The 57671-nt window shown below is 34.9% G+C and carries 46 protein-coding genes (1 of these 46 running past the window's edge); 34 read left to right on the top strand and 12 right to left on the bottom strand.

The window, feature by feature from the left end; all coding sequences use genetic code 11:
• The 4 genes from BM088_RS04460 to BM088_RS04445 all read right to left on the bottom strand — a co-directional run.
• Positions 1-1587: the 5' portion of a TonB-dependent receptor domain-containing protein gene (locus tag BM088_RS04460; protein ID WP_091980485.1), read on the bottom strand. Its footprint begins 471 nt before the window's first position; only the first 1587 of its 2058 coding nucleotides appear in the window; its start codon is at positions 1585-1587; its stop codon lies off the left edge, out of view.
• A gap of 137 nt (positions 1588-1724) precedes the next feature.
• A complete protein-coding gene (locus tag BM088_RS04455) occupies positions 1725-2144 on the bottom strand; it encodes a SufE family protein (protein ID WP_091980481.1) in 420 nt (139 codons plus the stop codon).
• 15 nt (positions 2145-2159) lie between these two features.
• The gene (locus tag BM088_RS04450; RefSeq protein WP_091980477.1) at positions 2160-3377 is read right to left on the bottom strand and encodes an aminotransferase class V-fold PLP-dependent enzyme; all 1218 of its coding nucleotides are present in this window, start codon (positions 3375-3377) and stop codon (positions 2160-2162) included.
• A gap of 127 nt (positions 3378-3504) precedes the next feature.
• Entirely contained in the window at positions 3505-4791 is a 1287-nt protein-coding gene (locus BM088_RS04445; protein ID WP_091980474.1) for a citrate synthase, read from the bottom strand.
• Positions 4792-5209: 418 nt separating this feature from the next.
• Between BM088_RS04445 and sdhC the strand changes: the two genes are divergently transcribed.
• The 8 genes from sdhC (at position 5210) to sucD (ending at position 15105) form a co-directional block, all read left to right on the top strand.
• Positions 5210-5587: a succinate dehydrogenase, cytochrome b556 subunit gene (gene sdhC, locus BM088_RS04440; RefSeq protein ID WP_091980585.1), complete on the top strand. Its 378-nt coding sequence runs from the start codon at positions 5210-5212 to the stop codon at positions 5585-5587.
• Positions 5578-5925, top strand: coding sequence for a succinate dehydrogenase, hydrophobic membrane anchor protein (sdhD, locus tag BM088_RS04435; RefSeq protein ID WP_091980469.1), 348 nt, complete (start codon positions 5578-5580; stop codon positions 5923-5925). Before sdhC ends, sdhD begins: the two co-directional genes overlap by 10 nt.
• The gene (gene sdhA / locus BM088_RS04430) at positions 5926-7695 is read left to right on the top strand and encodes a succinate dehydrogenase flavoprotein subunit (protein WP_091980464.1); all 1770 of its coding nucleotides are present in this window, start codon (positions 5926-5928) and stop codon (positions 7693-7695) included.
• A 10-nt stretch (positions 7696-7705) separates the two neighbouring features.
• The gene (locus BM088_RS04425) at positions 7706-8425 is read left to right on the top strand and encodes a succinate dehydrogenase iron-sulfur subunit (RefSeq protein ID WP_091980461.1); all 720 of its coding nucleotides are present in this window, start codon (positions 7706-7708) and stop codon (positions 8423-8425) included.
• 96 nt (positions 8426-8521) lie between these two features.
• Entirely contained in the window at positions 8522-11335 is a 2814-nt protein-coding gene (sucA, locus tag BM088_RS04420; protein ID WP_091980456.1) for a 2-oxoglutarate dehydrogenase E1 component, read from the top strand.
• 14 nt (positions 11336-11349) lie between these two features.
• Positions 11350-12825, top strand: a complete 1476-nt coding sequence (gene odhB / locus BM088_RS04415) for a 2-oxoglutarate dehydrogenase complex dihydrolipoyllysine-residue succinyltransferase (RefSeq protein ID WP_091980452.1) — start codon at positions 11350-11352, stop codon at positions 12823-12825.
• Between the two features lie 241 nt (positions 12826-13066).
• The gene (sucC, locus tag BM088_RS04410; RefSeq protein WP_091980447.1) at positions 13067-14233 is read left to right on the top strand and encodes an ADP-forming succinate--CoA ligase subunit beta; all 1167 of its coding nucleotides are present in this window, start codon (positions 13067-13069) and stop codon (positions 14231-14233) included.
• A complete protein-coding gene (sucD, locus tag BM088_RS04405) occupies positions 14233-15105 on the top strand; it encodes a succinate--CoA ligase subunit alpha (protein WP_091980443.1) in 873 nt (290 codons plus the stop codon). Before sucC ends, sucD begins: the two co-directional genes overlap by 1 nt.
• Positions 15106-15165: 60 nt before the next feature.
• On the opposite strand, the gene crp is transcribed toward sucD, so the two are convergent.
• Entirely contained in the window at positions 15166-15798 is a 633-nt protein-coding gene (crp, locus tag BM088_RS04400; protein ID WP_091980438.1) for a cAMP-activated global transcriptional regulator CRP, read from the bottom strand.
• Between the two features lie 422 nt (positions 15799-16220).
• Between crp and BM088_RS04395 the strand changes: the two genes are divergently transcribed.
• The 3 genes from BM088_RS04395 (at position 16221) to BM088_RS04385 (ending at position 20465) form a co-directional block, all read left to right on the top strand.
• Positions 16221-18026: a pre-peptidase C-terminal domain-containing protein gene (locus BM088_RS04395; RefSeq protein WP_091980433.1), complete on the top strand. Its 1806-nt coding sequence runs from the start codon at positions 16221-16223 to the stop codon at positions 18024-18026.
• A 235-nt stretch (positions 18027-18261) separates the two neighbouring features.
• Positions 18262-19668 (top strand): cysteine--tRNA ligase, encoded by a 1407-nt coding sequence (gene cysS, locus BM088_RS04390; protein WP_091980428.1) that lies wholly within the window; start codon positions 18262-18264, stop codon positions 19666-19668.
• A 20-nt stretch (positions 19669-19688) separates the two neighbouring features.
• Entirely contained in the window at positions 19689-20465 is a 777-nt protein-coding gene (locus tag BM088_RS04385) for an FYVE zinc finger domain-containing protein (RefSeq protein ID WP_091980424.1), read from the top strand.
• Positions 20466-20472: 7 nt separating this feature from the next.
• Here the strand turns inward: BM088_RS04385 and BM088_RS27885 are convergent, their stop codons facing one another.
• Positions 20473-20598, bottom strand: a complete 126-nt coding sequence (locus BM088_RS27885) for a hypothetical protein (protein WP_281247141.1) — start codon at positions 20596-20598, stop codon at positions 20473-20475.
• Between the two features lie 87 nt (positions 20599-20685).
• The gene (locus tag BM088_RS27660) at positions 20686-21153 is read right to left on the bottom strand and encodes a hypothetical protein (protein WP_245763752.1); all 468 of its coding nucleotides are present in this window, start codon (positions 21151-21153) and stop codon (positions 20686-20688) included.
• Between the two features lie 201 nt (positions 21154-21354).
• On the opposite strand from BM088_RS27660, the gene BM088_RS04375 reads away from it, so the two are divergent.
• On the top strand, positions 21355-21657 hold the full coding sequence (locus tag BM088_RS04375) for an antibiotic biosynthesis monooxygenase family protein (protein WP_091980421.1): 303 nt from the start codon (positions 21355-21357) through the stop codon (positions 21655-21657).
• A gap of 28 nt (positions 21658-21685) precedes the next feature.
• On the opposite strand, the gene BM088_RS04370 is transcribed toward BM088_RS04375, so the two are convergent.
• Positions 21686-22132 carry a GNAT family N-acetyltransferase gene (locus BM088_RS04370; RefSeq protein ID WP_091980417.1) on the bottom strand — a complete coding sequence of 149 codons (447 nt, stop codon included), beginning with the start codon at positions 22130-22132 and terminating at the stop codon, positions 21686-21688.
• Positions 22133-22289: 157 nt separating this feature from the next.
• Here BM088_RS04370 and BM088_RS04365 point away from each other — a divergent pair, with 157 nt between their 5' ends.
• The 15 genes from BM088_RS04365 to BM088_RS04295 all read left to right on the top strand — a co-directional run bounded on the left by BM088_RS04365 (position 22290) and on the right by BM088_RS04295 (position 45187).
• The gene (locus BM088_RS04365; protein WP_091980412.1) at positions 22290-22715 is read left to right on the top strand and encodes a hypothetical protein; all 426 of its coding nucleotides are present in this window, start codon (positions 22290-22292) and stop codon (positions 22713-22715) included.
• Positions 22716-22876: 161 nt separating this feature from the next.
• On the top strand, positions 22877-23335 hold the full coding sequence (locus BM088_RS04360; protein ID WP_091980409.1) for a GAF domain-containing protein: 459 nt from the start codon (positions 22877-22879) through the stop codon (positions 23333-23335).
• Positions 23335-23616 carry a hypothetical protein gene (locus tag BM088_RS04355; RefSeq protein ID WP_091980404.1) on the top strand — a complete coding sequence of 94 codons (282 nt, stop codon included), beginning with the start codon at positions 23335-23337 and terminating at the stop codon, positions 23614-23616. Before BM088_RS04360 ends, BM088_RS04355 begins: the two co-directional genes overlap by 1 nt.
• Before the next feature lie 11 nt (positions 23617-23627).
• The gene (gene proQ / locus BM088_RS04350; protein ID WP_091980399.1) at positions 23628-24356 is read left to right on the top strand and encodes an RNA chaperone ProQ; all 729 of its coding nucleotides are present in this window, start codon (positions 23628-23630) and stop codon (positions 24354-24356) included.
• Positions 24357-24367: 11 nt separating this feature from the next.
• On the top strand, positions 24368-26392 hold the full coding sequence (prc, locus tag BM088_RS04345; protein WP_091980394.1) for a carboxy terminal-processing peptidase: 2025 nt from the start codon (positions 24368-24370) through the stop codon (positions 26390-26392).
• Positions 26393-26701: 309 nt separating this feature from the next.
• Positions 26702-28165: a Na+/H+ antiporter NhaC gene (nhaC, locus tag BM088_RS04340; RefSeq protein ID WP_425439273.1), complete on the top strand. Its 1464-nt coding sequence runs from the start codon at positions 26702-26704 to the stop codon at positions 28163-28165.
• Positions 28166-28248: 83 nt separating this feature from the next.
• Positions 28249-30879 carry an aminopeptidase N gene (gene pepN / locus BM088_RS04335; protein ID WP_091980385.1) on the top strand — a complete coding sequence of 877 codons (2631 nt, stop codon included), beginning with the start codon at positions 28249-28251 and terminating at the stop codon, positions 30877-30879.
• Positions 30880-30993: 114 nt separating this feature from the next.
• Positions 30994-31215 carry a DUF2835 family protein gene (locus tag BM088_RS04330; protein WP_091980380.1) on the top strand — a complete coding sequence of 74 codons (222 nt, stop codon included), beginning with the start codon at positions 30994-30996 and terminating at the stop codon, positions 31213-31215.
• A gap of 256 nt (positions 31216-31471) precedes the next feature.
• Positions 31472-33553, top strand: coding sequence for a DUF1302 domain-containing protein (locus BM088_RS04325; RefSeq protein WP_091980376.1), 2082 nt, complete (start codon positions 31472-31474; stop codon positions 33551-33553).
• Between the two features lie 10 nt (positions 33554-33563).
• Positions 33564-34931 carry a DUF1329 domain-containing protein gene (locus BM088_RS04320; RefSeq protein ID WP_091980371.1) on the top strand — a complete coding sequence of 456 codons (1368 nt, stop codon included), beginning with the start codon at positions 33564-33566 and terminating at the stop codon, positions 34929-34931.
• Positions 34932-34996: 65 nt separating this feature from the next.
• The gene (locus BM088_RS04315) at positions 34997-36019 is read left to right on the top strand and encodes a YCF48-related protein (protein WP_091980368.1); all 1023 of its coding nucleotides are present in this window, start codon (positions 34997-34999) and stop codon (positions 36017-36019) included.
• Positions 36020-36023: 4 nt separating this feature from the next.
• Positions 36024-38354, top strand: coding sequence for an efflux RND transporter permease subunit (locus BM088_RS04310; protein ID WP_091980363.1), 2331 nt, complete (start codon positions 36024-36026; stop codon positions 38352-38354).
• A gap of 217 nt (positions 38355-38571) precedes the next feature.
• Positions 38572-43407, top strand: a complete 4836-nt coding sequence (locus BM088_RS04305) for an NAD-glutamate dehydrogenase (RefSeq protein ID WP_091980358.1) — start codon at positions 38572-38574, stop codon at positions 43405-43407.
• A gap of 107 nt (positions 43408-43514) precedes the next feature.
• On the top strand, positions 43515-44525 hold the full coding sequence (gene pyrD / locus BM088_RS04300; protein ID WP_091980353.1) for a quinone-dependent dihydroorotate dehydrogenase: 1011 nt from the start codon (positions 43515-43517) through the stop codon (positions 44523-44525).
• A gap of 131 nt (positions 44526-44656) precedes the next feature.
• Positions 44657-45187, top strand: coding sequence for a cell division protein ZapC domain-containing protein (locus BM088_RS04295; RefSeq protein ID WP_091980349.1), 531 nt, complete (start codon positions 44657-44659; stop codon positions 45185-45187).
• 43 nt (positions 45188-45230) lie between these two features.
• Here BM088_RS04295 and BM088_RS04290 read toward each other — a convergent pair whose 3' ends face one another.
• On the bottom strand, positions 45231-45578 hold the full coding sequence (locus BM088_RS04290; RefSeq protein WP_091980345.1) for a DUF3718 domain-containing protein: 348 nt from the start codon (positions 45576-45578) through the stop codon (positions 45231-45233).
• 335 nt (positions 45579-45913) lie between these two features.
• On the opposite strand from BM088_RS04290, the gene icd reads away from it, so the two are divergent.
• A complete protein-coding gene (gene icd, locus BM088_RS04285) occupies positions 45914-47167 on the top strand; it encodes an NADP-dependent isocitrate dehydrogenase (protein WP_091980340.1) in 1254 nt (417 codons plus the stop codon).
• Positions 47168-47245: 78 nt separating this feature from the next.
• Here the strand turns inward: icd and BM088_RS04280 are convergent, their stop codons facing one another.
• Together BM088_RS04280 and BM088_RS04275 are read right to left on the bottom strand one after the other, a co-directional pair.
• Positions 47246-47701, bottom strand: coding sequence for a hypothetical protein (locus BM088_RS04280; RefSeq protein ID WP_091980336.1), 456 nt, complete (start codon positions 47699-47701; stop codon positions 47246-47248).
• Between the two features lie 146 nt (positions 47702-47847).
• The gene (locus BM088_RS04275) at positions 47848-48795 is read right to left on the bottom strand and encodes a LysR family transcriptional regulator (protein WP_091980333.1); all 948 of its coding nucleotides are present in this window, start codon (positions 48793-48795) and stop codon (positions 47848-47850) included.
• 105 nt (positions 48796-48900) lie between these two features.
• On the opposite strand from BM088_RS04275, the gene aceK reads away from it, so the two are divergent.
• From aceK to glnS, 4 genes are all read left to right on the top strand, one after another.
• Positions 48901-50673: a bifunctional isocitrate dehydrogenase kinase/phosphatase gene (aceK, locus tag BM088_RS04270; RefSeq protein WP_091980330.1), complete on the top strand. Its 1773-nt coding sequence runs from the start codon at positions 48901-48903 to the stop codon at positions 50671-50673.
• Between the two features lie 120 nt (positions 50674-50793).
• Complete coding sequence (locus tag BM088_RS04265) at positions 50794-51549, top strand: GumC domain-containing protein (protein ID WP_091980327.1); 756 nt, start codon at positions 50794-50796, stop codon at positions 51547-51549.
• Between the two features lie 52 nt (positions 51550-51601).
• The gene (gene rmuC, locus BM088_RS04260; protein WP_245763751.1) at positions 51602-53038 is read left to right on the top strand and encodes a DNA recombination protein RmuC; all 1437 of its coding nucleotides are present in this window, start codon (positions 51602-51604) and stop codon (positions 53036-53038) included.
• A 112-nt stretch (positions 53039-53150) separates the two neighbouring features.
• A complete protein-coding gene (glnS, locus tag BM088_RS04255) occupies positions 53151-54803 on the top strand; it encodes a glutamine--tRNA ligase (RefSeq protein ID WP_091980324.1) in 1653 nt (550 codons plus the stop codon).
• A 54-nt stretch (positions 54804-54857) separates the two neighbouring features.
• Here the strand turns inward: glnS and fnr are convergent, their stop codons facing one another.
• Positions 54858-55631: a fumarate/nitrate reduction transcriptional regulator Fnr gene (fnr, locus tag BM088_RS04250; RefSeq protein ID WP_091980320.1), complete on the bottom strand. Its 774-nt coding sequence runs from the start codon at positions 55629-55631 to the stop codon at positions 54858-54860.
• Positions 55632-55875: 244 nt separating this feature from the next.
• On the opposite strand from fnr, the gene BM088_RS04245 reads away from it, so the two are divergent.
• Both BM088_RS04245 and BM088_RS27120 read left to right on the top strand, forming a co-directional pair.
• Positions 55876-56184, top strand: coding sequence for a hypothetical protein (locus tag BM088_RS04245; protein ID WP_091980317.1), 309 nt, complete (start codon positions 55876-55878; stop codon positions 56182-56184).
• An 88-nt stretch (positions 56185-56272) separates the two neighbouring features.
• A partial coding sequence (locus tag BM088_RS27120; RefSeq protein WP_483878431.1) for a collagen-like domain-containing protein occupies positions 56273-57671 on the top strand: 1399 nt, incomplete at its 3' end.

Below are 57671 nucleotides of genomic sequence, written 5' to 3'. Positions count from 1 at the left end.
AGTTGCATCACCAGCATTACCTAAACCATGGCTTTGAACGTTATTATCAGAAGGTAAAATAATATTTTCTAAAATATCTTTATGCCATCGATAGAAGGTTTTGACTTTTAAACTACCACGTTCACTAAATCGCCAATCAAGTGTTGTACTGAGCTCAGTTGTTTGATCTGGCACTAAGTTGGGATTACCTGCTGTGCTGCGATCATCTGCAGCTTGGTTACTGGCCGCAAAATCATTGAAGTTCAACTGTCCAACAGTATGTTCTGCTAAAAAATTTAATTGAGTGGAAGGGGTGATATTATAATTTGCAGATAATCTAGGCTTTAAAAATTTAAATGTTTGCTTATTCTTTGCATCTCCAGATACTTTTATTTGGGACATTTCAGCAGTTAAACCACCTTCAAAGGATAATTTATCTGTTTTTGTATATACAAAAGTAATAAAAGCTTCGCCTCTGAACTCTTCAACAATAACATTTGCTGTATCAAGTACAACTTCAACATTATTCTCGAAGTTTTCAAGTTGTGTATCTAACTTATTATTTGCAAATTCAAATCCATATTCAGGTTTAAATTTATCACTGCCTACATTTCCATATGTATTTCGAATGATGTATTCAGTTTTAAACCTGTCTTGTTTGAATTGCTCATCGTAAATATTGGCAGTTACAAAGTCTTGGCTATAAAAGTGAGTTTCATATGTTTCATCGTTAATGACAGCGAGTGAAAGGAAATGCCACTTCCAATTATCGGTAATGCTTAGCCAGTCAATGCCAAATTCAAATTCGTTTTCAATTTCATCTTCGTTAAGTTGCCAAAATTTGTCAGGTTGAGAAGTTGAAGCAGAAACTTGGTATATGTCTCGCGTTGTATCTCCTTGCCATTTATCTCCACCAATTCGTCCATTAATGGTTAGTTTTCCAGTTCGGTAGTTTTTTTCACCTAGCCCATTAATATAAAGCCAATTATTTTTCTCATCTAAAATCTCATTTGCACTTTGTGTAGGCATATTTTCACTGTTTTTATTGGTCACTTTTGCTGTTCTATAACCAACCCAACCACCGATATCAGTGTCAAATGCTGTATTCCAACCGTCGAGTTGTGTGGTGAAAGCAGCTTCAATATTCGGTCGTAAATCATTATCGGGTGCACGCCTGAGTTTTAAAGCCCAAGTACCAGTTGTAATATTTGATTTTCGTATGATATTTGCAATAATTGATTGGCCTGCGGTTTCACTTGAACCTTTGCCACCTCGTAAAATTTCAATCTTTTCAACTTGTTCGGCTGGAATACGGATAAGAGCACCTTTTAAACCACCCGATTTTGATGTTGGTCTGGTTCCATCAATCAATACATTACCTGCATTACCACCAAAACCACGCTCATCAGAACCACCATCAAAAGAAAACCCGGGTAATCTGTCTACCATGTCATACGCATTTTGTGGGTGATATTGTGAAAAAAAAGATGCTGGATAATGACTACTACTTTGGGGTTCTTGGCTTGGTGCACTTATTGAAGGTAAAGGGGATAAGGTCAGTAAACTAATAAAACTTGTTTTAACGAAAGGTGAACCTTTAAAAATCATAATTTAAGTAAGAATATTTTTCTAAGAAATATTTAACAATTGTAACTTATTTGTTTCTATTGCTTTAAGGTAAACTGTTTCAAAATGTGTCTAAATATTTAAAATAATTTCAATATAAGGCAAGGTATTGAATTAATTTATTTTTGAGCTGTCGCTTTGTTATGTATCACACTTAGAATCGCTTTTATTCCATTGCCTCGTGATGGGCTCAGGTGTTTTAAAAGGGACATATCTTCGAATTCTTTTTCTGGGTTTATAGATAAAATCTCACTTGGGGTGAGGTCTGAATATAAATTAATAATGATGCAAAGTAATCCTTTTACTATTCGGGTATCTGAGTTGGCATTGATAAATAGTGTATTTTCTTGTAAACCTATTTTGAATTCAAGGTGTAACCAAACTTTGCTTTCACAGCCATCAACTAAAGCAGAATCGATTTTGAGTTCATTTGATAGCTGCGGTAGTGTTTTCCCTAACAGCATTATTTCACGGTATTTTTCTTGCCAAGTGTTTGCATTGGAAATTTTATTTTTAATATTGATATATGTATCATTCATAATTGTGTTCTTTAGTTAATCTAATAATGATAAACACTGCTTTAAGTGTTTTATAAAGACTTCTATTTCAGTTTTAGTATTGTAAAAGGCTAAACTTACTCTGACAGTGCCTTCTATATTTAGCGAACTCATTAATGGTTGAGTACAATGGTTTCCCACTCTTACAGCGATACCATATTGATCCAATAAAGTAGCTATATCAAATGGGTGTTCATTTTTATAATTAAAACTAATAGTGCCTATATTCTGGTCTAAATCACCATAAAGTTTAATACCTGAAATATTTTCAAGTTGATTTCTTAAAGATAGAAAAAGGGCTTTTTCGTATATTAATTGCGCATTAAAATTTATTTTATCTAAATAATCAATCGCACTACCGAATGCTATCACACCAGCGATATTAGGTGTACCTGCTTCAAATTTACTTGGGGCCTCAGAAAATATAGTTTCTTCAAATGACACTGTTTTTATCATTTCTCCGCCAGTTTGATAAACTGGCAAGGTATTCAAAACTTCATATTTACCATATAAACACCCCAAACCTGTAGGGCCCAAGGCTTTATGAGCAGAAAAAACATAAAAATCACAGTCTAGATTTTTCATATCAGGTCTTAAATGCATAAAAGCTTGAGCACCATCTATGATGGTAATTGATTGATATTTTTTGCTATATTCTATTATTTCTTTAACTGGTTGTATGTTTCCTAATGCATTAGAAGCATGGGAGAGGCTTATAATTTTAGGTTTGTAGATATCAATTAATTTAAACGTTTCACTTAATGTTATTTTTTGCAGTGTTTCATCCAGTGGGATCACTTTTAAAATTGCACCGGTTTGAGCACAGACTTGCTGCCAAGGCACAATGTTTGCGTGATGTTCTAAGGCACTAATTAAAATAATATCCCTAGGTTTTAATGATTGTGATAAACCATACGCTAGGATATTAAGAGACTCGGTAGCACCTTTTGTCCAGACTATTTCTTTAGGAACTGCATTGATAAATTGAGCAACTTTTTCACGGGTATTTTCGTAAGACGTGGTGGCTTGGTCACCTAAAGTGTGGATCCCACGGTGTACATTTGAATTTGAGTTGGTATAAAAATGATTAAGAGAATCTATGACACATTGCGGCTTTTGGCTAGTGGCTCCTGAGTCTAAATAGATCAAGGGCTGATCATTTACGATTTTATTTAGAATTGGAAAGTCATGTCTTAGAATATCAATATTGCACATTTAAAAGATCAGGTTATCAAAAGAGGGCGGTATTTTAAGGGATTTAATAATGAAAAGCGAGATACAAATGAACATGAAAAAGCTTGCAAAGCAGACCGAAAGTCTCCTTTGCAATAATGACTAATAATTATCTTTTATTAGCATCAGCGTAATCACGTTTTGTATAACCTGTATACAATTGGCGAGGACGACCGATTTTTTGACCTGGTTGAGATAACATTTCATCCCAGTGTGAGACCCAGCCAACCGTACGTGCCATAGCAAAGATAACAGTGAACATGCTTGTTGGAATACCAATTGCTTTTAAGATAATACCCGAGTAAAAATCTACATTAGGGTATAATTTTTTCTCAATAAAATAAGGGTCTTCTAATGCTATTTTTTCTAATCCCATTGCAACTTCAAGTAATGGGTCTTGAATATTAAGCTCTTTTAGCACTTCGTGACATGTTTGACGCATAACTGTTGCACGTGGATCGAAATTTTTGTATACACGATGACCAAAACCCATCAAACGGAAAGGGTCACTTTTATCTTTTGCTTTTGCAACATATTCTTCGATACGATCTGCAGTTCCAATTTCTTCTAGCATAGTTAAACATGCTTCATTAGCGCCGCCATGTGCTGGACCCCATAAAGATGCGACACCTGCAGCGATACAAGCATATGGATTTGCACCAGAAGAACCCGCAATACGTACTGTAGAAGTTGATGCATTTTGCTCGTGATCTGCATGAAGCATGAAGATTCGGTCCATTGCTTTAGCAAGTACTGGACTTACTTTGTATTCTTCAGCCGGTACAGAAAACATCATATGTAAAAAGTTTTCTGCGTAGCTTAAATCATTCTTAGGATATACAAATGGTTGGCCAATTGTATATTTATAGGCCATTGCTGAGATAGTGGGTAATTTAGCTACAAGTTTAATCGCGCTGCGCTTACGTTGCTCAGGATCTGTGATATCTAAGTCATCATGATAAAAAGAAGATAATGCACCTACTACACCACATAACATTGCCATAGGATGTGCATCTACACGGAAACCTTGAAAGAATGCACCAATTTTTTCATGCATCATAGTATTCGTCGTGATTTCATTTTCAAAATTAGCCATTTGTTCTTTGTTAGGTAATTCACCTTCAAGAAGCAAGTAACATAACTCAAGGTAGTTAGACTGTTCTGCAAGTTGGTCAATTGGGTAGCCGCGGTGTAAAAGAACACCTTTAGCACCATCGATGAAAGTGATAGCTGATTCACAAGAACCAGTAGACATGAAGCCTGGGTCGTATGTGAAATGGTTATGAGCACCTAATGAACGTACATCGATTACATCTTGACCCGCTGTGCCTGAATAAATAGGTAAGTCAATTGCGTCTTGGCCATCGATATGTAGTACTGCTTTCTTGTCTGCCATCTAAATCATCTCCTGTTATAACAAATCAATTTGTTATGATTTTAAGTCTATTGTTAAGCAAATTAGCACCATTTTAACGTATAAATGGGGATAAAAGTCAATATTAATGAAAATTAATGCAAAAAAGCATGATATATATTCTGAAAAGATTAAATAGTATACTAAAGGCTAATTTGCAAGGCATTCTAATTAAACAAAAATTGTAAATTGCTCAGGGGGAATATATACTGTGCAAGGTTTATTCTTATGAATTAAACCTACTGCGTCTGAAGTAAACGTGTAGTACCTTTTTTGGCTCGTCACCATTCTAGGTTTGTTTATTTTGATGGTTCCATTTGAATTTATTTAAACGAATAAAATTAGATGGGTGTATAAAAACAATAGTTGGGTCCTAAATGGGCCAGATGGGCAAGTAACTGTGAAAAAGCAAAGACCTGTAAATCTCGATTTATCGACTATTTCTATGCCAGCAACTGCAAAGGCTTCTATTCTTCACCGTATTACCGGTGTTGCATTATTTTTTGCCTTAACATTTGTAATTTGGGCTTGGTCAGAGTCTCTTTCATCACCTGAAGGGTTTGAATTCGTCAAGGGCCTATTTAGTGGGTTCGTTGCCAAATTCATTGCATGGGGTACTGTCACTGTGTTGGCATATCACATTATTGGTGGTATCCGTCATATCATAATGGATATGGGATATTGGGAAGAACTTGAATCAGGCAATAGCAGCGCAACAATCTCACTTGGATTGTGGGCTGTAGCAGCAGTATTGGCAGGGGTATGGATATGGTTGTAAATCAAGCATCTCTAAAACGTAATGGCGTACAAGATTTTGTATCTTTACGTGCAACAGCATTAATATTAACGGCATATTCGTTATTCATTATTGGTTATTTCTTAACAACTCCACAAGTCACTTTTGAGGCTTGGCAAGGATTATTTTCAAACTTAGCGGTTAAAGTTTTTACATTTGCAGCTTTAGTTAGCATGATGATCCATACACAAATTGGTTTATGGCAAGTACTTACTGATTACGTTAAATGTGCAAAATTACGTTCAGTATTAGGCTTTTTATTAAATCTAATGTCATTTGTGTATGTTGCAGTTGGTTTATTTGTATTGTGGGGTGTGTAAGTGAAATATTCTGTTCGTGAATTTGACTCGGTTGTAATTGGTGCTGGTGGTGCGGGTATGCGCGCAGCGCTTGCAATTACAGAATCAGGTAAAACGTGTGCATTAATTTCTAAAGTTTTCCCTACACGTTCTCATACAGTATCTGCTCAAGGTGGTATCACTGTTGCTTTAGGCAACAGCCATGAAGACCATTGGGAACAGCACATGTACGATACAGTGAAAGGTTCCGATTTTATCGGTGATCAAGATGCTATCGAATATATGTGTAAAACGGGTCCTGAAGCAATTATTGAATTAGATAAGATGGGTCTTCCTTTTTCTCGTTTTGAAAATGGTACTATCTATCAGCGTCCATTCGGTGGCCAATCAAGAAACTTTGGTGGCGAACAAGCAGCGCGTACTGCAGCAGCAGCTGACCGTACAGGTCATGCTTTACTTCATTGTTTGTACCAGCAAAATGTAAAAAATAAAACAAACGTATTCTCTGAATGGTATGCACTTGATTTAGTTAAAAACCAAGAAGGTGCTGTAGTAGGTTGTACTGCAATTGATATCGAGTCTGGCGAAGTTGTATTCTTCAAATCTCGTGCAACTGTTTTAGCAACAGGTGGCGCGGGTCGTATTTTTGCTTCTACGACAAATGCACACATTAATACGGGTGACGGTGTTGGTATGTCACTTCGTGCTGGCATTCAAATGCAAGATATGGAAATGTGGCAGTTCCACCCGACTGGTATTGCTGGTGCGGGTGTACTTGTTACAGAAGGTTGTCGTGGTGAAGGTGGTTATCTATTAAATAAAGATGGCGAACGCTTCATGGAGCGTTATGCTCCAAACGCTAAAGATCTTGCTGGCCGTGATGTTGTTGCACGCTCAATGATGACTGAAATCCGTGAAGGTCGTGGTTGTGATGGTCCTTGGGGTCCACATATCAAACTTAAACTTGATCACTTAGGTCAAGAAACACTAGAAAAACGTTTACCAGGTGTATGTGACTTATCTCGTACATTTGCTCACGTTGATCCAGTTAAAGAACCAATTCCAGTAATTCCTACATGTCATTACCAAATGGGTGGTGTACCTTGTAATGTTAATGGTCAAGCATTATCAATTGATCATAACGGTAATGAAACTATTGTCGACGGCTTATTTGCTGTAGGTGAAATTGCATGTGTATCTGTACATGGTGCAAACCGCTTAGGTGGTAACTCATTATTAGATTTGGTTGTATTTGGTCGTGCTGCTGGTAATTTCTTAGGTGAATACCTTAATGATACTCAGTCTTCAGATCATGCTGACTCAGACGTTGAAGCTGCGTTATCACGCTTTAATCGCTGGGAAACATCTAAGTCTGGTCAAGGTGAAGATCCTGTTCAAATCAAGAAAGACTTACAGCAGTGTATGCAATTAAACTTCTCGGTATTCCGTGAAGGTGATGCTATGGCACAAGGTATGAAAGAGTTAACTGAAATTCGTGAACGTTTACAACATGCACGTCTTGATGATAAATCAACAGAATTTAATACGCAGCGTATTGAGTGTTTAGAATTAGATAACTTAATGGAAACTGCTTTCTGTTCAGCTAAAGCGGCTAACTTCCGTACTGAATCTCGTGGTGCACATGCGCGTCAAGATTTCACTGAACGTGATGATAAGAATTGGTTATGCCATTCAATCTATACACCTTCTACTGAAGAAATGACTAAACGTGATGTAAATATGAAACCAGTGCATCGCGAAGCTTTCCCACCTAAAGCACGTACATACTAGGAGTCAGATGATGGCAAAATTAGCATTTTCAATTTACCGTTATAATCCTGATGTGGACACAGCACCGCGTATGCAGGATTACTCTCTTGAACTTGAAGAGGGTAGCGATATCATGATACTGGATGCATTAATCCTGTTGAAAGAACAAGATCCAACTTTATCTTTTAGACGTTCATGTCGTGAAGGTGTATGTGGTTCTGATGGACTTAACATGAATGGTAAAAATGGTTTGGCGTGTATCACACCTTTATCGACTCTTAAAAGAGGCAATAAAGCAATCGTGATCCGTCCACTTCCAGGTTTACCAGTAGTACGTGATTTAGTCATTGATATGACTCAATTCTATACTCAGTACGAAAAAGTAAAACCTTATTTGATCAATAATGATACAAACCCTCCGGCTAGAGAGCATCTTCAAAGTATCGAAGAGCGTGATAAGCTAGATGGTTTGTACGAATGTATTTTATGTGCATGTTGTTCAACGTCTTGTCCATCATTTTGGTGGAATCCAGACAAGTTTATCGGACCTGCTGGTCTTCTTCATGCGTATCGTTTCCTTGTAGATTCACGCGATACTGCAACTGAAGAACGCTTAGCAGATCTTGATGACGCATTTAGTGTTTTCCGTTGTCACGGGATCATGAATTGTGTCAGTGTTTGTCCAAAAGGTCTTAATCCAACTAAGGCTATTGGTAATATCAAATCTATGTTACTTAACCGTTCTATCTAAGTAACCAGATTTATCAATATTTAGATGGCCATATCTTAATGTTATGGCTATCTTTGTGTTTAAACTATTTCTGCGCTAGAAGAAAAGGGCTTATAAATGCACGAAGGTGTAATGAAGGCATGGTTAGATTCGTCTCACATGAATGGCGGAAACGTCGCTTATGTAGAAGACCTATATGAAGCGTATTTAGATGATGCGTCTTCGGTGCCAAATGAATGGCGTGAAGTGTTCGACCGTTTACCTAAAGTAGATGGTGTTGATGTTGAGAGTAAGCACTCTGAGATCAGGACACAATTTGAAACGCTTGCAAAAAACAAACATAAAGAAGTTGTTGTAGCTACGGGTGGAGCAGGTGATGCAAAGCAAGTTAAAGTATTACAACTGATTAATGCATTCCGATTCCGAGGCCATCAAAGTGCCAATCTTGATCCACTGAATTTGTGGAAACGGGACAAAATTCGTGAGTTAGAGCTTTCTCACCACGACTTATCAGAATCAGATCTTGACCGCGAATTTAATGTAGGTTCTTTTGCCATCGGCAAAGAAACCATGCCTTTAGGTGAGCTGTATAAAGCACTAAAAACGACTTATTGTGGTTCTATTGGTGTTGAATACATGCACATTACCTCGACAGAAGAAAAGCGTTGGTTACAACAACGTTTTGAGTCGGTCCAGTCTACACCAAACTTCACCAAAGAAAATAAGCTACGTATTCTTAAAGGATTAACTGCAGCTGATGGTCTAGAAAAATATTTAGGTGCTAAGTTCCCTGGCGCTAAACGTTTTTCATTGGAAGGTGGTGATTCTTTAGTTCCAATGTTAAAAGAACTTGTTCACCGTGCTGGCGAAAGCGGCCAAAAAGAAGTTGTTATTGGTATGGCTCACCGTGGCCGTCTTAATGTGCTTCTAAATGTGCTAGGCAAAAACCCATCAGACTTATTTGATGAGTTTGCTGGTAAAACACAAGTTAACTTGGGTTCTGGTGATGTGAAATATCATATGGGTTATTCATGTGATTTTGCTACTAAAGGTGGCAATGTTCATATGGCACTGTCATTTAACCCATCTCACTTAGAAATCGTAAATCCTGTTGTTATGGGTTCAGTTCGTGCTCGTCTTGACCGTTTAGGTTGTACAGATGGTTCAAAAGCATTACCTATTACATTACATGGCGACTCTGCAATCGCAGGTCAAGGTGTTGTCCAAGAAACTTTCAATTTATCACAGACTCGCGCATTTAGTGTGGGCGGTACAATTCGTATTGTGGTAAATAACCAAGTTGGTTTCACGACATCTAAGCAAGAAGATGTACGCTCTACAGAATACTGTACTGATATTGCTAAAATGGTACAAGCACCAATATTTCATGTTAATTCTGATGATCCAGAAGCTGTTACCCTTGTAACTCAAATTGCTTTGGATTACAGAAACAAATTTAAGCGTGATATTGTAATTGATTTAGTTTGTTATCGCCGTCACGGCCATAATGAAGCTGATGAGCCTAATGCAACTCAGCCTATTATGTATCAGAAAATTAAAAAACATCCAGTTCCTCGTCAATTATATGCTGAGCAATTAGCAGCAGAAGGTATTGTATCTCTTGATGAATCGAAACAGATTGCCAATGAGTATCGTACTAGTTTAGATGCAGGAAAATGTGTTGTTGAAGAAAAGCGACCTGAAACGTCACATTCGTCAGATTGGAGCAAGTTTGTTGGTCATGATTGGGATGTAGAATACGATGGTAGTTTATCTGTTGAAAAACTCAAAGCCTTGGCTGCTAACATCTCAATATATCCAGATGAACATAAAGCACAATCACGTGTAGCAAAGATTTACGGCGATCGTAAATTAATGGCTACTGGTGAAAAGCCTTTAGATTGGGGCATGGCTGAAAACTTAGCTTATGCATCAATTGTAAATGATGGCACTGATATTCGTATGACAGGTCAAGACTCTGGTCGAGGTACATTCTTCCATCGTCATGCTGTTGTACATAATCAAAAAGATGGTTCTACTTTCACACCTTTAGAAAATATATCTGAGGGTCAAGGTAAATTTGAAGTTTATGATTCTGTTTTATCTGAAGTTGCGGTACTTGCATTTGAGTATGGTTATGCAACTGCAGAACCAACTACATTAGTGATGTGGGAAGCGCAGTTTGGTGATTTTGCAAATGGTGCTCAGGTTGTATTTGATCAATTTTTAAGTTCTGGTGAACAAAAGTGGGGTCGCTTATGTGGTTTAACATGTATGCTACCGCATGGTTATGAAGGTCAAGGTCCAGAGCATTCATCGGCCCGTTTAGAACGATTCTTACAGTTATGTGCTGATCACAATATGCAAGTGTGTGTACCATCAACACCTGCTCAAGTATATGCTATGCTACGTCGTCAGTCAGTAAGACCACTTCGTCGTCCTTTAATTGTAATGACACCCAAATCACTTTTACGTCACCCATTAGCTGTTTCTTCTTTAGAAGAGCTATCTGAAGGTGTTTTTCACAACGTAATTGATGAAATTGATGATATTAAGCCTGAAAATATAGAACGAGTTGTATTTTGTAGTGGTAAAGTTTACTACGAGTTATTACAAGAACGCCGTAAACAAGAGCTTGATAATATTGCAATTATACGTTTAGAACAGCTATATCCTTTTCCGCATAAAGAAATGGATGAAATTATGCAGCAGTATAGCCACGTTAAAGACTTTGTCTGGTGTCAGGAAGAACCTCAAAACCAAGGTGCTTGGTATTGTTCTCAACATCAATTTAGACAAGCAATTCCAGCAGGTACTTATCTAGAGTATGCTGGACGTCCAGCATCTGCGGCGCCAGCATGTGGATACAAAGCTTTGCATGATATTGAACAAGCAGCATTAGTTGCTGACGCTCTAACAATTAAAAAATAAAAGGATCTGATGAGATGACAACCGAAATTAAGGTTCCAGTTCTTCCTGAATCTGTAGCAGACGCAACAATTGCAACTTGGCATGTTAAAGTTGGCGATACAGTAAGCCGCGATCAGAACTTAGTAGATATCGAAACAGATAAAGTTGTACTTGAAGTTGTTTCACCGGAAGATGGTGTTGTAACTGAAATTAGTCAAGAAGAAGGTGCAACCGTTTTAGGTGAGCAACTTATCGCATTAGTTGGTGCAGCCGGTGCTGTAGCAACTCCAGCAAATACTCAAGCGCCTGCAACTGCAGCGCCAGCATCAGAAGGTAACCCAGTGGATATTAACGTTCCAGTACTTCCAGAATCAGTTGCAGATGCAACAATAGCAGCTTGGCATGTTCAACCAGGTGAGGCTGTTTCACGCGATCAAAACTTAGTTGATATTGAAACAGATAAAGTTGTTCTTGAAGTTGTTGCACCTGAAGATGGTGTTATGGGTGAGCATATTCACGCTGAAGGTGATACAGTTCTAGGTGAACAGTTAATCGGTAAGATTATTGCTGGTGCAGCTCCTGCTGCAGCGTCAGTAGCACCTGCTAGCCCAGCTGCTTCAGACGAAAGTTCTGATGTATTAACACCATCAGTACGCCGTTTAATCGCAGAGAAAGGCCTTGATGCTGCTAAAATTAACGGTACTGGAAAAAATGGTCGTGTAACTAAAGAAGATGTAGATAACTTCTTAAAAGCACCAGCTCCAGCGGCTAAGTCAGCACCAGTAGCTGCCACTCCTGCACCTGTTGGCGAGCGTACTCAAAAACGTGTACCTATGACACGTTTACGTAAAACAATCGCGACACGTTTACTTGAAGCTAAAAACTCAACTGCAATGTTAACGACATTTAATGAAGTTAATATGAAGCCAATCATGGACCTTCGTAAGCAGTACAAAGATGCGTTCGAAAAACGCCATGATATCCGTTTAGGTTTTATGTCTTTTTATGTTAAAGCTGTAACTGAAGCGCTTAAGCGTTTCCCTGCAGTAAATGCATCAATTGATGGCGATGATATCGTATACCATAATTTCTTCGATATGAGCATCGCAGTATCTACTCCACGTGGCTTGGTTACACCTGTTTTACGTGATTGCGATAAAATGTCTTGTGCAGAAATAGAAAAAAATATTCGTGAGCTTGCTCTTAAAGGTCGTGATGGTAAATTAACTATCGATGACATGACAGGTGGTAACTTTACTATCACTAATGGTGGTGTATTTGGTTCTTTACTTTCAACGCCTATCTTAAACTTGCCACAAGCTGCAATTCTTGGAATGCATAAAATCCAAGACAGACCTATGGCAGTTAACGGTAAAGTTGAGATTTTACCTATGATGTATTTAGCGCTTTCTTACGATCATAGATTAATTGATGGTAAAGAGTCTGTTGGTTTCTTAGTGACAATAAAAGAGTTGCTTGAAGATCCAACGCGTTTACTGTTAGATGTTTAATAGATTAATTTAATATTTAAGCTGCACCTTAAGGTTGCAGCTTTTTTTTGGTTGATTTTTAACTCGTATTTAGATTAAAAATTAACAACTGCGAATAAATATTAGTTCTATTGTAATTTTATTGGCAATTCTTGATACAGGGTATTTCTTTGTATCGTGCGTAGATCTATACTATCCGCGCAATTTGGGAAGTTGAATAAAAATTCAGCTTGATTAGTACAAAAAAATTGGATAAAGCATCATGAATTTGCATGAGTACCAGGCAAAACAACTTTTTGCCGAATATGGTTTACCAGTATCTGAGGGTTTCGCTTGTGATACTCCTCAAGAAGCTGCTGAAGCGGCGGATAAAATCGGCGGTGATATGTGGGTTGTTAAAACTCAAGTACACGCAGGTGGTCGTGGTAAAGCTGGCGGTGTTAAGCTAGTAAAGACTAAAGAAGAAATCAAAGATTTCGCACAAAACTGGTTAGGTAAGAACTTAGTTACTTACCAAACAGATGAAAACGGTCAACCGGTTTCAAAAATTTTAGTTGAAAGCTGTACAGATATCGCTAACGAGTTATACCTAGGTGCAGTTGTTGACCGTGGTACTCGTAAAGTTGTATTCATGGCATCTACTGAAGGTGGTGTTGAAATCGAAACTGTTGCTGAAGAGACTCCTGAGTTAATTCATAAAGCGGAAATCGATCCACTTGTAGGCCCTCAAGCTTATCAAGCACGTGAGCTTGGCTTTAAACTTGGTTTAAACCCAACTCAAATGAAGCAGTTTGTTAAGATCTTTATGGGTCTTGCAAAAATGTTCAATGATTTTGATTTTGCATTATTAGAAATTAACCCATTAGTAATCACTGATGAAGGTAATTTACATTGTCTTGACGGTAAAATAGGTATCGATGGTAATGCTTTATACCGTCAACCTAAAATCCGTGAAATGCATGATCCATCTCAAGAAGATGAGCGTGAAGCACAAGCTGCACAGTGGGAACTAAACTACGTTGCGCTTGATGGCAATGTTGGTTGTATGGTTAATGGTGCAGGCCTAGCAATGGGTACAATGGACATCGTAAACTTACACGGCGGCAAGCCAGCTAACTTCCTAGATGTTGGTGGCGGTGCTACTAAAGAGCGTGTAGCTGAAGCATTTAAAATCATTCTTTCTGACGAAAACGTTAAAGCTGTTTTAGTAAACATCTTTGGTGGTATCGTTCGTTGTGACATGATCGCTGAAGGTATCATTGGTGCAGTTAAAGAAGTTGGTGTAAATGTACCTGTAGTTGTACGTTTAGAAGGTACTAACGCTGAAGCTGGTCGTGAAGTATTAGCTAACTCTGATGTTGATATCATTGCAGCTGAATCTCTAACAGATGCTGCTGAGAAAGTAGTAGCTGCTGCGGAGGGCAAATAATGTCTGTATTAATTAATAAAGATACAAAAGTAATCTGTCAAGGTTTCACTGGCGGCCAAGGTACTTTCCACTCAGAGCAAGCGCTTGAGTACGGTACACAAATGGTAGGTGGTGTTTCTCCTGGTAAAGGTGGTCAAACTCACCTTGGTTTACCTGTATTCAACACAGTTCGTGATGCTGTAAAAGAAACAGGTGCAACTGCATCTGTAATCTATGTACCAGCTCCTTTCTGTAAAGATGCAATCTTAGAAGCTATCGATGCTGGCATCGAGCTAATTGTTTGTATCACTGAAGGTATTCCTACATTAGATATGGTTGACGTTAAAGTTAAACTAGATACTTCTGGTGTTCGTATGATCGGTCCTAACTGTCCAGGTGTTATCACTCCTGGCGAGACTAAGATTGGTATCATGCCTGGTCATATCCATAAGCCTGGTAAAGTAGGTATCGTATCACGTTCTGGTACTTTAACTTATGAAGCAGTAAAACAAACGACTGATGCTGGTTTTGGTCAATCTACTTGTGTTGGTATTGGTGGTGATCCAATCCCAGGTACTAACTTTATCGACGTTCTAGAAATGTTCGAAAAAGATGACCAAACTGAAGCAATCGTGATGATTGGTGAAATTGGTGGTACTGCAGAAGAAGAAGCTGCTGAATACATCAAGCATAATGTTACTAAACCTGTAGTATCTTACATTGCTGGTGTTACTGCACCAGAAGGTAAGCGTATGGGTCATGCTGGTGCAATTATCGCTGGCGGTAAAGGTACTGCAGAAGAGAAGTTTGCTGCTCTTGAAGCTGCTGGTGTTAAAACTGTACGCTCACTAGCTGAGATCGGTAAAGCACTTACAGAAAAAACTGGCTGGTAGTCTAGCAAGTTAGTTTATTCTAATAAAAGGCCACTTAGGTGGCTTTTTTTATGTCTAAATTTATATATCAAAAACGACAATCGTTTTTCCTTTTGCAGATATTAATCCTTGTTGCTCTAAGTTTTTTAATACTCTTCCTGCGACTTCTCGTGTACAGCCTACTAAGTGAGAGATTTCTTGTCTCGTAATTTTTATTTGCATACCTTTAGGGTGTGTTAAAGCGTCTGGTTCTTTACATAGTTGCAGTAACGTACTTGCAATGCGCCCACTGACATCCATAAATGCAAGTTCTCGAACTTTAACGGTTGTATTACTGAGTCTTTTTACTATTTGAGAAGTGATTGTAAACATTAATTTAGGGAATTTTTGTATAATAGATTCAAATTTTTTATAGCTGATCTCAGCAATGATACATTGTGTTTTTGCTCTTACCCAAGCTGTGCGGATTGGATGCTCATCAAATAAACCCATTTCACCAAAAAATTCGCCAGAATTTAAATAGGCAACAATAATTTCATGCCCGTCTTCATCTTCAATGATAACACTTGCAGACCCTTCGATAAGATAAAATAACGATTTACTTGCTTCACCTGTATTGACAATAGAGCTTTTTGCGGAATAAGTTTTTTTATGACAATACGTCAAAAAGTTACCTAAGTTTTCAAATTCTATTTTTGAATGTTCAGTAGTCAATTATTAGCCTAAATACTGCCTGTTGTTATGCATAATTATGGTATGACACTGAGACTTTAGCTAATTACAACTTTGTAAGATTAGAAAAAAATATAATTTATTTCTAATTGTGTGAGCTTGCTCACAGTTTTATTTTAAAATGGTAGCTATTGTATGAATATAGAGAATCAAAATAAAAAATAGATTAGGTAACCAATTTGTAGAAATAGATATAAAAGCATCCCGATCTGAAAATTAAAAGCCCTTTGGAGAAGAAGGGCTTTTATGTATCCATTTAAAACTAATTTAGTTCCTTAAAGTAAAACAATCTTTACAAAATTGTTACTTTGTAAAATGTAATTTCAATTAACAATTTGCTAACATTGTTTTTTTGTTTATTATTCTTAGAACCTATTTCAGGTAATAAATAATAAGAGATAATAATGAAAAAAACCTTAATAAGTTTAGCAATGTTTGCTACCGTAAATGTTAATGCACAGCAGGCTTTATTTGAAGTAAAGTCATTTAATTCACCGATTGCATTAAAAATTCATCAAAAAAGCCAAGTGGTTTTATCAAGTACACAATTCTCAGTTACTCAAAAGACGTTAACTTTATCTATCCCTATAGATGGTAAACAAGTTGAGTTTAGTAAACAAACAGCATCTATTAGTAATAGTGGTAATATAGTGTGGTTAGGGGAAACTCAAAAAGGGGGACGCGCAACGTTAATTCAAGCAGGGTCTGGTGTAACAGGTACGGTTAAATTAGAGAATCGTTTATTTAAAATTAGACCAATAGAAAATAATAACCACAGTATCACTGAGATTGATGAAATAAATGCACCAAAAGAACATCATGAAGGTTTTAATGGCTCCGTAAAGAATTCAATACAAGAGCTAAGTGCGAATAGCTTATTAAATCCAGTACAAAATACGATTGCCACAGTTGCTTCTGCAGATATTAAACTTTTAGTCGTGTACACAGCAGCCGCAAAATCAAAGGTTGCTGATATAAATAGCTTGATTGACTTAGCTGTTGTAGAAACAAATACAGGCTATGCTAATTCTGCAATAAATGCACAAGTATCTGTTGTTCATAAAGCGCAAGTGACTTATACAGAGGCAAGCAATTCAAGTACAGATTTGACTCGTTTAGCTGCTACTAATGACGGTTATATGGACGAAGTACATACATTAAGAGATCAATATGGCGCAGATGTTGTTGTTCTAGTAAATGATGTCAATGGTTATTGCGGTCAAGCTGATGCGATTGGTGCGAATGCATCATCTGCATTTGTAATTGTAGATTACGACTGTGCGACGGGTTACTATTCATTTGGTCATGAAATTGGACATTTACAAGGTGCACGCCATAATCCTGAAAATGATCCAACAACAACTCCTTATGATTATGGCCATGGTTATCAAGACCCACAATCACGCTGGCGAACAGTGATGGCATACAATTGTACTTCTGGTTGCACTCGTATTAATTATTGGTCTAACCCCGATAAATCATATGCTGGAGATGTTATGGGAACAAACTCTGATAGCAACAATGCAAGAGTTTTAAATTTAACTTCTAATGCTATGGCCAATTTTAGAAGTGGTCCTGTTACACCACCTGAAGTGATTGTACTTGAAAACAACCAAAATATAGTCGTTTCAGCTGATAAAGGAAGTGAAAAATTTTATAGCTTTAATGTGCCTTCCGGTGCATCAAATATCTCAGTTTCAACTTCTGGCGGAACTGGAGATGCAGATCTATATGTAAAGCTAGGAGAAAAAGCAAGTTCAAGTATTTATGATTGTCGTTCTAGAGAAAATGATAATACTGAGCACTGTGCATTAACGCAAAGTGGTGAATATTCAATAATGGTTTCGGCTTATGCTGCTTACTCTAATATGAATTTGATAGGTTCGTATACTTTAGGGGGGAGTACACTACCAATTACAGTAACAAAAACAGATCTTTCCGGTGAAAAAGATGTATGGCAGTTTTTTTCTGTTGATGTACCAGTTGATGCTAAAAATATTAGTGTAACGCTTTCTGGTGGTACAGGAGACGCTGATATGTATCTGAGAAAAGGTAGTAAACCTACAGCATCATTGTATGATTGCCGCCCATGGAAAAATGGTAACTCAGAAGCTTGTAATGAAACTATAACTAATGCGGATACTTGGCATGTAGGTCTTAAGGGCTATGCTGCTTATACTGGGGTAAAATTAGAAATAATAGTCAAATAACTATTTTTAAATGATTCCCTAAATTTAACTATTTTTTTTTTAGGGGATCATGTTAGTATCAAATTTATGAAATTAAATATTATAAAAATTAAACATAATAAACTTTGCTGCTGTTTTATATTACAGCGGTTATTTTTTATTTAAATTTCAATCTAATTTGAATAAGGCCGTTGACTCACATCAACGGCTTTTTTTATATCTGAATATCAACTATTTATTAAAGCTAAGAGATAAAATGAGCAATATTATTAATAAGTTAAGAGTTTTCGATACCTATAAACGTGAAGTCGTTGAGTTTAATGCTATCAATAATAACGAAGCAAGCTTATATGCATGTGGACCAACGGTGTATGATTATGCTCATATTGGTAATTTACGAACTTATATTTTTAGTGATTTATTGCGTAGAGCATTAGAGCTGAATAATTATGCTGTTAATCATGTAATGAATATAACAGATGTTGGTCACTTAGTTTCAGATGGAGATACTGGTGAAGATAAAATGGAAAAAGGTGCCAGAAAACAAAATAAGTCAGCGTGGGATATTGCACTTTATTTTGAAAAAGCTTTTTTATCTGATACGGATAAGCTAAACATCATTAGGCCAACAACTATCTGTCGGGCTACAGACCATATTCAAGAGCAAATTGATTATATTCTTGATGTTGAAAAAAATGGGTTCACTTATAAAACAACGGATGGAATATATTTTGATACACAAAAACTTGCCGATAATAATTTTGAATATGGACAATTAGCCAGATTAGATATTAAAGGTCTTCAAGCTGGTTCACGTGTAGAGATAGCAGATAAAAAAAATGTGACAGACTTTGCATTATGGAAGTTTAGTAATGTAACCGATAATACATTAGAGAAAAGGCAGATGCAGTGGGAAAGTCCTTGGGGGACAGGATTTCCAGGGTGGCATATAGAATGCTCAGCTATGAGTGAAAAATATTTAGGTAAAATCTTTGATATACATGTTGGGGGAGAAGACCATATTCCGGTGCATCATTCAAATGAGATTGCACAATGTCAGGCACGTAATGGTGATAAACCAGCAAATTATTGGATGCACGGCTATTTTTTGCAATTAAATAAAGAAAAAATATCAAAATCAGGAAAGTCTTTATTGCTCAAAAGCATTATTAATGAAGGTATCGATCCTTTGGCATATAGATATTTAACATTAACAAGTCATTATAGAAGTCAATTAAGTTTTAGCTGGGATGCACTTGAAAGTGCAAGTATTGCATTAAAACGGTTAAAAAAGACGATTAGTCAATTACCTGATGGCGGCCATATTGTTGAGCAATACCAAATAGAGTTCATTAATAAAGTAAATAATGATTTAAACTTACCGCAAGCATTAACCGTTTTATGGGCGCTCCTTCAAAGTGATATATCTGATAAAGATAAAAAAGCTACTGCAAAATATTTTGATCGTATTTTAGGCTTATCTCTAGATGTTTTACCTAAATTAGAAGAGGCTCCTCAAGAAGTAATCTCATTGGCAGAGCTTAGGGTTGAAGCAAGAAAGTCTAAAAATTGGCTAGAATCCGATAAGTTGCGAGAAAAAATCAGTAAGCTGGGTTATGAAATTAAAGATGAAAAGAATGGGTATTCTTTAATAAAACAATAAATAAATTAGGATTGAATACCATGAATAAAAACAATTTATATCAAAAGATGATTGCGGTACATAATAAAGACTTTAATACATGTTTTTATTGTGGTTGCATTGCAACTGAATTTGACTTTGCCCCACCACAAAAATATGCGGATTATTATTTACAAACACGAGATGAAGCCGATTTTTACCAAGTTCCTTCGTGTAAAGAGTGTTTTATTGCTTTAAAACAGGAAAAGTCACCTTTAATCGGTGAGCGAGCTGATATTGCGAAAAGAAAAATTGCAAAAAAATATAGTAAAGCGATTAATGTATATGAAATGTGGGATACAAAAGAAGCACTTGAACTTGATTACAATTTACAAAAATGTGTTCAAGCAGGTATAGAACTTGGGGAGGAATCCTCTAGGCGAAGCCAGTTCATTGGTTTCGAATTTGAAGTCAATGGTGAAAAACTTAAAGTTGCTCACATTCCTGTCGTTATGATAAGTGTATTTGAACATGAATTTTCAAATTTTAAAGCTGCGCTTGATTTTGCAAGCAAAACATACCGTGTGCCAAAGGCAAAATTGAAGGACTTATATTTGGAAAAAGGAAATAGTTTTAATATTGCAATTGAAGCATATCATTCAAAAATGGATAAAAGTTTGTTTGATAAAAAATTAAAACAATTAGGGAAAGCATTTTCAAAAGAGCATAAGCAAAATGTAGATTTTGTTATGAGAACCGTTATATATTATATGAAACAAGATGATTCCTTATCGATTGAACTTGCTCTAAATAAGTTATATCAAGAGCGAATTGCTTAAGAGATATCTACCTCCAGTCAAACCAGTATTGATATGAAATACGTTCAGAGTTATCCAACGTATTATGATACTGTTCACTTGGCTGGGATAAACATTGATTAGATAAAGCTTCGGGTTCTGACCATCCTGTCATACCGCCCATATATTCACGTTCAAACCCCCAAGTACCACAAGATAGAATACTATCAAACAGCTCTGAACGTTGACATACAATGCAAGTTTAAAATTTTACTTTAATATCTTTCCCTTCATGGCCATAACTGTCAGACACAAAAGGGGTATCGTAAATAGCAACAGTGGATGCGCGCATAACTTGCGCTTTCCAAGGCTTATCTTGGCTGTCAATCGGGGATTTATGTGTGCCATAACCAAATTCAAGTAAATGGTTATCATAAAAAGGTTCAGTTGACTGGTTTGGTACATCAATTTCAATTTCATTATGTTTTTTTGATAACTTAGCATTTGTTTTACGTATTTGTACCATTCTATATTTTTGGCATTTTGCAATATTTTTACCTTTAATTTGACCTTGGTTATTAGAAAAAAAATGAATTTCAATACCTATGCCAGTTGCATTATCTTTTGCTATGTAGGCTGCATCACTGCCGCTATTATGAAACCAAGGAAATGAAAAGACTAAAATGCCAACCGGACTCTGGTTGAAAGTAACAGGGCATGATTTTGCCACAAGTAAATCATGTGCTGAAGAATTGAAGTGTATTAATGCAAAATATAAGACGATAAAATGTATTCTTATCATAGATAAATTTAAGTCTATATGTGTACTTTTAATTATAGTGTGGATTATTGTATTTGAAGTTTTATCTTGTGATCCGGTATATTTTAGGTATTTTATGCTGTAAATATATTTTAATGGTAATGGTGTTTAATGATCCTTGAAGTGGCTGTACTTGATGTAAAAAAAGGGCATGAAGAAGAGTTTGAGTTAACTTTTGAATCAGCTCAAAAAATAATAATATCTATGCAAGGATATGTATCACATCAGTTACAAAAATGTATTGAGCAACCAAATAAGTATATTTTATTAGTTAACTGGGTAACACTTGAGGATCATACGGTAGGTTTTAGAGAGTCTATGGAGTATCAACAATGGCGTAAACTATTGCATCACTTTTATGACCCTTTTCCAGTTGTTGAACATTTTGAGTCAGTTTATGAAAATGAGACCTAGCAGGTCTCATTTTATCTGATTTTTAAGCTTAAACTGACCAACGACATACACCTTTGATATTCACTTGTGCTCCTAGGCGTTGATAAAATTTAATGGCTTTATGGTTATCTTTCTCAACTTCCCATTTTATTCTACTATATCCTTGATTTTGACACTCATCTTTACATTTTAGCATTAAAGCTTGACCTACTTTTTGACTTCTAAACCTCTCCCAAACAAACACATCATCAATATTCATATATGATGAACCTAACCAAATAGAATAATTCCATGTATAGGATGCATATCCTGCAACTTCTCCATTTATTTTAGCAAGTAATACACCAAATTTTGCTCCGTCAGTAAAACCTGAATTTAATAATTCAGACTTGTTTGTAAGAACATGATGTGCTTCATTATGGTGTTTGGCAATTGCAATTATTAAATCATATACAATATCAATATCACCTGTTGTTGCTTTTCTTATTGTTAGCATTTTTGTTCCAAAACTTATAAATTTCACTTTAATATTTTAATAAAAGTGAAATGGTGGAGGAAAATAGTGAATCAATTTTTTATAGACTTTTGTCGTATTTTATAATTAATACATATTGATCAACACTAAATATAGTAAAACTATTTAGGACTTAATTATGGCTAGTATTGTATTAAATAAAAAAAATAAATGTAAAGTATTTGTAGATAAAAAAGCAGTATCGAACAGTATTTTATTTTCTTTACTTTCACCTTTGTTAATAGGTGTTTTAATTGGTTTGTATTATACCTTAGTATCAGAAAATGCCAATTCTAAGCTATTTGTTTCTATCATTATGACTGCAATTTCGAATGCACATATAGTTGGGTTATCTATGGGATTGGGTGTTCTGCCTGGGTATTTATTGTTGCATAAATTTAACAAAATAAATTATGGCACTATTTTGACAATTTCGTTACTCGCAGGTGCATTATTTTCTTACACTTTTAGTGCTATGGGGGGGATGATTTTTTTAGTGAATACCTTAATGTCTTTAACTGCAGGAGGGATTTTTTTATTTTCTCTTCGTAAGCAAATAAATTGACCATAATTGAAGCTAAGTTAGCTGGGCTTGTTTATTATATAAGCAAGTGTTTTGTTTTTTGTGCCTTAAGTCGCATTTTTGAATGATAAAGGTTTCATTTAAGGCGCACAAAGAGTACCTTTGCTTATTATTGTATTTTAAAAAGTAGCTAATTTATAAATATGAACAAGCAAGCGTTTTATCAGTCATTAGTTGAGCAAGGAAAATGTTTAATTGAGGACGAGTCAAACATCATTGCAAATATGGCAAATTTAAGTGCACTACTATTTATGTCGTTAGATGATATTAATTGGGCTGGATTTTATTTAGTAGATGGACCAGACGAACTTGTACTTGGACCATTTCAAGGTAACCCCGCTTGTATACGGATCCCTATAGGAAAGGGTGTTTGTGGTACTGCAGCGTTATTAAAGCAGACACAATTGGTTGATGATGTTCATGCATTTACCGGACATATAGCATGTGATGCTGCATCAAATTCAGAAATAGTTGTTCCTATAATTAAAAATGGTAAAATATTTGCTGTGTTAGATATTGATAGTCCAAAACTTGCGCGTTTTGATGAACAAGATAAGGCAGGATTGGAAGCACTGATAAATCAGTTTGAGATCCAATTGTAATGAAAGATTTAATGAATGTTCAAGATTTTCTAGTTTCTGATTGTGATGTAGGTGATTGGGAAGGAAATGAAGAACAAGTCGCAGAAAATTTAAATGAATTGATCCACATTGCTTGGGATCAATTACCTGATGATTTATCATGTGACAAAATAGAAAATATAATTAATAGTATTTGGCAACATCTTCGTGGCGATACCGCTATCATAGAGACTGACTTCGAAGAGTTGATCGACTGGGTTAATCAACATGTCCTGACATCATTAGATGAGCAGATGGAATAAAAGGTTTAGAAATGAGTACCACTGGCAATCAAGAAATCGCAGATATCAAACAAGAAGTATCTGATATTGAACAAACAACAGCACAAGTAGTGCAAGAAAACCCTGATAAGTTAAAAGATATCAATGCAGTTCTTGCTTTTTTATATAAAGAATTTTCAATATGCTTCAAAGAAAAAGAGGGAATTAAACCTCTTAAGGTCGGTATTTTTAAAGATATCGCACAAAGAATTGAAGACAACGAAAATGTGAGTAAAACTCAAATACGTCAAGCATTACGTAAATATACATCTCATTGGCGCTATCTTGAAGCTGTCAGTAAAGTTGAGTTTCGTATTGATCTTGATGGTAATGACTGTGAAAAAGTTGAGCAAGAACATATCGACCATGCGGTTAAGGCACTCGAAGAGAGCCGTGCTAAATTTGCTAAACGAAAAAAACAACAACGTCCTCGTACCGATGGTGCTAAAAAACCATTTAAGCAAGCATCAAGAAATAAATCTGGGGATAAAGGAACTAAACCTACACCAGCTAAGCCTAAGAACGAAAATGCGCCTCGTCGTTCTGGAAAAATAGTTGCTTTAACTGCGGAACAAATTAAATTAGATGCTAAAGTTAAAGTAAAACTAGGTCAGACATTAGTAAATGGAACAATTACAGAAATCAATAAAGATGATATTCATGTTGTAATTGTTACCGGTATGCTGGTTAAGACTAAGGCTGAAAGTCTGTTCACTATCTAAGGAGATGGTCTATGAGTAAATGTTTTAATCTCATTCCTCTTGCAGCTGCGTTTATCGCAGCAAATGCGTTTGCTAAAATAGAAACAATCACACTAGAAGATTTACCTGTTTTAAAACAAGAAAGTCAACATAGTACTGCTAGCAAAAGGGTGACTAATTTTTTTACTCGCGCCCATTATAAGCTCATTGATTTAAATGATGAGCTTTCTACAAAAATATTCGACCGTTATATTGAATCATTAGATTTTGGTAAACGTATTTTTTTAAAATCTGATATCGAAGAGTTCGAAAAATATCGATATACCGTTGATAATGCTTTAAGTACTGGCAAGTTAGATTTTGCTTTTAATATTTTTAATATCAGTATGAAACGCCGGTTTGATAGCTATCAATATTCTATTTCTTTATTAGAAAAAGAAATGCAGTTTGAAAAAGAAGATGCTTATAACTTTGATCGTGAAGAAGCTGAATGGGCTACTAACCAATCTGAACTAAATGAAATTTGGCGTCAACGTGTAAAATATGATGCATTACGACTTAAAATGACGGGCAAAAAATGGCCTGATATTAAAGACGTTCTGACAAAGCGTTATAGTTATACTTTAAAAAGACTTGTTCAAACAAATAGTGAAGATGCTTTTCAAATTGCAATGAATGCCTTTGCGCGAAGTATTGAAGCACATACTTCATATTTATCTCCAAGGCGTGCAGAACAGTTTAAAATGGACATGGATCTTGAACTTGAAGGTATAGGTGCTGTACTAGGTTATGACGAAGATTATACTGTTATACGCAGCTTAGTGCCTGGCGGACCAGCCGATAAGTCAGAAAAAATAAAATCTAATGACCGTATTATTGGTGTGGCGCAAGGTAGCGAAGATTTTGTTGATGTGATTGGATGGCGTTTAGATGATGTTGTTGAATTAATTAAAGGCCCAAAAGGCACTTTAGTCCGCCTGCAATATCTAAAAGGTGCTGATACGCACGGCAAACCTTTAATAGTAGATATTACGAGAGATAAAATACGTCTTGAGGATAGAGCTGCAAAGTCAGAAGTTTTTAAGCCTATTTATTCCGATATTGATACTAAAATTGGTGTAATTGATATCCCTGGCTTTTATAACAATTTATCCGGTGATGTTAAAAAAGAATTAGCCAAATTAAAAGAACAGAATGTTGATGGCATCATAATTGATTTAAGACAAAATGGTGGTGGTTCATTATACGAAGCAACCCAACTATCAGGCTTGTTCTTTAATGAAGGTCCAGTTGTTCAAATACATAATCTTAATGGGCGCGTAGAACAACAAAAAGACGTTGATGGTATTACATATTATGACGGCCCACTCACTATTTTAGTTGATAGGTATAGTGCATCCGCTTCAGAGATTTTTGCCGCAGCAATGCAAGATTATGGCAGAGCTGTAGTTATTGGCGAACAAACATTTGGTAAAGGTACAGTTCAGCAGCATAGAGGACTTGGTCGTAACTACGATTTATATGAAAATAGCTTAGGTAGTATCCAATACACTATTGCAAAATTCTATCGTATTAATGGCGGTAGTACCCAACATAAAGGTGTTATTCCAGATATCTCATTTCCGTCAGCAATTGACCCTGCCGAATGGGGAGAGTCACAAGAAGATAATGCGCTTCCTTGGGATAGCATAAGAAATGCAAAATATACTTCTATGGCTGATTTAGCTGAGTCTATTAAATTTTTGCAAAAGAAACATGATGAAAGAATTAAAATTGAACCTGAATTTAATTATGTTTTCAAAGATATTGCACGCTACAAAAAAGAAAATGATCGTAAATCAATTTCATTAATCGAAGCAAGTCGTATTGCTGAAAGAGATAAAAACGAAAATCGTTCTTTGGCCAGAGTGAATAAGCGTTTATTACGTTTAGGTAAAAAAGCGGTAACTTCACTTGAAGATCTTCCAGATATATTAAGTGAAATGGATCCGTTTTTAGAAGAAACGGCATTAATTACGTCTGACTATATAAAGTTTGGGCGCTACGTTAAAAAATAATATTTGTTGTTTTAAAAAAAAGCGCTTAGGCGCTTTTTTTTATGCATATTAAAGATGTTTCTATTCATTTATATAGATTTAGATATTTAAACTTAGTCATTAATTTATTGAAAATAAAAGAAATAAATTTAGACTTTTAAAACCAAGCCATTTTATATTTATGCTCAATAATATGGATTGAGGTTTGTTATACTCAAAACAGCGTTATTCAAATATTGAATAAATGCTATAAAAATAAAGTGCAATGTAAATATAAATATCACTTTTATTTAAATTATGTTGCCAATAACTTTTGTTAGAGGAATACACGTGAAGCAAATTAAGCAAGCACAGTTTTATGATGCATTATTACCAATTACGATGTTAATTATTTTACTCAGTGCATCGGTATATTTTTTTGGTGATAATTCATCATATGGTCCAAATCAAATCGCATTGTTATTTTCTGCCGGAATTGCGGTTCTGATTGGTTTAAAAAATGGGCATAAATGGGCTGATTTAGAAAGTGCGATGATCAAGGGGATTACCTTGTCACTTGGTGCGATATTGATTTTATTTATGGTAGGTGCATTAATTGGCACTTGGCTGTTATCTGGTACCGTACCTACACTTATTTACTACGGTTTGCAGCTTATCAACCCAAGTTGGTTTTATGCTGCAAGTTGCATTTTATGTGGCATCGTTGCTATGAGTATAGGTAGTTCTTGGACTACAGCTGCGACTATTGGTGTTGCGTTATTAGGTGTTGCAGCAGGTCTAGGTTTAGATGAAGCTGTAACGGCTGGTGCTGTAATATCTGGTGCATATTTTGGTGATAAACTTAGCCCATTATCTGAAACGACTAATCTAGCACCCGCAGTCGCAGGTTCAAACTTATTTGCACATATTCATCATATGATGTGGACAACTGTACCAAGCTTTGCAATTGCCTTGGTTATCTTTACTTTTATGGGCTTTAATGCAGGAAATGTCACTGATAGTACAAGAATTACAGAAATAAACGAGATTCTTTTAACTAATTTCAATATTGGTTTAGAAATGTTAGTGCCATTGATTGTTTTATTAACCTTAGCTTTAAAAAGAATGCCGGCTTTTCCTGCTGTTGCGATTGGTGCTTTATTAGGTGCTATTTGGGCTTTAATTTTTCAACAAGATTTAATTGCTTCACAGGTAAGTAATAACCAAAATGTACTAATAGAAACCATTAAACTTGTATGGAGCGCATTTTTTGATGGTTTTAGTGTTATAACGGGTGATGAAAAAATGGATAAATTGCTCAGTGGCGGTGGTATGTCAAGCATGCTAAATACAACATGGCTAATTATGATGGCATTAATGTTTGGTGCTGTTATGGAAAAAGTAGGACTGTTAGAGGTTTTTGTTCGTGGTATTTTGAAAATAGCCAAAAGTACTGGTTCTTTGATCACGTCAACAATTGCAACATGTATTGGCACAAATATGATTGCTGCAGATCAGTATATGGCAATTGTTATGCCTGGACGTATGTTTAAAGAAGAATATGAAAGAAGAGGTTTAAAAAGTGTCAATCTGTCTCGAACGCTTGAAGATGGAGGCACAATTACAAGTCCATTGATCCCTTGGAACACATGTGGTGCGTATATGCACTCAGTATTATTAGTCAATCCTTTAGATTATGCGATATATGCGTTCTTTAATTTAATTAACCCAATTTTAGCTATTATTTACGCATATTTAGGCATTAAGATCCTTAAAATAGAGCCTAAGCATTTACAACAGGAACAAACTTCTTAAAATCAACTTATCTTAATTTATTAAAATTTTAAACAACTCCTTATTAAGGAGTTGTTTTTATTTAAATTCACTTTGGACTTTTTATGAATCTAACAAATACAAATCCTCCCAGTGCAAAATATTTAAAAGACTATACTAAACCCGCTTTTTCAATCTATGATATTTATCTTGAGTTCGACCTTAAAGCGACACAAACACAAGTGCACGCGACTTCAAAAGTGAAACGTAATTTCAGTGATAATAAACCTATCCTTGGTGCACTTGTATTAGATGGCATAGACCTTGATTTATTGTCTATAAATATTGACGGTCAAGCATTTGATGACTTCCAGTTGTTAAATGAGCAATTGATAATCAATATTGATCGAGATGAGTTTGAGCTATGTATAGTGACAGAAATATCACCAGCTACTAACTCTTCTTTAGAAGGGTTATATTTATCTGGAGGGGCGTATTGTACGCAATGTGAAGCTGAAGGTTTTAGAAAAATAACATACTATCAAGACAGACCGGATGTATTAGCAACATTTACTGTCAAAATTACTGCTGATAAAAAATACCCCTATCTGCTTTCAAATGGCAATAAAATAGAGCAAGGTGAATTAGAAGATGGCCGTCATTATACCGTTTGGCAAGACCCATTCAAAAAGCCCGCATATTTATTTGCCTTAGTTGCAGGTGATTTTGATGTTTTAAAAGATAGTTATAAAACGATGTCAGGACGGGAAGTTGAGTTAGCACTTTTTGTTGATAAAGGAAATTTAAATAAAGCGTCTCATGCATTAACATCTTTGAAAAAATCAATGAAATGGGACGAAGATACGTTTGGGTTAGAATATGACCTTGATATTTATATGATAGTTGCCGTTGACTTTTTTAATATGGGGGCAATGGAGAATAAAGGCCTAAATGTTTTTAATAGTAAATGTGTTTTAGCAAATCAAGCAACGGCTACAGATAGTGATTATCACATGATTGAATCAATCATAGGTCATGAATACTTTCATAATTGGACTGGTAATCGCGTAACTTGTAGAGACTGGTTTCAATTATCACTTAAAGAGGGTTTGACAGTTTTTAGAGATCAGGAATTTAGTTCTGATTTGGGCTCTCGCGCAATTAATAGAATCGCCGCTGTAAAAGCGATGCGTACTCATCAGTTTGCTGAAGATGCAGGCCCTATGGCACATCCGATCAGGCCTGAACAAGTAATAGAAATGAATAACTTTTATACTGTTACTGTTTATAATAAAGGTGCTGAAGTGATCCGCATGATGCATACTTTATTAGGCAAAGAAAACTTTAGAAAAGGAATGGATCTTTATTTTGAACGCCATGATGGTCAGGCCGTGACCTGTGATGATTTTGTAAATGCAATGATGCAGGCATCTTCAATTGATTTAACGCAATTTAAACACTGGTATAGCCAATCTGGAACGCCAAAACTTGTAGTAAAAGAAAAGTTTGATAAAACTTCTGGTGTATATCAACTTGAAATTAACCAAGTCCATACTGCAACTGCAGATCAAGATAAAAAACACAATTTACATATTCCATTTTCAATTGAACTTCTAGACCAAGATGGCAAGGTATTACAATTAACTTATGAGGGTAATGTTATTTGTAAAGTTTTAAATGTTACTCAAGGTAAGCAAGTGTTTAGCTTTGATAATATAAAGACTAAACCAACTCCAATATTACTAGAAGATTTTTCAGCGCCTTGTCAATTAGATTTCAATTACTCTGATGAACAATTGTGCCATATTGTACGCCATGCAAGTTCTGACTTTTCTCGTTGGGATGCGCAGCAAATGTTGCTGATAAAGAATATAAAAGCAGCGGTGAAAAATGACAATATTGATTTACCTAAAAATATCACTGAGTTAATAAGTGATATTTTATTAGATAATACAATTGATTTAGAGCTGGCTGCTCAATTAATAAAACTGCCTAGTTATGATGTTATTGCAGCGGAATATGAAGAAGTTCCGATAAATAGCATAATTGAGGCAATAGATAGCTTTGAGCAACAAATTGCGCAGACTTTAAACACAGTGCTTTTTGATGTTTATAATAAACTAAATGAAAATAGTGTGAATGAATGCGAAAACCTTAGCACAGAAGTGGTGGGTAAACGTGCACTGAAAAATGCATGTTTGCATTATTTAGCAAAACAAAATGAAATTTGCATGGTTGAAGCATTAAATGCACAGCTTGAAATGATTAATATGACAGACTCATTAGCTGCATTAAGTTCAGCAGTACATGCTAATCATGAGCTATCACAGAGCATGCTAATTGCGTTTGAATCTAAATGGGAAAAAGATGCTCTAGTGATGGACAAATGGTTTGGACTGCAGGCTATGCAAGATAAACCTGATATTGTTGCGCATTTACAATCTTTATATTCACATTCACATTTTGATTATGCAAATCCAAATCGTGTTCGTGCATTAATTGGCAGTTTTACCCATTTTAATATTAAACAGTTTCATAATGAAAATGGCTCAGGTTATAAATTATTAACTGACTTACTCATAAAACTGAATGACATTAATCCACAAAATGCATCGCGCATGATCACGCCTTTAATGTCATGGCAAAAATATAATGTAAAAAGGCAAAAACTTATAAAACAACAGCTAGAGAGATTAGCTGACATTGAAGATTTGAGCTCAGATCTTTATGAAAAAGTATCAAAGGCATTAAACTAAGTATTATTGTTATAATTTTAATAATGTGTCATTTACGCATGGTAATAAATGGCACATTATTTATAATGCTGACAAATTGATTTATGATTAAAAAAATTTTTTAATATACAGATAATGAAACAGTTTCTTTTTTATTTAGATTTAAATTATGAGCAATGTGAGCAAATATACACAGGGAAAGTAAAATCAGTTCAAGTTACTTCTCAATTAGGGAAAAAAATTCGTATTCCAGCTCATAGGTTTCGCTCATTTATCACGCCATCGGGCATTAAAGAACAATTTAAACTATGTTTAACCGAAAATAATCGCTTTATTTCATTAGAAAAATTGTTTTGAAATATCTCTCAATCCCTAGTTTTAAAGGGGTTGAGCTCGTTCCGTTGAATTTTTGTTAATTTTTTAGCGTATTTGCTTTAAAAGAGTGTAATTTTACTGGTAAGATGTCTTACCAATGAGGACGAGTATTAACTTTTATTAATTTACATTAGTTTCTTGCATCAAATGTAAATTGCTGTAATGCTTTGATTCAGTAGCAGTATACTAATAACAATAACTCGATCACAAAGTGACCCGCCACAAGAGGGAAGACAACATGATAAAAAGGCCTCTTTTTGTCAAAAAGAAATTAGCGCTCGGTATTACCTGTGCGTTTTTTGCTCTTAGTAGCCAACAAGTTTCAGCCAAAAGTTTTGAATTGGGTGGATTTGAGGTGAATTTTGATTCAACATTTTCAGCTGGTAGCAGCTGGCGCATAGAAGACCGTGATTTCGAAAACCAAATAGGTAAAAGTAATCACCCTAGTTTTAATTGGAATGGCTATAATCCATCCCTTAATCCAATTTATTCATCTAGTGATGTTTGGTCTAAGCCAGGCACATATTCAAATAATGGCGATGCTGGTAATTTAAATTTTGACTCTGGAGATACTTTTTCAAAGTTGATTAAAGGTACTCATGAGCTAGATATTCGAAAAGATAATTTTGGTATATTTACACGCTTTATGTATTTTTACGATTTTGAATTGATGGATGAAAGTAGACCTTACGATAATCCAACTTCAGGAAATCAAGTTGATCCTTGTGCAGATGAAAAATCTAAAGATCAAGTTTGTAGAGACCTTAGATTATTAGATGCATTTATTTATGCAGATTTTGATTTAAATGATGGCAATAACCCGCTTTCAATTCGCTTAGGTCAGCAAGTTGTTAACTGGGGCGAAAGTACGCTTATATCTCATGGTATCAATGTAAACCCTGTTGATATTGATAGACTAAAAGCACCTGGTGCTGATTTAAAAGAGGCGTTTATTCCTGTTGGTATGCTATGGGCATCACTAGGAATCACAGAAAATATTTCTGTTGAAGCATTTTATCAATATGAATGGCAGGAGACTCGTTTGCCTGTTGCAGGTAGTTATTTTTCTACCAATGACTTCGCATCTGAGAATGGCTATATGAACAATGTTCAATTAGGATTTACATCTAATCCTGATATGGACTTAGCGTCTGTTACATCTGGTTTAAACAATTTGTATGCTGATTGGATGTCTGTACTTGCAGCACAAAATATCGATCAAAATAGTGCTGAAGCATCTACTTTATTGGGTAATATGTATCTTAAATATCCAACAAAAGTTGCGCTAAAAGGTAAAGGCTCAAAAGGCATGACAAAACCTAAAGACTCAGGCCAATATGGTTTGAAATTCTCTTGGTATGTGCCTGAATTAAATGAAACAGAATTTAGTTTGTATCATGTTAATTATCATAGTCGTCGTCCTTTAATCTCAGCAAATGCTTCTAATTTTACAGCTGCTAGTGTAGGTAAAGATTTAGGGTATATTAAACAAAATGAAATTACCGAAGATAATATCTTAGAATTAGGTGCTTTCAGTAATGGTGCTCTTGTATATCCGGAAGATATTAAACTTTATGGTTTAAGTTTTAATACTGTTTTAGGTGAAACTTCGTTTGCGGGTGAGTTTGCATACCGCGAAGATGAACCACTTCAAATTGATGATGTTGAAATATTATATGGTGTAATGCCTGAACAACTTGCTGTTGCAAATATACGTCCAGATTTTGCTGGTATTTCTCAACTCGATACTGTTGCACCTGGTGCACCTATTCAGGGTTATGTTACTAGCGATACTATGCAATTACAATTTACAGCAACACACTTGTTTGGCCCATCTTTAGGTGCTGATAGCTGGGTACTTCTTGGTGAGGTAGGGGGGGTTACAATTAATGACATGCCTGATCCTGATGAACTTAGATTAAATGTGTCTGGTACAGGTCGTACAGGAAAAATGTATGGTGTTGAAGGTAAAGATTATACTTTACTTCATCAAGCGCTTTCAAATGGACCTGAAACAAACCCATTTCCATCAGCTTCTGCTTGGGGTTACCGTTTAGTTGCTAAAGGTGATTACAACAATGTCTTTGCAGGGGTCAATATTTCTCCAAGAGTGGTTTTTTCACATGATGTAAATGGTATCACACCTGATCCTATGTATTTATTCATCGAAGATAGAAAATCACTGGGTTTAAATCTTAACTTCAATTATCAAAATGCATGGTCACTTGATATGAGCTACAACAAATTTTGGGGCGGCGGTCAAACAAATAATTTCTCAGACCGTGATTATGTTTCTTTAAATATTAAATATTCTATATAAGGGTAAAATGATGACTAAAAAACCTACCCTAATAGCACTTGCCCTTTGTGGTGTATTTGCTACGGGCAGTGCTTTTGCAAAAACATCAGTTGAAAATGTTGCAAAGCTAGGTACTGAATTAACACCAATTGGTGCGATAAAAGCAGGTAATGCAGACGGTTCTATTCCTGCATGGGATGGCGGTATTAAAAAAGCCCCTGATGGTTATACACCAGGAATGCACCATCCAGATCCATTTGCAAGTGATGCGGTTAAACTTGCAATTGATAAAAGTAATTTAGATAAATACAAAGCAAATCTATCTCCAGGTCAGATTGCCTTGTTTGATACTTATCCAGACACTTTTAAAATGAATATTTACCCAACACGTCGTAGTGCGTCATATCCTGATTTTATATATGAAGCAACTAAAAAATATGCGCCAACTGCTGAATTAGTAAAAGATGGCAATGGCATAAAAAATACGGCAATTGGTATTCCATTTCCAATTCCTGAAACTGGTTTAGAAGTTATTTGGAACCATATTTTAAGATATCGTGGATTGTCTATTTCGCGTTTTGGTGGTCAAGCAGCTCCAACGGCGAGTGGGTCATATAATGTTGTTGGCTTTGATGAAAAGCTGCTTGTGAAGTACTCAGAAAAGGATGCAACACCTGAGTCATTACAAGAGTCTAATATTTTGTTTAAGTTTAAACAAAAGGTAACGCAACCAGCACGTTTGGCTGGTACAGCGCTTTTGGTTCATGAAACAATGGATCAAATTTTAACACCGCGCCAAGCGTGGACTTATAATACCGGTCAACGCCGTGTTCGTCGTGCTCCTAACGTTGCATATGATGCACCAGGTACAGCATCTGACAGTTTACGTACTACTGATGATTTTGATATGTTTAATGGTTCACCTAATCGTTATACATGGGAATTAAAAGGTAAGACTGAACTTTATATTCCATACAATAGTTATAAGCTGCACAGTGATAACTTGAAGTATGATGATATTTTAAAAGCTGGTCATATTAATCCAGAACATGTGAGATATGAAAAGCACAGAGTTTGGGTTGTTGAAGCAAACTTAAAAGAGGGAACGCGTCATATTTATAAAAAGCGTGTTTTTTATATAGATGAAGATAGCTGGCAAATACATGTAGCCGATATTTATGATAACCGAGATCAATTATATCGTGTTGCTATGGCACATGGCTTAAATTATTACGAAGTACAAACACATTGGAGTACTTTAGATGTATATCATGATTTAAACTCTCGTCGATATTTGGCGATAGGTTTAGATAATGAAGAGAAAATGTATGATTTCTCAAAGCCATTCAAAAATGTTGAATTTACCTCGAACGCATTAAAACGCGATGGACGTAGATAACAAACACATTTCATATAAGGCCCTTAACGGGCCTTTTTTAACTAACTGATAAAACGAAGTCTCTCATGAAATTTTTTATATACAGCTTGCTATTTACGTGCATTTTATTATTTACGAATAAGCCTCAGGCAGCTGTGGAACCTAAAGCCTTAGAATCATTAACTCCAGCAGTAATGGCTTCAAAAGCACAAAAGGCCTTATTAACGGATATAACGGACAATGGACAATATATCGTTGCAGTAGGTAAAAGAGGGATAATTTTGCACAGCAATGATGCCATTGAGTGGAAACAATCTTCAGTACCTTTACAAGTACTATTGACATCTGTGTTTTTCATTGATCAAAATATAGGTTGGGCAGTGGGTCACGATGCAACAATTTTGCACACACTTGATGGTGGTGTTAAATGGTCAGTCCAAAACTACCAGCCAGAGTTAGATAAACCGTTTTTAGATATTCAATTTAAAGATAAACTTAACGGTTTTGCCATAGGTGCATATGGTTTATTTTATCGTACATCAGATGGTGGAATAAATTGGAAAAATGAATTTTTGAGTAGTTTGCTATTTAGTGAAGATGCAGATTATTTGGCTGAACTTAAAGCTGAGGATCCCGAAGGTTATGTAATAGAAACTCAGTCTATTTTACCTCATTTTAATCAAATTCTGATATCAAAAAACAAACTTATTATGGCCGGTGAACAAGGTTTTTTAGCCATGAGTGAAGATGGCGGCAAACACTGGAACCGCTTAGATGAGATTTATACAGGCTCATTTTTTGATATTAAAATATTAAAAAATGGCACTTGGATCACCGCAGGTTTAAGAGGTAATGCATTTACGTCAACGGATAGCGGTAAAAACTGGAAAAAAGTACAGACGCATTCACAAGCAACAATAAACCAGATTTTAGTAACAGATGATGGTGCTGTTTTATCTTCTAATAACGGAATTTTGTTAACTTATAAAGCTGGAAGTGTCACAAAACTTGAATTATCAGATGGCAAAGCAATATTGGCAACACTCATAAAAGATCAAAAATTAATATTTGCTTCTGAGGTAGGTATTAAGAGTCAGGAGTTGAAATAACAAAATGAGTAGTTTATTAACACAATTTGAATTAATTATTTTTAGGCACCGTTTAGCGGTGATCATTGCATTTATACTAACAACTGTTTTTTTGGCGTTTAGTGCAACAAATATAAAATTGGATGCATCATTTAACAAAAATATTCCACTAAATCATGATTACATGAAGTTGTATTTAAAACATGAAAAACAATTTGGTGGTGCTAACAGTATTCTTATATCTGTATGTGATGAAAGCGGAGATATCTTCAATCCTGAATTTTTTACTCAGTTAAAATCAGTACATGACCAGCTATATTTTATCCCAGGTGTAAATCGGTCTTTGGTTCAGTCAATTTTCTCTCCCAGTGCCCGGTTTGTTGAAGTTGTAGAAGATGGATTTGCTGGCGGGCCAATTATTCCAGCTGATTTCAAAGCCGATAAAGCGGGACTTGCAAAGGTTAAAGAAAACATTGAAAAAGCGAATATTGTTGGGCGTAAAATAGCCAATGATTATTCTTGTGCAATGGTTTCAGCGCAGTTAATGGAAATTGACCCAACAACGCAAGATAAACTAGATACTTTAGCTTTTGCTGAAAAACTAGAAACACAAGTAAGAGCACCTTTCAGTACAGATACTGTGTCTATCCATATTATTGGTTTTGCTAAAATGGCAGGTGATATTGCTGATGGTGCAAAAGGTGTTGTCTTATTTTTTGTGATCGCGATTATTTTTACTTTCATTATGGTTTGGTTCTTTTGTAAAAGCTTAAAACTGACGCTTTTACCTATTGCTTGTTCTTTGATTGCGGTTGTATGGCAGCTTGGATTGTTATCACAATTAGGTTTTGGCCTTGATCCTATGTCTATTTTGATACCATTTTTAGTTTTTGCAATTGGTGTGAGCCATGGGATTCAAATGGTCAATGCAATTGGTAAAAAAACACTAGAAGGGCTTGCTTGCAAAATGGCTGCAGAAACTTGCTTTAGAAGTTTACTGATCCCAGGTGGCATTGCTCTTTTATCAGATACAGTTGGCTTTTTAACTTTATTATCAATTGATATAGGTATAATTCGTGAGTTAGCTATTACGGCGAGTTTAGGTGTCGCAGTAATCATTTTTACTAATTTAATTTTGCTTCCTGTGATAGCGTCTTATTTTAATACTGCAACGGCGAAAGGGAAAAATAAAGGTGAATGCTCACCAGATGCATTTAAAAACTTAATTGAAATTTTAGTTTGTGCAACGGACCCTAAAATTGCTAAAAAAATTATATTCGTTGTTGCTCTTCTATTTGGTTTCAGTTTTTGGCAATCACAGCAAATGCAAATAGGTGATTTGCATCCAGGAGCGCCGTCATTACATTCAGATGCTGCTTACAATCAGGATACTTTTCTAATTACCGATAAATACTCAATTTCTGTTGATATTCTTAAAGTCATTGTTGAAGGACCTGCAGAGGCTTGTACTTTTCATGATTTGATGTCTCGAGTAGACAGGTTTCAATGGAATATAGAAAATGTAGAAGGTGTGCAATCTGCAATTTCTTTAACTTCTGTTTCTCAAGCTGTTAATGCAGGGTATAACGAGGGAAATTTAAAATGGCAAACAATACCTCGTAATACTTCAAGTTTGGTACAGGCTACAGCTCGAGTTGAAACAAGCACAGGCTTATTAAATGGTAACTGTAGTGTAATGCCTATCATTATTTTTATGGAAGATCATAAAGCACAAACAATTGAACGTGTCATTGCTGCTGTTGAAAAGTTTGGAAAATTAGAACAAACAGATGAACTTAAATTTCGCTTAGCCACAGGTCCTGTGGGCGTGATGGCTGCAACAAATCAAACTGTTGCACAAGCACAACTGCCTATGATGTTATATGTATATGGTGCTGTTACCTTATTATGTTTGATTAGTTTCCGCTCTGTAAGAGCCACAATTGCTGTTGTTTTACCGCTTTATGTTGTATCTACCATGGCACAAGCTTTGATGGTTTTCTTACAAATCGGTTTAACTGTATCAACCTTACCTGTTATTGCTTTAGGTGTGGGTATAGGTGTGGATTATGGTATTTATATTCTATCTTCCATGAGCGCACAACTAAAAAATGGTGTGCAACTATCTCAAGCCTATAGAAATGCATTGCTTGAAAGAGGGAGTGCTGTGTTATTCACTGGGATCACTTTAGCATTAGGAGTGAGTACCTGGGTTTTCTCTGCATTAAAATTTCAGGTTGATATGGGGATATTATTAACTTTTATGTTTTTAGTGAATATGCTTGGTGCTGTTCTATTACTTCCCGCAATAGGTACGATTTTATGGCCTGTTAAAAAAGGATATAAAAAAAGTTGAATTAATAGTGAATAATTGTTCTTAAAAATGGCCATTATTGGCCATTTTTATCTATATTTTGTGAATAGATGTCCAACCGTTTGAAATTTATACTGCATTGATATAAAAAAACGGTTTAATTACTAGCTAAAAGAGTTAGAATTCACCCCGACTCCACGCTAATAAACACCTGTACATTAATTACTCGTTTATAGAAGTAATAGATAAGGAACACACAATGACACAAAACGATAGTCGCACTTCAGTTCTGTTGGATAATGTTTGTAAATTAATACATCAGAAAGTACATGCAGATAATGTGTCACTCGTTGAAAAGTTTGCCAAAACCTTATACAGCAATATGTCTAAAGAAGATTTGGCAAATCGCAATGACAGTGACTTATATGGTGCTGTACTAAGTTTATGGAATTCACTCGAAAATCAAATATCTGATGATGTATTGGTAAGAGTTGTAAATCCTGAGCTTGCAAAACATGGTTGGCAATCCTCTCACACGATTGTTGAAATAATTGTTAAAGATATGCCATTTTTAGTTGACTCAGTTCGTATGGCATTAACACGCGAAAATATCGCATCTCACCTTTTATTACATTCTCCACTTAAAATTCAAAGAGATACTGAAAATAAAATTTCTGCTATTTCGAATTTAAAAGGTGAACAGGCTTCATCTTCTACCAAAACAGTTTTTTTTATTGAAATAGACCGTCAAACTGATGCAACTGTAATCGAATCATTAAAAGAAGAATTAAGCTCAGTTTTACGAGACGTCTCTGTTGCAGTTGAAGATTGGTTGCCTATTAAAGATAAACTAAAACAAATTTCGTCTGAAATCCCAAATCGTGAAGGTGTTAAAAATAAATCTGAAATAAAAGAGACCGTAGATTTCCTTCAATGGTTAAGTAAAGACAATTTTACTTTAATGGGTTATCGTCAATACGAGCTAACGGCTGTAAAAGGTGATTACGAATTAAAGGGCATTAAAGGCACAAGCCTAGGTATGATGAAGAATTCTGAAGAAGAAAAAATAAGACTTCTTTCAGACTTACCTGAAATTGCAAGAAAAGAAGCACGTAATGAGCACTTATTAATACTGACGAAAACAAATTCCATCTCTCGTGTTCATCGCCCAGCATATATCGATTACATTGGCATTAAACGTTTTGACAAAAAAGGTAACGTGATTGGAGAAGATAGATTTATCGGTTTATTTTCTTCAAATTTTTACAATAATAGTGCTGGTGATATTCCTGTATTACGTTCTAAAATTAATCGTATAATGGATAAGTGTGACTTTGCTAAAGGAACACATGCTTATAAAGCGGTATTAAATGTATTAGAAACTTACCCGCGTGATGAATTAGTACAAGCTCAAGAGCAAGAGTTATTAGAAGTTGCTATGGGTGTTTTACAAATGCAAGAACGCGATATGTGTCGCTCGTTTGTGCGAAAAGATATATATGGTCGTTTTTTCTCTTGTATGGTTTACGTACCACGAGAACGTTACAACACAGCACTACGCCGTGAAACACAACAAATACTTGCAAAAGAATTTGGCTCTCAAGAAAAAGTAGAATTTACTACATTTTTCTCAGAATCTATCCTGGCTAGAACACATTACACTGTTCGTGTAGCCGACAACAATATCGAATTTAATGTGAAAGACATAGAAAGAAACTTAATTGAAGCTGCGCGTACATGGGAAGACAAGCTACAGTCTGTATTACTTGAAAGAGCAGGCGAAGCAACAGGGAACGAATTAAACCGTAAATATAGCCATGCATTTGCCCGTGCTTATAAAGACCAAGTATTACCAAGTGCTGCTGTAGTTGATATTGAAAAACTTGAATTACTCAGCGATGATAATCAACTTCAAATGCTATTTTATCGTCCACAAGAAGCAAATGGTAATGAAGTCAGTTTAAGCTTATATCACAAAGATGAACCAATTCATTTATCAGCTATTATGCCTATGCTTGAAAACTTCGGTTTACGTGTTATTGGTGAGACACCTTACTCAGTTAAAACATCTGATGGTCAAGTAAATTGGATCATGGATTTTACGATGTTACTTGGAAACACAGCTGAAGGTGACTTTAATGCAAGCTCTGAACGTTTTCAAAATGCCTTAACAGATGTTTGGCAAAACCGTTTAGAAAATGATGGATTTAATCGTTTAATTTTATCAGCGGGACTGGGTGGTCGTGAAGCATCAGTTTTACGTGCTTATGCAAAATATATTCGTCAAATTGGTGTTACTTTCTCACAAAGTTATATTGAGAGTACATTTGAGCGTTATCCTGCTTTAGCGCAACAACTTGTAGCATTGTTTGAGAAAAAATTCTCACCAAAAGCAAATTACTCTGAAAAAGCGTTTAATAAAATTGTCGCAAAAATACATGCCGACTTAGATAATGTGGCTAATCTAGATGATGACCGAATTATTCGTGTTTATTTAGATATGATCAATGCAACACTCAGAACCAATTATTATCAGTTAACATCTGATGGTGCGCATAAATCATCTATCTCTTTTAAAGTACAGCCAACACTTATTCCTGATATGCCATTACCAAGACCGGCATTTGAAATTTTTGTTTATTCACCAAGAGTTGAAGGTGTTCATTTACGTTTTGGTAAAGTTGCTCGCGGTGGATTACGTTGGTCAGATAGACGTGAAGATTTTAGAACGGAAGTTTTAGGATTAGTAAAAGCGCAACAAGTTAAAAATACTGTAATTGTGCCTGTTGGTTCAAAGGGGGGTTTTGTTTGTAAACAACTACCAAGTGGCAGAGATGAATTTTTTGCCGAAGGCCAGGCATGTTACCGTATCTTCATTCGTGGTTTACTTGATATAACAGATAACATTGTTGCAGGTGAAATTGTACCGCCACAAAATGTTGTACGCCATGATGCTGATGATGCTTATCTTGTTGTAGCAGCTGATAAAGGTACTGCTACTTTTTCTGATATATCTAATAGCATTTCAGAAGAATATGGCTTTTGGCTAGGCGATGCGTTTGCATCGGGTGGTTCGATTGGCTATGACCATAAAAAAATGGGCATAACTGCAAAAGGTGCATGGGAGTCTGTGAAACGTCACTTCCGTGAAACGGGTATTGATTGTCAAACCACAGATTTTACTTGTGTGGCAGTTGGCGATATGGCTGGGGATGTATTTGGTAATGGTATGCTGTTATCTAAGCATATTCGTTTACAAGTTGCTTTTAACCATATGCATATATTCATCGATCCTAACCCTGATTCAGCTAAAACGTATCCTGAACGTGCTCGTTTATTTGAATTACCACGTTCAAGTTGGGAAGATTACGATAAATCACTTATATCTGAAGGTGGTGGCATATTCTCTCGTGCCGCAAAATCAATTTCATTAACCCCTGAAATTAAAAAGATGCTTGGTACTAAAAAAGCAAGCATGACACCAAACGAATTAATTCGTACTGTGTTAAAAATGCAGGTTGATTTAATCTGGAATGGCGGCATTGGTACTTATGTAAAAGCCACCAGTGAAACTGATGCAGATGTGGGCGATCGTGCAAATGATGCTTTACGTATTAATGGCTCAGAGCTAAACGCAAAAATGTTTGGTGAAGGCGGCAACTTAGGTTGTACTCAGTTAGGTCGTATTGAATTTGCACAAAATGGTGGTCGTATAAATACCGACTTCATTGATAATGTAGGTGGTGTTGCTTGTTCTGATACCGAAGTAAATATTAAAATTTTACTTAATAGTTTAGTTGCCCAAGGTGATTTAACTAAGAAGCAACGTGATGAGTTATTATACTCAATGACAGATGAAGTCTCTGTTGATGTATTAAATGACTGTTACCGTCAAACACATACTATCTCAGTAACACAATTAAAAAGTACTTCTACATTAAAAGAGCAAATTCGCTTTATTCATGCTCTTGAAAAAGAAGGTAAACTTGACCGTGAAATTGAATTTTTACCTTCTGATGAAGAGCTATCAGAAAGACTTGCTGCTGGTAAAGGCCTTAGCAGACCAGAACTTTCAGTATTAGTATCATATGCAAAAATGGTTCTAAAAGAGTCTTTAGTTACACCTGAATTGACTGATAACCCTTATTATCGCCAACTACTGGTGACTGCTTTCCCTGTACCATTAAGAGAAAGATTTAATGATGCGATGGATAATCACCCACTTCGTGCTGAAATTATCGCAACTAAACTTGCTAATAATATTATTAATGATATGGGCTTTAATTTTGTAGCGCGTATGATGGAAGAAACAGGCGCTCAAGTTGCTGAAATTGCATTATGTTACTCAATGGCTGCAGAAGTATTCCAAATGTCTGACATTTGGTCGCAAATTGAAGCATTGGATAATAAAGTGCCTGCAATTGTTCAAACTGAAATGTTATATCAGTTACGCCGTACAATTCGTAGAGCAACTCGATGGTTCTTACGTCATCGTAATAAAGCACTTAACATTGAACAAACAATTGCATTCTTTGCGCCGGCATTTGAAGATTTAAGTGCAAACTTAACGACTTACATGAATAAAGAAGAAGCTGAGAAGTTGACGCTTGAAGCACAGTCTCTTCAATCTGAAGGGATAGATAAAAAACTTGCTGCGCGAATTGCACAGTTATCTAGCTTATTCTCAGTAATGGATTTAGCACAAGTTGCAGATCATGCACATCGTGATATGGATATTGTTGCAAATACATACTTTAAACTTGGTGCAAGAATGGGACTGCATTGGTTCTTAGATCAAATCACAAATCAACCAGTTGCAAATCATTGGCAAGCACTAGCACGTGCATCCTTTAGAGAAGAGTTAGATTGGCAGCAACGTTCAATATCAGCTGTTGTATTAAATAGTTGTCCTGATACTGAATGTAATGTTGATGCAATTGTTGATTCTTGGATGCAAGATCATGACGTTTTATTAGAGCGTTGGTTACATATGCTTGCTGAATTTAAAACCTCTCAAAGTCATGACTTTGCAAAATTCTCGGTTGCTTTAAGAGAATTAATGTTACTAAGCCATACGTGTGATACATCTAAATAAATAAACAAGTTACTTGTTCATATTGGGCATGTGTTATTGATTTATTTGTTATAAAATACCCCCGTTTGACCATCTTGGTCGCTGGGGTATTTTTTTGGGAGAAGTTTATGTTTTATGATTTAGCACGCCGCTTTATGTTTACACAAGATGCGGAGTGGGCTCACAATTTTGCATTAAATAATTTAAAACGATTTGCGCATACCCCATTAAACGCTATGTGGGCACAATCTATAGCGGATAAACCGGTTGAGTTTTTAGGTTTGGAATTCAAAAATTTATTAGGTTTGGCTGCGGGCCTTGATAAAAATGCTGAATGTATTGATGCATTTGGTCAAATGGGCTTTGGTTTTATTGAAGTAGGTACTGTTACACCACGTCCACAAGTGGGGAATGATAAACCTCGTATATTTAGATTACCTCAATCAAACGCCATTATTAATCGCATGGGATTTAATAATAAAGGTGTTGACTATCTTTTAGGGAATGTTAAATCGTCTAAATACAATGGTATTTTGGGGATCAATATTGGTAAAAATAAAGATACGCCAAATGAGAAAGGTAAAGATGACTATATTCATTGTATGCGAAAAGTATTTACAAGTGCCTCATATATCACTGTAAATATATCTTCACCCAATACGCCAGGTTTACGTGATTTACAATACGGAGAAGCACTTGATGATTTACTATCAAGTTTGAAAAATGAGCAAGATGATTTATCAGCAAAACATGGAAAACATGTACCTATGCTTGTTAAAATTGCCCCTGACTTAGATCAGATACAAATAGAACAAGTTGCGGGATCTTTACTAAATAATAATATTGATGGTGTGATCGCTACAAATACCACATTAGATCGTTCTTTAGTTCAAGGACAAAAATATTGTGATGAAATGGGGGGGTTATCTGGTCAACCTGTCAGACAAAAATCTACCCATGTTGTCAGTGAGCTAAAACGATTAACTGGTAATAAACTACCTATAATTGGTGTAGGCGGCATAGACAGTGCGCAATCAGCAAAAGAAAAGTTAAATGCAGGTGCTGATTTATTACAAGTTTATACTGGATTTATATACCAAGGTCCTCCTTTGGTTAAAAAGATCTTAACGGGTTTGTAGAGATCATTTTTTACGTTATAAGGATCAGTAATATAAAAAAATGATCCTTCGTAAAATATTATTAAAAATATTTCAATAATCTGTTGAATTTATCTATAATCCTCAAAATCAGTGTGTTTCGGGGATTTTTTATGTTACAAGCTTCAAAACAATGGAGTTGGTTTGCTTGTTCTAAAACAAAATGTCTTTTACTCGATATGGGTAATGAGATGGTTTTTTGCACTCCCTATAAAATTCGTAATTTAACAAATGATGTTTTATTAAATCCGGCGTTTAGTTTAACTGATGCGAATTTTTACCAGCAAGTTTATACTTATCTGTCAGGTTTTAATCTATGGAATGATGCTCAAATATGTCAGGTGGCTCTCAATGCGACTGCTGTGAAGCATTACCTTAAACCTGTTTTAACAAAAAGTTGGTTTTTTGAGTTTTATAATGGTCAACAGCCAAGTGTAGATGCAATTGTACAATTAAAATCAAAAAATCAAGTTGGGCAGTTTTTAATTGTTGATCATAGCGAGCATGGATCTGTTTGTATTTGTTTAGAGGCTGAGTTTAAATTAGATGAAAATTTTAGTTTAAAGCAATTTGAAGTTATTAAAGTATTAAATGATAGAATTCATCCCCTCATAATAAATAATATTCAGAAAAAATTAGCATAAGTAAGGTGAGAAATTTTCTCACCTTATATTAATTATTAAAATTTTATTCAACTCTTTCTTTTGCATCTTCAGCTAAATGCGCAGAAAGCTTAGTTATTTCAGCTAAGTTTGCAGATACAACCTTTTTAGGTAACTTCCCAATTAAAAACTCTCCTGTATCTAAAGATTGTTTAGTTGCTGCAAAAATTAATAAATTTTTACCATTACATTCAATTTTTTTGAATATATTTCTAACTTTTAATTTTTTATTTTTCAAAAATGAACGTAAACGCGTTTTATCATTTACAGAAATATACTCACAAACACGAAGTGAAATATCATCTGCACTGGCTGTAGGTACATTTAACGCAGCAACAGCAAGTAAGCTAGTTAAGATCAATACTTTTTTCATATTTTACCCTTATAGAATTATTACATTTACATTCTGTGGAAATTTATACTTTTCAGTATTTAATCAGTGTAGTGTGATGTGTGATAAAAACCAGTAGTTTATTGATATAAATGCAATTATTTAATATTTTGATTAAAAACCGCCACATAATTGTGTGTTTTTTAACTAAGTTAAGAAAAAATGATTAGACAGAGGTTTGATGCTAACTTGATTCATTTATTATATAAGGTTGCTTATCGTTAATTTAGCCTGTTTAACTATGGTAAAGTTAAAAGCAAAATCATATCTTTTTGATTTATTTAAAATATTCCTTTATTAGGGAAAAGAAGGTTATTATGCACTACCAACATATCCGAGTTCCAGAAACGGGCTCAAAGATCACTGTCAATGCTGATGGTACATTAGCAGTACCAAATAATCCTATCATAGCGTATATAGAAGGAGATGGTGTTGGCGTTGATATTACGCCTGTTATGTTAGATGTTGTAAATGCAGCTGTTGCTAAAGCTTATGGTAATAAAAATAAAATTCATTGGATGGAAGTGTTTAACGGTGAAAAAGCAGCTCAAATGTATGATGGTGACTGGTTTCCTCAAGAAACACTTGAAGCCGTTCGTGATCACTGTGTGGCCATCAAAGGACCATTAACAACACCGATTGGTGGTGGTTTCAGGTCACTAAATGTCGCATTGCGTCAAGAAATGGATTTATATGTCAATATGCGACCTGTAAAATGGTTTAAAGGTGTGCCTTCGCCACTAAAAAATCCTGAAAAAACAAATATGGTGGTATTTAGGGATAACTCTGAAGATATATATTCAGGTATTGAGTTTAAAGCAGGCTCAGTTGATTCAGAGAAGTTAATTGAATTTTTACAATATGAAATGGGTGTTACACGAATACGTTTTTCTGAAAATTGTGGAATAGGTATAAAACATATATCTGAAGAGGGATCTAAAAGGTTAATTCGCCAAGCTATTAACTTTGCGCTGTTAAATAATCGAGAGTCCGTTACTTTAGTGCACAAAGGTAACATTATGAAGTTTACCGAAGGCGCATTTAAGCAATGGGGCTATCAGATTGCTAAAGATGAATTTGGTGCCATAATGCATGAAAATGGCCGTTGGATGACAATTAAGCATAAAAAGAGTGAGAATAACTTAATTATAAAAGATGTCATTGCCGATAGCATGTTACAACAAATTATTTTACGTCCTCAAATGTATGATGTTATTGCGACAATGAACCTTAATGGAGATTTTATAGCTGATGCATTGGCTGCACAGGTTGGTGGCGTTGGTATTGCACCAGGTGCTAATTTAAATGATGAACTTGCTTTTTTTGAACCGACACATGGCACAGTACCAAAGTTTGCAGGCTTGGATAAGGTTAATCCAAGTTCAATTTTATTATGTGCGCAAATGATGTTGGAACATATTGGTTGGCATGAGGCTGCTCAGTTAATCAGTCGTGGTCTCGAAGGTGCAATAGCCACAAAAAAAGTGACCTATGATTTTGCTTCTTTGATAGATGGTGCAATTGAAGTTAAGTGTTCTGAATTTGGATTAATGGTCATTGAAAATATGTAATGAATAATTTTAAAATTGTAAATATCTGATAGTGAGATACTTACAATTTAATGAATATATTTGTATTTAAATTTTGCATTAGGCGACTTTATAATTATTTATATTAGAAGTTTCAATAATACTTAATTGGTCTTTTATAGTGCTTTTTATTGATGGCAATAACTGTGAAATTCTTTCTATCATTTTATTAATGTGAGTGTTTTTTAAATCTTCACCGTGTTCTTGACGTAAAATACTCGATATTAAACATAAAATGATGCTTTTAGGAATTTCACAACAATGTTCATCTAATATTACAGATGAAATTACTTTATCATGAACCTTAAGTTCATTTTTTTGACGCGTGACATAATTATCTTTTCTAAGTTTAGAGCCAAATTCGGCTACTAGAATTGAAAGTACTTCATAGAAGTTTTCTTTAGAAATAGATGTTGAAACTAAAATTTCGTCTTCAATAAAATGACGTAAAGGACTATCGATAAAAATTTTTTCTCTACGTTTAAAGCCTTGATCTGCATTTATTTGTGGTTTCATTATTAACTCTCTCATTCCCAGTATTTATTTTCATTAAGAATTTATTATCTTCTTAATGCCTAGGTTTAAATTAGCCTTTTTATGAATATAAATGAAATTGTTGTTTTCAATATTTGATATTGATTAAATCAATAGAATGGTTTTAATTATCTATCTTGAACTGTTTTTGCATAATCGCCCAAGGCTCTACGTAACCATTGATGCGCTTTAGAGTGGTGCAATAATGGACTCCAAATCATTTTTATCTCAACAGGAACAATTTGAAAAGGGACTTTTAAAGTGACTAAATTAGGATCATTTTTGTATAGCATAGCTTGTCGTCTGGGTATGGTCGCTATTAATTCAGATTGTGCTAATAGTAGCTGTGTCATCATATAATGTCGTGTAAATACTCTAATATTTCTTGTTTTATCATTTTGCCACAAGGCTTCATCTACCCAGCCTAATTTTTGAGAACCTGACTTGTTGGTAACTGCAGTTTCAGCGCCCCAACCGGAACGGTTGATCCATATATGATCAGTATTTAAATAAGTATCTAAATCTGTTTTTTTTGCGTATGAATTATTTTTATGGGTTAAGCAACAAAAGTTATCACGCCAAATTTTTGCCTGATGGAAAGACTTTGGTAAAAATGTAAAACGATTAATTGCCAAGTCTATCAATCCTTTTTCCATATCTTGCAAATCAATATCACCTGGTGTCAAAATATCAAAATTAATATGTGGTGATGTCTTTAGAATTGATGCAATGAAAGGCGCAATTAATGTTGCTTCAATGTAATCATTTGTCATTATTCTAAAAGTCACTTTGCTTTGCTGTGGTGAAAATGCTTTATCTGGTTGGGTAATTTGTTCAGCCATAGATAAAAACAGCACTATTTCAGGTTTGATCTTTTTGGCTTTTTCTGTTGGGCTCATTCCTTGTGCTGTTCTGACAAGTAAAGGATCATCAAATAAAGTTCTGAGTCTACTTAATGCATTGCTCATTGCAGGCTGTGTTAACGCAACTTTGTTTGCTGCTTTAGAAACACTGCGCTCTTCTATTAATACGTTTAAATATACTAAGAGGTTAAGGTCTATATTTCTAATATTCATTGCATCAATGTTACTTATTCAATATATAAATTATTTCAATTAAACCCTGATTGTTAAGGTGAGTAAATATTCATACGAAAATAGTCGATATAGGTAAGGTTTATAGTGGCAAATAGAATAATTGATCACGCAGAGGATAATAAGTCCATTAATCATGTCATTAGTGTAAAAATTTCACGTGCTATTTTAGCTGGTTTTGAATCTATGTTTGCTGACTTTTTAAACATTACTTTAGCGGCACAATCTCGTTTTGAGCGTGCTGCCTGGCATGAAGTACAAGATGCCATGAAGTTAAGGTTGAAAATTTATGAAAATAAAGTAGAAAATACAGCTCATGCAATTAAAAGTATTGCATATGAAGAATATATGGAAACATCACTTTGGCATGAAGCTAAACATCAATTTGCGACTTTGATCATAAATCATGAAAATGCATTAATAGGGCAAACATTCTTTAATTCTGTATTTGGAAGTATTAAAGGGGATGAAAATAAACGCGATGTTCATTTATTTATTTTACAAGAACAATTTAAGCCAAAAACAAGATCTACAAATGAAATATTGTGTCATTTAGATAGTGCTACGGGTGTTATTAGTGCACTAGAGCAACTTTTAAATTATTTTAAATTTAGAATACCCTTTGAAGATATTCAAAGAGATATCAGCTCTATTAATCAAATTTTACGTAAATTTGATGGTGATATGCTCAGTATTGAAAATTGCCATATAGAGTTTGCAAAGTCTTTATTTTTTAGAAATAAAGCAACCTACATTATTGGAAGAATAATTGATGATGACGATAATCGATGTGTGCCATTTGCTTTGCCTATTTTAAATAATGACAATGGTGAATTATTTGTAGATGCCTTTATTATTGGAGAAGGGCAGCTAAGTATGTTATTTGGTTTTGCTCGTGCTTATTTTATGGTAGATACAGATCAACCTGTACGATATGTTGATTATTTATGTCAATTATTACCTCGTAAACAGCGCTTTGAGCTATTTAATGCAATTGGATTTATCAAACATGCAAAAACAGAGTTTTATAGATATAAAGTTGACTCTACAAAAGACATGCCTACAGGTGAGAAATATATTAGTGCTCCTGGTATTAAAGGCATGGTGATGTTGGTATTTACAACTCAAAACTCAGAATATGTTTATAAAATTATAAAAGATACATTTACCCCGCCAAAAAATATAACGCGAAAAGGTGTGATGGAAAAATATGATTTTGTAAAAAATGCTGATCGTATTGGTCGTTTGGTTGATACACAAGAGTTTAGGTATCTCGCATTTGATTTATCTCGTTTTAGTCAAGAAATATTAATCGAATTAAAACAAAAGGCTGGCAATAATATTATTATTAGTGGTAATGCTTTGATATTAAAACATGTTTATGTAGAACGAAAAATGCTACCGCTTAATCTATTTGTAAAACAAAGCGATGATATTGAGCTGAAAAATGTCATGTTCGAATATGGTAATGCAATAAAGCAATTGGCGGCAGCAAATATTTTTCCTGGAGATATGTTAATGAAAAACTTTGGAGTGACACGTTGGGGGAGAGTCGTTTTTTATGATTATGATGAAATTTGCCCTTTACTTGAATGTCATTTTAAGTCTATTCCACAAGCCGATAATACATTTGATGAATTATCCAATGAACCTTGGTTTGATATTGAACCAAATGATGTTTTTCCTGAGCAATTTTCAATATTTTTATCTTCCAACTTAAAAGCAAAAAAATATTTTGAGTTTTATCATAGTGACCTATTTGATGCGGTTTATTGGCAAAAACTGCAAAAAAGTATTCAAGATGGCGAAATTGCAGATGTATTTCCATATAAAGATAAATGGCGTTTTAATCGTAATTGATAGTTTTATTGTATAACTCCCTTTATACTGCAATTTAGCTGCGCCCCTTGTGTCAAGATAGTTAAAGCATATTGAAAAAATAATTATTGCAGCCAGAAAAATTATAATAAAGGGATAAAAATGCAAAAAAATCATTCAGATGAACACATTCCAAGTATCGTATTAGAAAAAGAAGATATAAAACATAAAAGACAAAGTAATGTCCCTGATATAAAAAAAACACTTCCTGAGTCATCAAATATACAAACGACTAAAAAGTCGCCATTGCCTATTTTATTAACATTAGCTTTATTTTCAGGCACATCTTGGTTTATGTACCAACAGAATGTGGTTTTGAAAGCATCACAAAACCGAATTCAGGTTTTAGAAAATGCGTTATCGGCGACAGATGAGGAAATGGGGTCTTCAGCTATTGCAATGCAAACAAGAGTGAAAGACTTATCTGAACAAACATCACAACTTTCAGATAAAACCTCTGAATTATGGAAGCAAATGGATAAATTATGGGCTTCAGCATGGCGTAAAAATCAAAAAGATATCACAGCGCTCACTAATACAGTGCAGGAGCAAACGAAACAACAAAAGGTGCAGCTTAATGAACAGTTAGCTTCCATTAATGCGATATCAATAGAGCAGAATCAAATAACTGAAAATTTTAATAAACAAATATCCCTAAGAAATAATAACATTCAAGGATTCAAAGAAACCTTGCTTGAATTTGAAATGAAAGCATCAGAAAAAGAACGAAAATTAGCTGCTTTAAAAGTACAGTTGACACAGTTAAAGCAGCAAAATGATCATTTGAATACGCGATTAAATGAACTTGAATTGAATATGTCTCAAGTGAAAAATACAGCTGATACACCACAACTTTAATGAATCACCATGTAGTCATTGATAAAAAACGAAAATCTAATAAGGGAAGCCATTGACTCAACTTGAACAAATCTTGATTTTAGCATTTGTGATTCTTGTATTTAGCATTGTTTTTGTATTTTTTAATTTAAAAAATAAATTGACTAAATATAAAAATCAAAATGCAACTTTGTTAGAAACAATCGATGCATTTAAGCAAACAGAAAAGCAAATTGAACATAACTCTAATAGATACAAAGATCAGTATTTAGTTACCAAAACACGCCTTGAAGCTAAATTTGATGAAATACATACTATGCAAAATAGTTTAAGGGTTTTAGAAGATAGACTTGAGATCACACAAGATAAATTATCTGAACAAAAAGCATTAGTTGCTAAACAAGACGAATCAACAACCGCTTATATCGATAAAATTGCTTTATTAGAAAAGTCAGAAGAAAGGCTTTCAGCACAGTTTGAAAATATTGCAAACAAAATTTTTACTGAAAAAACATCTAATTTTGCACAACAAAATAAAAGTGGATTGGATCTTTTATTAACCCCCCTTAAAGACCAATTATCAAGTTTTAGTAAACAAGTCAGTGATGTTTATACAAGTGAAGCGAAAGAACGTCATGCACTAAAATCAGAAATTTCTGGTTTAAAAGAACTTAATTTAAAAATGAGTTTAGATGCAAATGCATTAACACAAGCATTAAAAGGGGATAATAAAAAACAAGGAACTTGGGGGGAGGTTGTACTCGAGCGTGTTTTGCAAGGCTCAGGACTTCGAGAAGGACATGAATATGAAACGCAATTACACCTTAAAAATGAAATAGGAAAAGCATATAAACCAGATGTTGTCATTCATTTACCACAAGGTAAAGATGTTGTTGTTGATTCTAAAATGGTTTTAGTGGCGTATGAACGTTACCACAATGCACAAATAGAAGCCGAACAAACAACGGCATTAAAAGATCATATAAACGCAATCAAAAACCATATCAAAGAATTAAGTGCAAAAGATTATCAAATGCTACACGGAATAAAAAGTTTAGACTATGTACTGATGTTTATTCCTGTTGAACCAGCTTTTAATGCTGCTTTAGAGCATGAGCCCACCTTAGTACAATTTGCGCTTGAAAAAAATATTATGCTAGTAAGTCCTAATAATTTAATGGTTGCTTTGAGAACAATCAATAATATGTGGCGAATGGAATATCAAAATAGAAATGCACAAGAGATAGCTGAAAAAGCGGGCAGTATTTATGATAAACTTGTAGGTTTTGTTGATGATATGAAAAAAGTAGGCATCAATATTGAGCGAGCAGAAACAAGTTACAGTGATGCAATGAAAAAATTAAGCGAAGGACGCGGAAATTTAGTAAAAAAAGCCGAGGAAATGAAATCGCTCAATATTAAGGTTAAAAAACCATTACCGCAAGAAATGGTTGAAAAGTCACAAATTAGTTTTTGTGAGGAAAATGATTCAATACCAAAGCTACAATAGAAAAAATAACTTGATTGCATTATTAAAGTACTGCAATTACTACGCAGATTTGTAATAATGCTTTGCAATATTAAATAAAAATGTAGCACTTATTTTAGAGGATATATATTCCATGGCGGAGATTGAAAATCGCCCAAGCAACTTCATTCGTACAATAATTGACGATGACCTTGCATCAGGAAAACATTCAGCAACACATACGCGTTTTCCACCAGAGCCAAATGGTTTTTTACATATAGGTCATGCAAAATCAATTTGCTTAAACTTTGGCATTGCACAAGATTATAATGGTTTATGTAATTTACGTTTTGACGATACAAATCCAGAAAAAGAAGATGTTGATTACGTAAATGCAATTCAAGAAGATGTAAAGTGGTTAGGTTTTCAATGGCACGGTGAAATCAATTATTCATCAAACTATTTTGATAAATTACACGCTTATGCTGTAGAGCTAATAGAAAAAGGTTTGGCTTATGTGTGTTTTTTAAGTCCAGAACAAGCAAGAGAGTATCGCGGTACACTTACTGAGCCAGGTAAAAATAGTCCTTATCGTGAAACGTCTGTTGAAGAAAACTTAGCTTTATTTACCAAAATGAAAAATGGTGAATTTAAAGAAGGCGAGTGTGTACTTCGCGCTAAAATTGATATGGCCAGTTCTTTCATGGTATTGCGCGACCCTATTATTTATCGAATTCGTTTTGTTGAACATCATCAAACTGGTGATAAATGGTGTATTTATCCTATGTACGATTTTACCCATTGTATCTCAGATGCATTGGAAGGGATCACACACTCTTTATGTACACTCGAATTCCAAGATAACCGACGTTTATATGATTGGGTATTAGAAAATATCTCAATAGCGTGTAAACCTCAGCAAATAGAGTTTTCACGTTTAAATCTTGAATACACATTAATGTCTAAACGTAAGTTAAACGACTTAGTCGAAAATAACTTAGTTGAAGGCTGGGATGATCCGCGTATGCCTACAATTGCAGGTTTACGACGACGCGGTTATACACCTGCTTCAATTCGTGAGTTTAGCAGCCGCATTGGTGTTACCAAACAACAAAACACAGTTGAAATGGGGATGTTAGAAGCGTGTATTCGTGAAGACTTAAACGATAATGCACCTCGTGCTATGGCTGTTCTAGATCCTATTAAAGTTATCATTGAAAACTTTGATGAGAACAATGTAGAAGAACTAAATGCCCCTAATCATCCTAATAAAGAAGAAATGGGTAAGCGTATATTGCCTTTCACGCGTGAGTTGTACATAGAGCGTGAAGACTTTAGAATTGAAGCTAACAAAAAATTTAAGCGTTTAGTTCTTGAAAAAGAAGTGCGTTTACGTAATGCATATGTGATCAAAGCAAATCGCTATGATGAAGATGCTGATGGTAACATAACAACCGTTTATTGTAGTTATGATCCTGAAACATTAGGTAAAAATCCAAGTGATGGCAGAAAAGTTAAAGGTGTGATCCATTGGGTATCAGCATCTAAAGGCATAAAAGCACAAGTCAGACTTTATGACAGACTTTTTAATGTTGCAAATCCAGATGCAGACAGCGAATTAAACCCGGACTCTTTGACAATTGCCAATAACGCGGTTTTAGAGCCATCTTTGGTGGATGCCCAGAAAGAACAGAGCTTTCAGTTTGAGCGTACAGGATATTTTTGTCGTGACAACAAGCATGACGATTTAGTCTTTAACCAAACTGTGGGTCTGCGTGATTCATGGGGTAAGGTAGAAGGTAAATAATATATTTAAGACTAAAGCAGTTTCATTAGAAACTGCTTTATATTTTTTAATATATTAATCGTTAAAACCAACAACTTGAATATTTGACACTAATGCAGGGATCTTTAGAGTGATATTATTCAGCATTTCAAAATTCAATATCGTTATAAACTTTCCTTTAGTTTGAATGATGTTTTCTTTTTGTAATTTACTCAACAATCTACAAACAGTTTCAACTGTTAATCCTAAATAGTTACCAATTTCACCTCTTGTCATAGTTAAAATAATGTCCTTATCAGAAAACCCTCTTTGTCCAAATCGCTTAGATAAATTAGAAATGTAAATTGCAAGTCGTTGTTCTGCGGTGTTTTTATTCAATTGAAGTAACATTTTTTGTCCTTCATTGATTTCTTTACTCATTATCCTTAATACTTGACGTCTTAGATGCGGTATTTTATTTGATAATGTATCTAAAGTATCAAGTGGGATTTCACAGATCATCCCTGTTTCCATGGCTTGGCTATAACTTTTATGTTTCATGTCAGCAAGACTATCAAAGCCGAGTAAATCTCCTGCGAGGTGAAAATTTGTTATTTGCTCTTCACCTTCATCGGTAATAATATATGACTTAAATGAACCTGATCGAATCGCAAAAATTGATTCAACTTTACTTCCTGCTTTATATAAAAAATCGCCCTTATGATAAGGTTTTTTTCGACCTATAATATCGTCGAGCCTACCCATTTCATCTTCATTGAACATAACAGGTAAACAGAGTTGGCTGATATTGCAGTTATTACAGCTAATTTGAAAGTTGCTTCTTATTTTGGTTATATTTTTAAAATTCATTGAAACTCCACTCATTTAATAAAGCAAAAAGCATTCTTTTATTTTTTGGTACTGAGAAAGTGCGAGGTATGTTAGCAAGCTTAATTGAAGCTAAATAGGTGCATATTCGGGAGGATCTCCCGATTTTTAAATAAAATTGATTGATAATAAATGAATTAAAAAATATTCTTGTGGTTATTATAGGTGCAGATGTGTATAGTAAGCAATTGAAAAGTAATAGTTAAAATATAAATGGAATTATATAATGATACTACGCGCTAAATTTTTAGTTGCTCTGACCTGCTTGGTAATTCAAACTGGTTGTGGAGGAGATAAAAGCCCAAGTGAAAAAAATGAACAAGAAACAGTAATAGTTACTGATCCCCCCCCAGCTTCTAAAATAGAAACACCTAATCAAATGATTAAGGAATCATCTACTTTTGTGCCTCTAAGGCAGGAAATAAGTTCTGGTCGTTTTGATATCTCAGCTCAAACGACTGTCCAACCAGCTTTAACTGTAAGCAACCGATTTCAACTTAAAAGTCAAGCGCTGGTATTGTCACCTTCGAATTAAAAACTATTTAATCACTTTACCAAAACAACCTGCTCAGATAGCGAGTTAGTTGCTTATTTTAATAAAAAATATACATGGAATAATTACAATGAAAAAAACTACATTGGCAGTTTTACTCTCTCTTGCCTCAATGTCTGGATTTTCCGCTGAACTAAATCATCAAGGAACTTTAACTAATAGTAACTCTCAAGAGCCAGTAGAAGGTACTTTTAATGTAACTTTTAGCCTTTACGATGAAGAACTATTACTTTGGCAGTCTATTCGAAATGTTGAATTTATAGCTGGGGTATATCAAATTAACTTGGGCTCAGTAAACCCTATTAATGAATCTATATTTTCACGTTCAAACATCAATTTGGGCATTAAAATAGAAGATGATACTGAGATGTCACCACGACTGTCTATTGATACTTTCCCTAAAGCTTACCATGCTAAAGTTGCAAGTTCAGTAAAAGGTCAAGTTGATGCATCAAGTATATTTGTTGCTGGAGAAATGATAATAAATGAGTTTGGAGAGTGGGTTGGTTCACCTTCTGGACTTGAAGGGAAAGCTGGAGTAGATGGAAAAGATGGTGTAAATGGATTAGATGGTAAAGACGGTGTAAATGGATTAGATGGTAAAGACGGTGTTAATGGATTAGATGGTAAAGACGGTGTTAATGGATTAGATGGTAAAGACGGTGTTAATGGATTAGATGGTAAAGACGGTATTAATGGATTAGATGGTAAAAGTGGTTTTGAATCAAAAGGTTTATGGGATCAAAACTCCCAATATATAAAAAATGATTTTGTAACTTATCAAGGAAGTGTTTTTATAGCTTTAAATAATTTACAAAGTAGCAGTGAAAGTCTAACCCCAAAACTTGATAGTAGTAATTGGCAACTATTAGTTTCTAAAGGAGATAAGGGCCTAGATGGAAAAAATGGAGTTGACGGTATAGCTGGTAAAGACGGTTTAGATGGAAAAAATGGAGTTGACGGTATAGCTGGTAAAGACGGTTTAGATGGAAAAAACGGGGTTGACGGTATAGCTGGTAAAGACGGTTTAGCTGGAAAAAATGGGGTTGACGGTACAGCTGGTAAAGACGGTTTAGATGGAACAAACGGGGTTGACGGTATAGCTGGTAAAGACGGTAAAGATGGGTTGAGATTTAGAGGTGTATGGGATCAAAATACGGAATATGTAAAAAATGATTTTGTAACTTATCAAGGTAATACTTATATAACTTTAAATAATTTACAAAGTGATAATGAAAGTAAAATGCCTGAACTGGATAGTCAAAATTGGAAATTATTTGTTGCTAAGGGTGACAAAGGCCTAGATGGCAAAGACGGTATAGCAGGAAGAGATGGCACTAACGGTTCAAATGGCAAAGACGGTATAGCAGGAATAGATGGCGCTAACGGTTTAGATGGTAAAGACGGTATAGCAGGAAAAGATGGTGCTAACGGTTTAGATGGCAAAGACGGTATAGCAGGAAAAGATG

The sequence above is a fragment of the Pseudoalteromonas denitrificans DSM 6059 genome (genome assembly GCF_900112265.1).
In the GTDB taxonomy this organism is placed as follows: domain Bacteria; phylum Pseudomonadota; class Gammaproteobacteria; order Enterobacterales; family Alteromonadaceae; genus Pseudoalteromonas; species Pseudoalteromonas denitrificans.
Note: the sequence above shows the minus strand (reverse complement) of the source record. Positions and strands in the feature narration are given on the sequence as shown.

What these genes read in the sequence shown, in the direction of transcription:
- BM088_RS04365 (WP_091980412.1), top strand. Translation starts at nt 22,290, where the DNA reads ATGGCTAGTATTGTATTAAATAAAAAAAATAAATGTAAAGTATTTGTA.
- BM088_RS04315 (WP_091980368.1), top strand. Translation starts at nt 34,997, where the DNA reads ATGAAATTTTTTATATACAGCTTGCTATTTACGTGCATTTTATTATTT.
- sucA (WP_091980456.1), top strand. Translation starts at nt 8,522, where the DNA reads ATGCACGAAGGTGTAATGAAGGCATGGTTAGATTCGTCTCACATGAAT.
- BM088_RS04375 (WP_091980421.1), top strand. Translation starts at nt 21,355, where the DNA reads ATGATCCTTGAAGTGGCTGTACTTGATGTAAAAAAAGGGCATGAAGAA.
- sdhD (WP_091980469.1), top strand. Translation starts at nt 5,578, where the DNA reads ATGGTTGTAAATCAAGCATCTCTAAAACGTAATGGCGTACAAGATTTT.
- BM088_RS04310 (WP_091980363.1), top strand. Translation starts at nt 36,024, where the DNA reads ATGAGTAGTTTATTAACACAATTTGAATTAATTATTTTTAGGCACCGT.
- pyrD (WP_091980353.1), top strand. Translation starts at nt 43,515, where the DNA reads ATGTTTTATGATTTAGCACGCCGCTTTATGTTTACACAAGATGCGGAG.
- BM088_RS04305 (WP_091980358.1), top strand. Translation starts at nt 38,572, where the DNA reads ATGACACAAAACGATAGTCGCACTTCAGTTCTGTTGGATAATGTTTGT.
- BM088_RS04280 (WP_091980336.1), bottom strand. Translation starts at nt 47,701, where the DNA reads ATGAAACCACAAATAAATGCAGATCAAGGCTTTAAACGTAGAGAAAAA.
- sucC (WP_091980447.1), top strand. Translation starts at nt 13,067, where the DNA reads ATGAATTTGCATGAGTACCAGGCAAAACAACTTTTTGCCGAATATGGT.
- glnS (WP_091980324.1), top strand. Translation starts at nt 53,151, where the DNA reads ATGGCGGAGATTGAAAATCGCCCAAGCAACTTCATTCGTACAATAATT.
- odhB (WP_091980452.1), top strand. Translation starts at nt 11,350, where the DNA reads ATGACAACCGAAATTAAGGTTCCAGTTCTTCCTGAATCTGTAGCAGAC.
- proQ (WP_091980399.1), top strand. Translation starts at nt 23,628, where the DNA reads ATGAGTACCACTGGCAATCAAGAAATCGCAGATATCAAACAAGAAGTA.
- BM088_RS04265 (WP_091980327.1), top strand. Translation starts at nt 50,794, where the DNA reads ATGCAAAAAAATCATTCAGATGAACACATTCCAAGTATCGTATTAGAA.
- BM088_RS04290 (WP_091980345.1), bottom strand. Translation starts at nt 45,578, where the DNA reads ATGAAAAAAGTATTGATCTTAACTAGCTTACTTGCTGTTGCTGCGTTA.
- BM088_RS04245 (WP_091980317.1), top strand. Translation starts at nt 55,876, where the DNA reads ATGATACTACGCGCTAAATTTTTAGTTGCTCTGACCTGCTTGGTAATT.
- BM088_RS04445 (WP_091980474.1), bottom strand. Translation starts at nt 4,791, where the DNA reads ATGGCAGACAAGAAAGCAGTACTACATATCGATGGCCAAGACGCAATT.
- BM088_RS04320 (WP_091980371.1), top strand. Translation starts at nt 33,564, where the DNA reads ATGACTAAAAAACCTACCCTAATAGCACTTGCCCTTTGTGGTGTATTT.
- BM088_RS04455 (WP_091980481.1), bottom strand. Translation starts at nt 2,144, where the DNA reads ATGAATGATACATATATCAATATTAAAAATAAAATTTCCAATGCAAAC.
- BM088_RS04360 (WP_091980409.1), top strand. Translation starts at nt 22,877, where the DNA reads ATGAACAAGCAAGCGTTTTATCAGTCATTAGTTGAGCAAGGAAAATGT.
- BM088_RS04355 (WP_091980404.1), top strand. Translation starts at nt 23,335, where the DNA reads ATGAAAGATTTAATGAATGTTCAAGATTTTCTAGTTTCTGATTGTGAT.
- sucD (WP_091980443.1), top strand. Translation starts at nt 14,233, where the DNA reads ATGTCTGTATTAATTAATAAAGATACAAAAGTAATCTGTCAAGGTTTC.
- BM088_RS04370 (WP_091980417.1), bottom strand. Translation starts at nt 22,132, where the DNA reads ATGCTAACAATAAGAAAAGCAACAACAGGTGATATTGATATTGTATAT.
- BM088_RS04275 (WP_091980333.1), bottom strand. Translation starts at nt 48,795, where the DNA reads ATGAATATTAGAAATATAGACCTTAACCTCTTAGTATATTTAAACGTA.
- BM088_RS04425 (WP_091980461.1), top strand. Translation starts at nt 7,706, where the DNA reads ATGGCAAAATTAGCATTTTCAATTTACCGTTATAATCCTGATGTGGAC.
- pepN (WP_091980385.1), top strand. Translation starts at nt 28,249, where the DNA reads ATGAATCTAACAAATACAAATCCTCCCAGTGCAAAATATTTAAAAGAC.
- fnr (WP_091980320.1), bottom strand. Translation starts at nt 55,631, where the DNA reads ATGAATTTTAAAAATATAACCAAAATAAGAAGCAACTTTCAAATTAGC.
- BM088_RS04325 (WP_091980376.1), top strand. Translation starts at nt 31,472, where the DNA reads ATGATAAAAAGGCCTCTTTTTGTCAAAAAGAAATTAGCGCTCGGTATT.
- BM088_RS27885 (WP_281247141.1), bottom strand. Translation starts at nt 20,598, where the DNA reads ATGACAGGATGGTCAGAACCCGAAGCTTTATCTAATCAATGTTTATCC.
- BM088_RS04385 (WP_091980424.1), top strand. Translation starts at nt 19,689, where the DNA reads ATGAATAAAAACAATTTATATCAAAAGATGATTGCGGTACATAATAAA.
- BM088_RS04330 (WP_091980380.1), top strand. Translation starts at nt 30,994, where the DNA reads ATGAAACAGTTTCTTTTTTATTTAGATTTAAATTATGAGCAATGTGAG.
- BM088_RS04450 (WP_091980477.1), bottom strand. Translation starts at nt 3,377, where the DNA reads ATGTGCAATATTGATATTCTAAGACATGACTTTCCAATTCTAAATAAA.
- icd (WP_091980340.1), top strand. Translation starts at nt 45,914, where the DNA reads ATGCACTACCAACATATCCGAGTTCCAGAAACGGGCTCAAAGATCACT.
- BM088_RS04395 (WP_091980433.1), top strand. Translation starts at nt 16,221, where the DNA reads ATGAAAAAAACCTTAATAAGTTTAGCAATGTTTGCTACCGTAAATGTT.
- BM088_RS04295 (WP_091980349.1), top strand. Translation starts at nt 44,657, where the DNA reads ATGTTACAAGCTTCAAAACAATGGAGTTGGTTTGCTTGTTCTAAAACA.
- cysS (WP_091980428.1), top strand. Translation starts at nt 18,262, where the DNA reads ATGAGCAATATTATTAATAAGTTAAGAGTTTTCGATACCTATAAACGT.
- prc (WP_091980394.1), top strand. Translation starts at nt 24,368, where the DNA reads ATGAGTAAATGTTTTAATCTCATTCCTCTTGCAGCTGCGTTTATCGCA.